A 55405-nucleotide genomic window follows, 5' to 3' on the forward strand; every position below is an offset into this window, starting at 1 on the left:
GCACGCCGCAAGGCTACGCGGGCCTGGCCAACGCGCAGCCCGTCCTGCCGCTGGCGGCCATCGAGGCCCAGGACGTGGCCCGCACCCCCAGCGGCATCGACGAGCTGGACCGCGTGCTGGGCGGAGGCATCGTGGAAGGGGGTGTGGTGCTCATCGGCGGTGACCCGGGCATTGGCAAATCGACCCTGCTGCTGCAGGCCATGGACGCGCTGCAGCGCGCAGGCCTGCCAACTTTGTACGTGACGGGTGAGGAGAGCGGCGCCCAGGTGGCGCTGCGCTCGCGGCGCTTGGGCATCGACGGCAGCCAGGTGCAGCTTCTGGCCGAAATCCAGCTCGAAAAGATTCTGGCCACGGTCGAGGCCACGCAGCCTGCCGTGGTGGTCATTGACTCCATCCAGACCACCTATTCCGACCAGCTCACCAGCGCGCCGGGCTCGGTGGCCCAGGTGCGCGAATGCGCGGCGCACCTTACGCGCATGGCCAAGGGCACGGGCATCGCGGTGATCCTGGTGGGCCATGTGACCAAGGAGGGCGCGCTGGCCGGCCCACGCGTGCTGGAGCACATGGTGGACACCGTGCTGTACTTCGAGGGCGACACGCACAGCCAGTTCCGCCTGGTGCGCGCCATCAAGAACCGCTTCGGCGCGGTGAATGAGATCGGCGTGTTCGCCATGACCGAAAAGGGCCTCAAGGGCGTGAGCAACCCGAGCGCCATCTTCCTCTCCCAGCACAGCGAGCCCGTGCCCGGCAGCTGCGTGATGGTGACGCTGGAGGGCACACGCCCGCTGCTGGTGGAGATCCAGGCGCTGGTGGACAGTGGCGGCCCCAGCCCCCGGCGCCTGTCGGTGGGCCTGGACAAGGACCGCCTGGCCATGCTGCTGGCGGTGCTGCACCGCCACGCGGGCGTGGCCTGCATGGACCAGGACGTGTTTGTGAACGCGGTGGGCGGCGTGCGCATCAGCGAGCCGGCGGCCGACCTGGCGGTGATGTTGTCGATCACCTCCAGCCTGCGCGGCAAGGCGCTGCCGCGCGGCTTTCTGGCGTTTGGCGAGGTGGGGCTGGCCGGTGAGGTGCGGCCCGCTCCCCGCGGCCAGGAGCGCCTGAAGGAAGCCGCCAAGCTGGGTTTCAGTGTGGCCGTGGTGCCCAAGGCCAATGCGCCCAAGAAACCCATTGAGGGGCTGACCATCCACGCGGTGGAGCGGGTGGAAGAAGCCATGAACGTGGTACGGGGCTTGTAAGCAATGCCCACAGCCACACACGGTTGAGGCCGTAAGACAATCCCAGCCTATGAATTTGCGCAATATCCTGGTGCCCCTGGGGGCGGTGGCCCTGATCGGGTTTGGTTTTTATGCCTACGGCTGGGCCGGTGTGGCGGCCGTGGTGGGCGGGCTGGTCATGTGGGCTCTGCTCCATTTCACGCGGCTCATGAACGTGATGAAGAAGGCGGCCAGACGGCCCATCGGGTACGTGGGCAGTGCGGTCATGCTCAACGCCCGGCTGGCCAAGGGCGTGAACCTCATGCATGTGGTGGCCATGACGCAGGCGCTGGGTGAGCAGTTGTCCACTGAAGGCGCCGACCCCGAGACCTATCGCTGGACCGACGGCACCCGTTCGCACGTGACCTGCGAATTTCTCCATGGCAAGCTGGTGGCGTGGACCTTGTTCCGCCCCGAGGACCACGCCGACGCTGGCGGCGAGGGCGGACCGCCCGCGGCCCCGTAAAATCCCGCTTTTGCGACCCACAGCAACCAAAGGACACCCATGAGCCCCGTAGTTCCCTCGATGGCCGACCGTGACGGCAAGATCTGGATGGACGGCCAGATGGTCGATTGGCGCGACGCCAAGATCCATGTGCTGACCCACACCCTGCACTACGGCTGCGGCGCCTTCGAAGGCGTGCGCGCGTACAACACCGCCAACGGCACGGCGATCTTCCGCCTGGAAGAACACACCGACCGCCTCTTCAACAGCGCCAAGATCCTGCGCATGAAGATTCCTTTCACCAAGGAAGAAGTGAACGAAGCCCAGAAGGCTGTGGTGCGTGAAAACAAGCTCGAATCCTGCTATCTGCGTCCATTGACCTGGATCGGCTCGCAAAAGCTGGGTGTTTCGCCCAAGGGCAACCAGATCCACCTCATGGTGGCCGCCTGGGCCTGGGGTGCCTACCTGGGCGAAGAAGGCATGAAGCGCGGCATCCGCGTCAAGACCAGCAGCTACACCCGCCACCACGTCAACATCACCATGACGCAGGCCAAGGCGGTGAGCAACTACACCAACTCCATTCTCGCCAACATGGAAGCGCTGGAGGATGGTTACGACGAAGCCCTGCTGCTGGACAGCTCGGGTTTTGTGTCCGAAGGCGCGGGCGAAAACATCTTTGTCATCAAGAACGGCGTGATCTACACGCCCGACCTGTCGGCCGGTGCCCTGAACGGCATCACGCGCAACACCGTGTTCCACATCGCCAAGGACCTGGGCCTGGAGATCGTGCAAAAGCGCATCACGCGCGACGAGGTGTACATCGCCGATGAGGCCTTCTTCACCGGTACAGCCGCTGAAGTGACCCCCATTCGCGAACTCGACCGCATCGAACTCGGCAGCGGTTCGCGCGGCCCGATCACCGAAAAGATCCAGAGCGCCTTCTTCGATATCGTCGGTGGCCGCAACCCGAAATACGCCCACTGGCTGAGCAAGGTCTGAAGAACATGTCGCAAGCTACCGTTGAACTCCTGGCCAAAGACCTGAACCCCCAGGGCGGCGTTTTCTGCCCCAGCCCCAAGGCCGACATGAAGCTGTGGAGCGGCCACCCCAAGGTGTATCTGGACGTGGCCCGTACGGGTGAAGCCAAGTGCCCGTACTGCGGCACGGTGTACCGCCTGAAGGCCGGCGAAACGGCGAGGGCCGGTCACTGACCGGTGCGCGCCTCCGCGCATGCGCGCTGCCAGATGCTGCCCGAAACCGGTTCCCCGTGCTGAGCGATCATCTGCGCGAAATGACGCCGCTCCCCGCCGCGCAGCTTGATGAGCGGCGCGGGCTGCGCCGCGTCGGGTACCAGGCACAGCCTGGGGTAGAGCAGGTACCACTTCCACCACAGGGCCTGCTGGTAGAAAAAGGCGGTGTCCTCGGCGCGCAGCAGTACGAGCCGGAACGCGTTGGCGCGTCCCAGCACCTGTTGCGCCGCCACGTGGATCAGCAGGTACGCCGGGTCCGCAATGCCCTGCAGCACCGCTGCGCCACCATCCTCCTGCTGGCGCAGCCGGGCCAGGTAGCTGGCGGGACCGGCCTCGATCAGGGCGTGGTGGAACTCGCGCTGCCATGCGCCCACGAACGGATCGCCCGGCGGCGCACCGAAAGCCCAGCTTTCAACGACGGGGCAGGCAGGGTTGTGCGTAAAGCCACCAAGGTAAAACCCAACGAATCCGGCACCCTGCTGCAGGCGCAGTGCGTCCAGCCAGTCAGGGGCGCGTGTCAGCACGATGGTCGCATCAAGCCAGTAGCCACCGAAACGGTGCACCAGGTACAGCCGCAGCCAGTCGGACTGTTTGGTCGGGTGCAGCGCCGTGAAAGCGTCTGGCAGGTGGTCGCGGGGCACATAGTCGTGCAGGTTGCCCGGGTGGACCAGCCGGAGGGCGTAGCCGGGGCAATGCTGCTGCCAGCTCTGAAGGCATTGGCGCACGAACGCGTCGGGCTCGGGCTGGTTCCAATATGTCCACAAGATCAAAGGGATGGGCTCATCCGCAGTGGCCGCAGCGACACTGCTGCCCTGGTAGATACTGGGCGCCGGCATGGCATAGCTGGCACGCTGGCGCGGCCGGGCGCAGCGCAGTGCCCATCGGAAAAGGCTGGCAGGGATTCGCTTCATGGTGGGGCGAATTGTCCGTCAGGGCCGGGTGCTGCATCACGGCCGTCGGTTGGGCGACCAGGCTGAAGCGCCGTGAAGGTACTGCACTTTGTCACCGGTGGTTTTTCCGGCGCTACGCAGGTGGCGGTGGATTTGTGCGAAGCCGCACAGCGCACCCCGGGCATGGAGGTGCTGCTGGTGCTGCGGCGCAAGCGCAGCACCCGCATGGATCGGGTGGAGGCGCTGCGGGCACGGGGCCTTGAGGTGAGGGTGGTCTCCAACTGGCTGCACGCGCTCACGGTGTGGGAGTTGCGCCGCATCATCCGTGCCTGGAGGCCCGACGTGGTCTTTGCCCACGGATTCAGCGACCATATCTGGGGGCGGCAGGCAGCGGTGGCCGAAGGCGTGCCGCGCATCTTCCACGTGGAGCACAACGCGCGCGAGCGGTACACGCGGCGGCGCCTGCGCCAGGCGCTGGCACTCGCACCGCACACGCAGGCCAGCATTGGCGTGTCCGAGGGGGTGCGCACCAGCCTGATTGAGCGTGGGTTTGCGCCCGCTCAGTGCCTGGCCATCCCCAATGGCATTGCGCTCGAACGCTTTCCCGAAAGTTTGTTGCCGCCGCGCTGGCAAGACCGGGAGCCGACCATCCTGATGGCCTCACGTTTTGCGCGGCAGAAAGACCATGCGACGCTCATCCATGCCCTGGCGCTCCTGCGTGACAGGGGCCTGACGCCTGCGCTGTACCTTGCGGGAGCGGGCAGCGAACGCCTGTTGCGCCAGGCGCGGGCGCTGGCGGAGCGTCTGGGTCTCAACGCCCAGGTGCGATTTCTGGGCAACGTGAGCAACCTGCCCGAGCGCCTGGCCGCCACGCAGGTTTTTGTGCTTTCCAGCCGGTGGGAGGGCATGCCTTTGGCGCTGGTGGAGGCCATGGCCGCAGGCTGCGCCTGCGTCGCCACCGACGTGGTCGGGGTGCGCGAAGTGATCGACCAGGGCCGCACGGGTCTGCTGGTGCCGCCCGGTGACGCTACAGCCCTTGCCGATGCCCTGCAACAGGTGCTGCTGGACCCTGCCATGGCCGCCCGCCTCGGGGCCGCGGCGCGCGCGCAGGCGCTGAAAGCCCACGGGCACGAGCTGATGTGGCAGCGCTACCGGGCGCTGCTGATGAACGGGGGCTCGGCATGAAGGCAATGGCACTGTCTGCGCGCACCACCACCGTGGCAGCCTTCTTGCTGCCGGCCCTGGCACTGTGGGTGCCCTCGGGCTATTCCTATGCAGCGCTGCTGCTGTTGCTGGGAGCCGTGTGTTTTGCGCCCGCATGGCTGAGGCACAAGCCGGGCGCACCGACGCTGGGGTTGGCGCTGCTGCTGCTGGGCATGGGCTGCATGGCGTATCTGATGTCGCTTGACACGGGGGTGTCCCGCTGGGACAAGGCCCTCAAATGGTTCCTCGGGGCGCTGTGCCTGCTGTACATCACGGCCAGCCCGCCACCGCCGCGGGCCTTTCTGGCGGGGCTGCCCATCGGCTGCATCGGCATGGGGGTGCTGGCGTTCTGGCAGGTATGGGGTCTCGGCTTGGAACGTGCGACCGGCTACACCAACGCCATCCAGTGGGGCAACCTGGCGTTGCTGCTGGCGTGCCTGGCCGCGGTGCCCCTGGCGGTTTTCTGGCGCCAGCACCGCGGGCCGTGGCGGGTGGTTATGGGGCTGGCGGTGGTCCTGGGGTTTGCAGCCTCGCTGCTGTCGCAGTCGCGCGGGGGCTGGCTGGCGGTAGGGGCCGTCTTCCCGCTGTGGCTGTGGGTGGTGTGGAGCCTGCGCCCGCACAGGTTCGGGCGCGTGCTCGCGGCGCTCGCACTTGTGCTGGCGGCGCTGGTGCTGGTGCTGGGCTTCACGCCGCGCTTCAAGGAGCGTGTGGGTCTTGCGGCCACCGAGATCAGCGGGTACGTACACGAGGGGCAGGAAAACACCTCGCTGGGCTTGCGGCTCGCGCAGTACCAGCTGGTGGCCCAGATGATTCCGCAAAAACCCTGGCTGGGCTGGGGCGCGCACGGTTTTGTCGAAGAGATGCAGCGCCGCGTGGACGCGGGAGAGTATGTCCCGGAGATGATGTATTACCGGGAAGTCCACAACGTCTTCCTGGATGGCTGGGTCAAGGTGGGGCTCGGGGGTGTCCTGCTGCCGCTGGCCCTGCATGCCTGGGTGCTGGGCATGTTCTGGCCGACCCGCAGGCGCATGGCCCGCCATGCCGAAGACACCCCCGCCTGGCGCGCCGCGTTGGCGCTGCGCACCATGGGCACCGTCGTGCCCGCGAGTTATCTCGTATTTGGCATGTCGCAGCCCTTCTTCAACCACAACAGCGGCATCATGTGCTTCGTGTTCTATGTGGCCGTGCTGTGGGCCGCGCTGCAGGGCGTCGAGCGGGAACACTGACGTGCTGCCGTGGCTGAGCGTCCTCGTGCCTGTGTACAACGTGAAGCCTTGGCTGCACGAGTGTCTGGCGTCCGTCATCGACCAGCTGGGCGACGACGCAGGCGTGCAGATACTGGTGCTGGACGACTGTTCCACCGACGGCAGCTGGGCGCTGATGCAGGAACTGGCCGGGCGTTGGCCGGGGCGCCTGCAAATGCTCAGGCACGAGCGCAACGCCGGCCTGAGCGCAGCGCGCAATACGATGATCGATGCCGCGCAGGGCGAGTACCTGTGGTTCCTCGACTCCGACGACAAGCTGCTGCCCGGCAGCATCGCCCGCCTGCGCACCATCGTGCAGGCGCACGCGCCGGATGTGGTGCTCTGCGATTTTTCGGTGTGGCGCGAGCGTGTACGCCTCAAGCACCGGTTGCGCGGCGAGCACCACCGGCGCAGCTTCCGGGGCCCGGCGTCCCGGCTGGAGCATGACCGCTGCGCCTTGCTGGCGGGCATGCTGTCCACGGGCGAACTGCACGCGTGGTCCAAGATCTCGCGGCGCACGCTCTGGGGCGATGGGCTGCGCTTTCCCGTGGGCCGGCATTTCGAGGACATGGCCACCATGCCCCTGATGGCCCTGCGTGCCCGCAGTTTTTATTACGAGCCCCGACCCTGGGTGGCCTACCGCCAGCGCGCGGGCAGCATCCTGGCCAGCATGAGCGTGCCCAAGGCGCTGGACCAGTCTGCGGCGCTGCTGCCTTTTGCGCAGGCGCTGCAGGCTTCGCCCTGTGCCAGCCACCAGAACCTGCGTCTGGCCCTGGCGCAGCAGGCGGCGCGCAGCCTGGTGGGGGCGATGCGTGCCGCGTGCCGCGCGGGCGCGGTCGAGGTGGCTGATGAGCTGCGCCGCAACTTTGTAGAGGTTTCGCCACTGGCACCGGCAGAACTGTCACGCGCCTACCTGCTGCGCGGCTGGTGGCTGCGGCGCCAGCGGTTCCTGCGCTGGTTCAACGCCCGGCCCTGAATACCTGCCGCAGTGTTGTTTGGATTCGATCAGGCTTGCGATGGTGACCTGCCCAGCGCTGCACACCACTCCTGCTCCAGCGCCGCAACCAGCTCACCCGCAGGCAATGCGCGTGCCGCGGCCACTCCCTGGCCTGCCCACAGCGAGAGGTAGTCATCGCGCCCCTGCGCGGCTGCAGCGCGGCGCAAGGTGCCGGTCAGCGCGTTCTGCACGGGATAGGCGGGAATTGCGGCCTCGTCGCGCGCCAGCCGTTCCATCATCGTGTTCACGATGCCGCGCGCGGGGCGGCCTGAGAAGACGCGTGTCACGCGCGTATCTGTGCCCTGTGCGCGCGCCAGTGCATCCCGGTACGCCTGGCCAATGCCCGATTCCGTGCAGGCCAGAAAGGCCGTACCCATCTGCACGGCGTCCGCACCGAGGGCCTGCGCCGCCGCAATGCCGCGCCCGTCCATGATGCCGCCCGCCGCGATCACGGCCACCCCCCGGGGGTGCAGCGCGTCCACGCACTGCGGGACGAGCGCCATCGTGCCCACCATGGCCGCAGCAAAGTCGGCGTGCGAGGGGCCGCTCTGCCCTGCCGGTTGACCTGCCACCGGCCCTCGGGGGTCGGGGCGTCCCATGGGCAAAAAAGTGCCACGGTGGCCTCCGGCCTCCATGCCCGAAGCGCATACCGCGTCCGCGCCCACATCAGCCCAGGCGATTGCCTCGGCCACCGTCGTGGCCGTGCCGATGACGGTGCACCCCGCACCATGCAGCCGCTCGACCTGCGCGCCATTGAGGATGCCGAAGGTAAAACTTGCCACTGCCGGGCGCGCCTCCACCAATGCATCGAACTGGCTTGCGAAATCCTCGCACCATTGGGCGGGCGCTGCGGGCTGAAGACCGAACTCGGCGTACAGCGGCGCCAGACGTGCAAGCGCACGCTCCACCGTGGCGGGGTCGGGCGTGGGCGTGTCCTGCACAAAGAGATTGAGCCCGAAGGGCCGGTCCGTGCGCCGCCGCACCTCGGCCGCAGCCTCGGCCATGGCGCTGGGGGACCGCATCCCGCAGCCCAGCATGCCCAGCCCTCCGGCAGCAGACACAGCCGCCGCCAGTGCCGGGGTGTCGGAACCCGTCATGGGGCCCTGGAGGATGGGCAGACGAAGCGAGAGTGCTCGCCAAAGAGGTTGGAAGGTCATGGGAGGCTTGTGCGTGAAAGAAAAGAGAGGGGAGGTCAGGCCGCCAGCACCTGCTGCAAGGCATCCAGCGCCGCAGAGCGGTACCCCTGGCGCCACACGAGCAGGGTGCTGATAGTGGTCAGCGGTTGCTGGCGCAGCATCGCCGCCTGCGGCGAGAGCTCGAGCACCGAACGGGGCACCACACCCGCACAGCCCCCGCCCGCCACGCAGGCCAGGATGGCATGGTAGGAGTTCAGCTCCAGCAACTGCGGCTGCGTTGCGCGGGAAGCGAACCAGTCCTGTGCGATGCGGCGGTAGGTGCAACCAGGCTCGAACACCGCGAGCGAGGCCGCCTGTACATCCTGGGGGTGTTTGACCGGCGGGTGCCCGGCCGGAAGCACCAGCAGCAGTTCTTCGACGAACACTGGCCGTGTTTCCAGCGCAGGGTCAGGCGCCTGGCCGGGCGGCCAGGCCACCAGCACGGCGTCCAGCGTATGGGCGCGCAGGCGCTCCAGCAGCTCACGTGTGGGCGCGGTGGAGAGTTCCAGTCCCACGTCCGGCCACCGGCTGTGCAGCCGGGCCAGCGGCGCAGGAAGGCGGCTGGCGGCGGTACTCTCCATGGAGCCCAGGCGCAGGCGACCCGTTGGTTGCCCCGGACGCAACGCCTGGCGCGCTTCCTCGGCCAGCGCAAGCAAGCGGTCGGCATAGCCCAGCAGCACCTGGCCCTCCGGGGTCAGCGCCATGCGTTTGCCCTCGCGCAGGAACAGCTCGGTACCCAGCTCGGATTCGAGCTGGCGCACGCGGGTGGTGACGTTGGATTGCGCTCGCCGCAGCTGTTCGGCAGCACGCGTGACGCTGCCCTCAGCTGCCACGGTGCGAAAGATGTCAAGTGCCGCAAGGTCCAGCGGCGTTGAAGCGTTTTCCATCTCAAAACAATATGTATTTCAAAAATTCAATCTCTTGATAAGATGATATGCAACACGGTCCCGAGTGGCAATCCTTTCCTGATCTTGCGCAGTGCAACCGGTTTCTTTTCCTCATCAGCCCGCAGACGGGACCTCTCCGCTGCGCGTGGCGCTGGCCGGCATGGCGGCGCTGGCCGTGGCGATGGGCATCGGGCGCTTTGCCTTCACCCCGCTGCTGCCCATGATGCTGCACGACGGGGTGGTGGACATCGCCACCGGCAGCTGGCTGGCCACGGCCAACTACGCGGGCTACCTGGCGGGTGCGCTGCTGTACATGGCCCTGCCCTGGCTGGGCCGGCGGTGGGGTGCAGGTGCGGTGCCGGGCAATGCGGCGCTGGTGCGCGGCGGGCTCGTGGCCACGGTGCTGCTCACCGGGCTGCTGGCCCTGCCGTGGCCGGCATCGTGGCCGCTGCTGCGCCTGCTGGCGGGGGTGGTCAGCGCGCTGGTGTTTCTTGGCACTGCCAACTGGTGCATGGGGCGGCTGGCGCACTTGGGGCGCCCGGCCCTGGGAGGGCTGATTTTTTGCGGACCGGGCCTGGGCATTGTGTTCACCGGCCTGCCCACCGGCGCCATGGTCGCTGCAGGCTGGAGCGCTGCGGCGGGCTGGCTGGCGTTTGCCGTGCTGGCGGCCGTGCTGTGTGGTGGCGCGTGGACGGTCATCCGGGGTTCTGAAGCTCCGACGCCTGAGCCTGAGGTGGCAAAAGATGCCCCACCGCAACCCGCCGCGCGCCCCGTGCCAGAGCGCGCCCTCCTTGCCACGGCCTACAGCCTTGCGGGCCTGGGGTACATCATCACCGCGACGTTCCTGCCCGTCATCGCGCGTGCAGCGCTGCCAGCGGGGTCGCTCTGGCCCGATCTTTTCTGGCCCATGTTTGGCGCAGGGGTAGCGCTCGGCGCGTTCCTGTCGACACGGATCGCGCCCACGCGGGACCGGCGCATGCTGCTGGCCGGGGCCTTTTTGCTGCAGGCCGTGGCCATCGGCCTGGGGCTGGTGTGGCCGGGGCGCACGGGGTTTGCGCTCGGCAGCCTGCTGCTCGGGCTGCCGTTCACGGCCATCACGTTCTTTGCGCTGCAAGAGGCGCGGCACCAGTGGCCGCAGGCGGGAGCCGGTTTTACCGGGCTGATGACCGCCCTGTATGGCATCGGGCAGATCGCGGGGCCGCCCATGGCGGCGGCCTTGCTGGCACGGGCCGGGTCACAGGCCCAGGGGTTTGACCATGCGCTGGGCGTGGCAGGTTCTGTGCTCGTCCTGGGCGCGGCAATCTATGGCTTCATGGCGTGGCGCTGGCGGCGGTGACGGGCAGGCGCAACACAAAGCAGGCCCCAGGGGCGCCATCCGGCCGGTCCTCGCAGTGCACCGTGCCGTTGTGCCGCCCGGCAATCGAGCGCACCAGCGCCAGCCCCAGACCCACGCCCCCGGCGCGCTCGCTGGCGCCGGGCAGGCGGTAGAAGGGTTCGAAGATCCGTTCCCGGTGGGTCACAGGCACGCCCGGCCCCCGGTCGCACACGCGTACCTCGGCGTGGCCCTGGCGGCGCTCGATGGCCAACGTGATCTCGCCGGTGCTGTAGCGCCGTGCGTTTTCCAGCAGGTTGCGGATGGCACGGCGCAGCAGCTTGGAGACGCCGCGCACATCCACCGAATCCGAGCCCACGTCCAGGTCGGCATCCACCCGCGCGCACTCTTCGGCAGCCAGCCCGATCAGGTCCACCAGTTCCACGGTGCCCACATCGGCCTCGCGCGCATCCAGGCGGCTGGCCAGCAGGATCTCGTCCACCAGCTGGTCCAGTTCGGCAATGTTGCGCAGGATCTCCGCGCGGAAGGCGGGTGAGGGCTGCTGTCCGCCCATCAGCTCCATCCCCATGCGGATGCGGGTGAGGGGTGAGCGCAGTTCGTGCGATGCGTTGGCCAGCAGGGATTTGTGCGACTGCACGAGGGTTTCGATGCGCGCTGCCGCCGCATTGAACTGACGCGACAGATCGGCCACCTCGTCCAGCCCCTGCTCGGGTACGCGCACCGACAGGTCGCCTTCGCCAAACTTCTGCACGCTGCGCTGGAGCGCTTCAAGCCGCAGCGTCAGGCGCCGGATGATGGGGTACACGCCCAGCGCCACGGCCACGCCCACAATGCCCAGCAGCCACAGGAAACCAAACGGCGGGCGCGTCCAGAACGCGGCGTCACTCCGGTTGGCGCCGCCGCCGGGGCGGCCCCCCCGATCCCCGCGCTCGCCCCGGGGCTGGCGCGGTGCCAGCTGCAGCACAAAGGTCTGGCCGGTGGCCGTTTCAATGTGGAATTCGGAACCTTCGCCAGGGTCGCCGGGCTGGCGCGTGCCGAGGCCCTGCACCAGCACGTTGCCGGCCGGGTCGCGCAGCACCATCTCGCGCGAAGGCGGCACAAAAGGCTGTGCGTTCTGCGCCTTCTGCTCTTCGGCAAACCGCCAGGCCCAGCCCACGGCCAGGGTGAGCACCGCCATGCCGCCCACCACGGCCAGCCAGATGCGCAGGTAAAGGCGGCGGGAAAAGGGGTTCGTCAGGGACATGAAAACACAAAGGGCGTGAGCAAAGGACCGCTATCCACCGTGCGCGCGGCCAGATACTGGCGCTGCCTGAGCCGGTGGCCGCCGCGCAAGGGCCGCCCCGCCGCGCTGGCGGCGTCCCCCTTCCCGCAGCGCGTAGCGGTGCGAGAGAAGGGGGAAGCGGCGCAGCCGCTCAGGGGGATGAACGCCATCAATCCTGCTGCTTGGCAAACACGTAGCCCACACCGCGCACCGTGAGGATGCGGCGCGGGTTCTTGGCATCGGCCTCAATGGCGGCACGGATGCGGCCCATGTGCACGTCGATGCTGCGGTCAAACGCCTCCAGCTCGCGGCCGCGCACCGCCTCCATGATCTGGTCGCGGGTGAGCACGCGGCCTGCGCGTTCGGCCAGGGCCACCAGCAGGTCGAACTGGTAGGAGGTGAGCTCGGCCGGCTGGCCCGCCACGGTGACGGTGCGTGCATCGCGGTCGATCTCCAGCGAGCCGAAGCGCAGCGCCTGCGTGGCAGGTGTGCTGCCGCCGTCGGTGCGCCGGCGCAGGATCGCGCGGATACGGGCCAGCAACTCGCGCGGCTCGAATGGTTTGGGCAGGTAATCGTCGGCACCCAGCTCCAGGCCGATGATGCGGTCCATGGGGTCGCCCTTGGCGGTGAGCATGAGCACCGGCACCTGCGCCGCACCGCCCTGCAGCGACCGGATGCGGCGGCACACTTCCAGGCCGTCCATGTCGGGCAGCATCAGGTCCAGAATGACCAGATCGGGCAGTGGCCCGGCGTCGGGCCCTTGCAGCTGCGCCAGGCCACTTTTGCCGTCGGCGCGGTGCGTGACCTGCAGGCCCGACTGGCCCAGGTACTCGCCCACCATCTCGGCCAGGCGGGCATCGTCTTCGATCATCAACAGTTGCGAGCTCATGGGATCAGTGTAGTGCGGGGTTCCTGAGGGACAAGCCCATGGTCCCGCGCAGGCGTCTCCCCGTGTTGAAGCGGCCGTAAAGTTGCGGTAAACCGGCCGGAGACCACCCAGGATGGTCGGAATCCATTTGCTTCTAAGTTGATAGCTGATTGCGCTTGCGTATCAAGCGCCAGAGGCATTTTTGGCCCTTGAAGCCAGCCACACCAGCAGCAGCACCGGCACGCCCAGCATGGCGGTGGCGGTGAAGAAGTGCGCGTAGCCAAACGCGTTCACATAGTCGCCCGAGAAGCCCGCCACAAACTTCGGCAGCAGCAGCATCATCGAGCTGAACAGCGCGTACTGCGTGGCCGAGTAGCTCACGTTGGTCAGGCTCGACAGGTAGGCGATGAACGCCGCCGACGCAATGCCGCTGGCCAGGTTGTCGGCCGACACCACGGCGATCAGCGCCGTCACGTCGTGCCCGTGTCCGGCCAGCCAGGCAAACAGCAGATTGGTGCAGGCACTGAGCACGGCGCCCAGCATCAGGATGCGCATCACACCAAAGCGCATGGACAACACGCCGCCCACAAAGGCGCCTGCCAGCGTCATGATCACGCCGTACACCTTGGTCACGGCGGCCACCTCGTCCTTGGTAAAACCCATGTCCACGTAGAACGGGTTGGCCATGATGCCCATCACCACGTCGCTGATGCGGTACACGGCAATCAGCGCCAGGATGAGCGCCGCGTGCCAGCCGTAGCGGCGCAGAAAGTCGGCAAACGGCTCCACCATGGCGCTTTGCATCCACTCTGCCGCGTTGCGGGCGGGGGGCAGTTGCACCGGCGCGGGCTCGCGCGAGAACAGCACCGTGACCACGCCCACTGCCATCGATGCGGCCATCACCAGATAGGCCACCTGCCAGGCGCCGTTCTGGTAGGCCGCGGCGCCTTGTGCCGCACCCTGTACAACCCCCTGCGCGATGGCCTGGCCCACCGCGGGGGCCACCTCGGAGCGCGCGGCAATCCAGAGTACGCCCGCGCCAGCCCAGATCATGGCCAGGCGGTACCCCGTCTGGTAGGACGCCGCCAGCGCTGCCTGGTGGTTGGCGTCGGCCGATTCGATGCGGAAGGCGTCGAGCGCAATGTCCTGCGTGGCTGAGCCAAATGCCACGGCCAGCGCACACCACACGATGGGCCCCAGCGTGTGGCGCGGGTCGGCCAGCGCCATGCCGATGAGCCCGCCCACGATCAGCGCCTGCGACAGCAGCAGCCAGCTGCGCCGCCGCCCCAGCGCGTGGGTGAGCAGCGGAATCGGCAGCCGGTCCACCAGCGGCGCCCACACCCACTTGAAGCCATACGCCAGGCCCACCCAGCTCAGATACCCGATGGTGCTGCGGTCAACGCCCGCCTCGCGCAGCCGAAACGAGAGCGTGCCCAGCACCAAGAGCAGCGGCAGCCCGGCAGAGAACCCCAGCGTCAGCATGCGCAGGCTGGCGGGCTCCAGGTACACGCGCAGGGTCTGCAGCCAGGGCGTGCGGGGCGATTGTTCAGGGGTGAGATTGGGGGTGGATGAAGTGGAGGTGTCTGACATGGGCGCGCCGAGGTTTTGTCTATCATCGCCGACACACCCTTGCAGCAAGCCTGTCGGTCTCCATCTGGGAGCCAGCGCTGGCATTATTTCCTCAGGCGTTCATCCTCAATACGGTGGTTCTCTGTATGTGCACCTTCTGCCCCGCCCCTTCTGTTGCGCCATCGTCCCCATGGTCCGCGCGCCGCGCGTTTTTGCTGGCGGCGGGCGCCGCTGCGGCCACGCCAGTGCTGGCGCAGGTCGAGGTGGGCTCGGCGTCCAGCCTGCGCAAGCTGGTGCCGGCGGAAACGCTGGAGCAGTCGGCCGCACAGCAGTACCGCCAGATGCTGGAGCAGGCCAAGGCCAAACGCGCTCTGGCGCCCGACAACCACCCCCAGCTGCAGCGCCTGCACGCGATTGCCAAGCGGCTGATCCCGTACACCACGCCTTGGAACGAGCGCGCCAAGCAGTGGCGCTGGGAGGTCAACCTCATCGGCAGCTCGCAGATCAACGCGTTCTGCATGCCCGGCGGCAAGATTGCGTTCTACACCGGCATCCTCGACCAGCTCAAGCTCACCGACGACGAGACCGCCATGATCATGGGCCACGAAATGGCCCACGCGCTGCGCGAACACGCGCGCGAGCGCATCGCCAAGACGCAGGGCACCAACCTGGCGCTGCGCCTGGGCTCGCAGCTGCTGGGCCTGGGTGACCTGGGCCAGGCGGCGGCGGGGTTGGGCGGGCAGCTGCTCACGCTGCAGTTCAGCCGGTCGGACGAGAGCGATGCCGATCTGGTGGGCCTGGAGCTGGCTGCGCGCGGCGGGTTCAACCCGCAGGCGTCCGTGAGCCTGTGGGAAAAGATGGGCAACGCCACCGGCAGCAAGCAGGGTGGGCTGGCCTTCCTGTCCACCCACCCGTCGGGGCCGGCGCGCATCAAGGAGCTGCAGTCGAATGTGCCCAAGGTGCAGGGGCTGTATGAATCCGCCAAACGCGGCAGTTGATTGCTACTGATTCAATAGCTTATGGCGCTTTTCAGGCAAGCGCTGCAGCCTGACTTGGCATGATTTCTGCGGGCGTGGGTTCCTGCGCCGCACTCACCCGGTTGCGCCCGGCGTTCTTGGCGTCGTACAGCGCCTTGTCGGCGCGGGCGATGGCGGCGTGCAGGTCTTGCACGCCATGCACCAGCGCCACGCCAAACGACAGGGTGAGCGCAAGCGGCGTGGCGTCCACCTCCAGCGGCGTGGCCTGCACGGCGGCGCGAATGCGCTCGGCGGTGGCGCAGGCCTTGTCCAGCGGGCTGGCGGGCATCAGCGCCACAAACTCCTCGCCGCCCCAGCGCGCCACCACGTCGCCGTCGCGCAGGTTCTGGCCCAGCATTCTGGCGATGGCCATCAGCACCTCGTCGCCCACCGCGTGGCCGCGCTCGTCGTTCACGCGCTTGAAGTGATCGACATCGCACAGCAGCAGGGTCACGGGCGTGCCGTCGCGCTGGCTGCGCGCCAGCACATGGGTGGCCAGGGTTTCAAAGTGGCGGCGGTTGTTCAGGCCGGTCAAAGGGTCCAGCGTGGCCTGTTTACGCAGGCGGTCCTCGGCAGTCAGCACCGTGCGGCGGTAAAAGGCTGCCAGCGCCGACAACATGCCAAACACCAGGGCGACGTGCAGGGCGTTCACCCATTTCAGGCTGATCGGCGACAGCGGGGTGAGCGGCCCCAGCCAGTCGCACACGGCCCTGAGGCCCAGGTAGTAGGCCAACAGCGCCAGCACCAGCGGCACGGCATAGCCGCGCGTGTTGGCGACCACAATGGTAGGGATGAACAGCAGCAGGTAGTAGTGAAAGCCGCTGTCCCAGCCAATGAGCAGCGAGCCCAGGGCGGCGTGCAGCATCACCTCCAGCCAGATCAGCGTGACGGCCGCAGTGTTGCGCCGCATCGTGACCAGCTGGTACGCGCCCACGTACATTGCGATGCTGATCAGGTTGATGATCGCCAGGGGCCCCGACCCCAGCCACCAGAACAGCACGACATAGCCCGCGTCGATGACCGCCGCCATGACGGCCACCTGCTTCACCATGGCCCAGTAGGCCTTGCCCGCGAGGCTGGAGCCGCGCTGCGGCACCGCAAACCGGCGCGGGGTGCGCGGGGCGATGTCGCTGTCAGGGGCAGAACGGGCCATGGCGTGCGCGGGTAGGGTCACAAAAGGTCACATTCTAGGGACGCGACCACTGGCGCACGGAATTTCAATTCAAAAGTGCCTGTAGACCTTGCTGAATAAGCGCGAGCAGCTATCAATTTTGATAAGTCCAGCGCAACACTCAGGTACCCGCCACATACGGATTGCTCTGCCGCTCGCGCCCAAACGTGCTCTCCGGCCCGTGCCCGGGGATGAACACCGTCTGGTCCCCCATGGGCCACAGGCGCCCGGTGATGCTGTCGATCAAGTCCTGGTGGTTGCCCTGCGGGAAATCCGTGCGGCCGATGCTGCCCGCAAACAGCACATCGCCCACAAAGGCCCGGTCAATCTGCGGCGCGTGGAACACCACATGGCCGGGGGTGTGACCGGGGCAGTGGCGCACGTGCAGCGTCTCGTTGCCAATCTGCACCGTGTCGCCATCGTGCAGCCAGCGCGTGGGCGTGAAGTGCTGCGCAGGTGGAAAGCCGAACATGGCGCTTTGCTGCGGCAGGCCATCAATCCAGAACTGGTCGCCCGGGTGCGGGCCGACGATGGGCAGTTGCAGACGCTCGGCCAGCTCGCCCGTGCCCCCTGCGTGGTCGATGTGGGCGTGCGTGAGCCAGATCTGCTCCAGCGTGAGGCCCCGGCGCTGGATTTCGGCCAGCAACGTATCCAGATCGCCGCCGGGATCGATGACGGCGGCCTTGTGGGTGGCGTCGCACCAGACGATGGAACAGTTTTGCTGAAAGGGCGTGACGGGGACGGTGAGGTAATTGAGCATGGGCGTGGCGATGTTTTTTCAAGAAGGATTTTCACAAACCCTTCAGCGGCGCGGACTGCGCTACGCCACCGCCAGATGAAAGCAGATGAAGCGCATCCAACATGCGGCAATGGTACGCAGTGCCGGAAACAAGATGGACTTCTCATTAAGCGTTGTGTCTCACCCTGATGCACAACCTCACTCAATCGTCATCGTCTTCAGCCCATTTCCGGCGCCGATGTTCGTCATAACGGTAGGGCCGGTAACCAGGACCATAGTACACAGGCGCAGGCGCACCGTAATACACGGGTGCCGGCCGATAGTAAACAGGCGGTGGCCGGTAGTAGACCGGAGGCGGTGGCTGGTAATACACGGGCGGGGCATACACGGGCCCCGGCGCGTAATACGCCGGGCCTGGTGCGGCGTACACCACACCAGGAACATTGATGCCGACGGACCAGTTTGCGCCGGCATGGGCAGACGCACCCACGAAAAGAGCCCCAGCAGCGACTGCGGCGCACTTCAAGGTATTGGAAAGATTGAGGTTCACATCAAGCTCCACGAGGCGGTAAACAAAGTACCGCCTATATGAAACGCGCAGACCACCGTCCGCGTTCACCTCGAAAGCATGACGATGGTTGCCAAACGTAAAGAAAAATCTGCGCCGCAAAGCAACAGCGCGCCTGCGCCAGGTCTTCGGCGGCACAGGCTGCGGTGGTAAGCCTGTGCCTGGTAGGGCTGTCCGTGATTTTCCGACCAGGTGCAAGGGCTGTTGGGGAAGGTTGGTCGAAAGGCCGCAAATTCCTGGCTCGGACCCCTCCCGCGATCAGTGGCGTCACGGCTACCGCGCGATCCGCTCAGGGAAGGATAGTGATGCACCCTACGCTGCTGGCGGCTGTCAGCCGTCCTGCCGCGTCGTATCCCCGTACCTCATAACAATAGGTTCCGTTGATGAAGACCGAGGCGTCGATCAGGCTTGTGGTGTTGACCGTTGACAAAGCAAAGCCATCGCGCAGAACCTGGAACCTGGCGACATAGGGATCGTCGCTCCAGTCCAGCTGGATGGCCTGAGGCCCAACGCGTGTCAGGGCCAGCGTGAGCGGCGCAACGGCAGGCTGGACAGGGACGGCCACGCCGATGCCCACGGCCACGTCTCCGCCACCACCGCAAGCGGCGAGGCTTCCCAAAATAATAGATGCTGCCACGCTGCGCAGCACAAGGCTGCGCGTGAATACGGTCATGTACGACATCTGGTGCTCCTCAGGGTGCCGTAGCGGGACCGGCGGTCACCGACAGTTTGGATGAACTCAGGTACAGCTGCGGCTGCGACCCGCCAGCCGGTGGGCCGATGCGCAGTTCAAGAAAACGGTCGAAAGGACTCGCGGTGGGGAGGTTGGCGATCAACGTGGAAGGCGGCAAGCTATCGCGTGGCAGCACCCCGGCAGCACCTCGCAAGTCAGCCCCTTTCGGCTGCTGATTGACCTGGATCCAGGAAAGACGCAACAGGCCTGAAGGAATCAAGGCCGTGGTCGTCAGCTGTATCGACTCCCGGTTGGGGAAGCCACCACCACCGTCACTCACGACCAGTTGGGCCTGATCGATGGGCAGATCCATAGAGGTGTTGCCAATCACGAGGCGAAAGGCACGGATCGATCCAATATAGCGTCCTACAGAGGGGTCAGGGTCGGCGTCGCGGGTACTGTCGTCATACCGCACTGAAAACGACCAGTTGCCAGATGCAAGATCAGCGCGAGAAAAACCCAAATACGGGGGGAGGGCCGCGAGTTGTTCAGTCGACGGCGGCTTGAAGCTGCCGCTGCCTGAAAGCAGGATTTCGGCAGCGAAGCCGGTTCGCGGCATGGCGAAGCCCGCCGAGAAAACGGCAGCCGCACTGAATAGAAAAAGAGCCAACCGTGGGCGGCGCTTCGTTCGGGGTAGTTCGTGTTGCATACAGCCTTTTGCGTGAGACCCGATGGGGGCAAAGTCCCTGTTTAACGCTTGGCACGTGCATTCGCCGACTTCCGGCGCGCTGGATGTGTTACGGATCGTTTGGCCTTCGCATCTGGTTGCAGTCGGTTTGAGGTCCTAAGTGAGCAATGCCCTATAGACTCAAAAAAGGACTGCGACGCGGACATTTTTGTGCAGGAACCATAATTACATTTCATTGCTCAACAGCTGAGCCCGCCGCAGTGCTGGCTAGGCCTCTTGGGAATCCCCCGTGGGCAAGGTCAGTTGGCCGTTGCGCAGCGCCGGTGCTGGGCGTGAAGGCCGTGGCGGCGGCCGATATCCGGCGGGTGCACCACGCGCCCGATGACAACGAACTATTCGAGTCGGTGGTGCCCGCGACAGCCAGCGCGCCGACGCTGTGCATTCTGGAAGTGGCGCGGCTGATGCGACTGGGCCAGGCCTGGTGCGAGCAGGCACAGGTGGAGCCCGCCGAAGCAGCGGCCACGGGCGCACCGGCAGTCCCTGCACCGCACCAGGTGGGCACAACACAACGCCACGCCGTGTTCCGGATCGGTGTGGAGCAGTGGGCGGTGCCGGTAAGCGCCGTGGAGCGTGTGGTCCCCGTGCCCGCCACAGAACTGGCGCTGGGGCCCAAGGAGCGCACTTGGGCCATCGGCCAGTGGCAGGGCCGCAAGCTGCCGTTGGTGGACATCAGCGAGGGCCGCCAGGCCAGCGATCGCCAGTCCGCGCCGTGGATGGTGATGCTGGGCCAGGGGCCGCTGCTGCTGGGGCTGACGGTGTCGGAGTGCCAGCAGTTTGTGGATCTGCCGCAGGCTGCCGTGGCCAACATGCCAAGCGACCCCTTGCTGGCGGGCGTGGCGCTGCTGCCAGACAGCGCCGGGCTGCAGGTGCTGGATGTCGCCAAACTCTTTGGCCTGACGCCCGAGGCATCCATCAGCCGGCGTGCGCCGGCCCCGTTGCATGCGCCCGGCGGCGCGGTGCAACCCGACGCCACCGAGCCCTTGCCCTATCTGGTGTTCGATGCGGATCAACGCTATGCGTCCCCGGTCGATGGCATTGTGGGGGTGGTGGAACTGCCCGCCCAGGCCAGAGAAGACCTTCGTTCGGGGCGACCGGCCTTTCTGGCGTGGCGTGGCCAGACGGTTCGCCTCGTCAGCCTGCCCGCCATCGCCAGGTCGGAAGGACTCGCAGACCCGCAGCTGGCGGTTCTTGTCCAGGCGCCCGGCGGCACGACGGCGCCCTTGGGCATCGCCATCCACAGCCTGACGGACTGGCTGCCCGCCCACAGCGCGCGGCGCAGCGGCATGCGCATGGGCGCCATGGGTGAGTTCGGGCTGATCAATGCCAAAGGCGCGGTGGATCACGCCAACCTGGTGGTGGTCGACCTCGCCCAGATGGCGTACCTGCTGGGCTGAGCCCAGCGACCTGACCCCCACTCCCATCGCCGCACGATTTACCCCAGGATTCACCATGACACCCGCACCCGTACCCGCCGACGAGGCCGACCGACTGAATGCCCTGCGCGACCTGTTGCTGCTGGACACCCCGCCCGAAGAGCGCTATGACCGCCTCGCCCGATTTGTGGCCGAGCAACTGAACGTGCCGATTGCCCTGCTGACGCTGGTGGATGGGCAACGCCAGTGGTTCAAGTCGCGTGTGGGCCTGGAGGCAACAGAAACCCCCCGTGACATCTCCTTTTGCGGGCACGCGATCATGAAGAATGATCTGTTTGTCGTCGAGGACGCCAGCAGCGACCCCCGCTTTGCCGACAACCCCCTGGTGACGGGCGAGCCCCACATCCGGTTTTATGCCGGTGCCCCGCTCAGTGCCCCCAGCGGGCACCACATTGGCACGCTTTGCGTGATCGACACCGTGCCGCGCACCTTGGGGCCGGTGGAGCTGTCCATTCTGGATGCACTGCGCCGCTTGGCAAACGAGACCCTGGCCGGAAAAGAGGCCGACGAATGACCGCGCTGTTGCCCCGGATCTTGCTGGTTGAGCCGCAGTTTGTGTTGCGGCGCACCATCGTCATGGTCGCCCGTGATCTCGGCATGGTGGATTTTCATGAGGCCAGCAGCGTGGGCCGCGCCCGCACGCTGCTGGCAGCGCAGGCCTATGACGGCCTGGTGTTGGACCTTCACGAGGAGCAGCAGGCACTGGAGCTGCTCGGCGAGCTGCGGCTGGGCCGGTTCGCCACGGCGCGGGATGCCAGGGTTGTCGTGCTGGCGGCCGATGCGAAGCCCGACGCCGCCACGCGCGTGCAGGCCCTGGGGGCTACCTGCGTGCTCAACAAACCGGTGCGCATCAGCGATTTGCTCCACATGCTCGTGGCTGCACAGGCTTGTTGAACAGGGCTGGGGCGCGCTGCACCGCCGCTTGCGCAAGCATCCAGGGGCCGCCGGGGCACCGTTGCCGCCCGCGGCCCCGCTTGGGTGCTGCGCCGCAGGGATCATGTGTGCATGAAATGCTATAATTTATATAGCTATTAGCGCTTTATCCGTAAGGGCTAGAGGCGTATTTGGCACTAAACCGATCACAGATTGGTTGCGCCGATCACTTCGGGCATGTCGGTCAGGCCCTGCAGCACTTTTTCGATGCCGTCCTGCCGCAGGGTGAGCATGCCGGCCGCCAGCGCCGAGTGCCGGATGTCCGAGGCGGGGGCTCTGCGGCGGATGTGCTGGCGGATGGAATCGTCGCTGATCATCAGCTCATGGATGCCCAGCCGTCCGCGGTAACCGTGGTTCTCGCACTCCTTGCAACCTACCGCGCGCCACAGCTGCATGGCACCCGTGGCGTCGCCATGCTGTTTGCGCCAGCGTGCCACCTGCGCCGAGCGCGCCTCGGGCGTGTTGCTGGTGCCGCTGGCGAGGTATTGCGAGGCCAGATCGTTCAGGGCTTCCTCGTCGGCCAACCGGGGCTCGCGGCAGGCGGTGCACAGGCGCCGCACCAGGCGCTGGGCAAGAATGGCCAGCAGCGAGTCCGAGAAGTTGAACGGGTCCAGCCCGATTTCGAGCAGCCGCGCAATGCTCTCGGGTGCCGAATTGGTGTGCAGCGTGGACAGCACCAGGTGCCCCGTGAGCGAGGCTTCGATGGCGATGCGCGCAGTTTCCTCGTCGCGCATTTCACCGATCATGATGACGTCCGGGTCGGCCCGCAAAAAGGTGCGCATGGCGGCGGCAAAGGTCCAGCCGATGCGGGCGTTCACCTGCACCTGGCGCAGCCCGCTCTGGGTGATTTCGATAGGGTCTTCGGCCGTCCAGATCTTGCGCCCGGCAGTGTTGATGTCGCGGATGACCGAATGCAGCGAAGTCGTCTTGCCGCATCCCGTGGGGCCGACCACGAGCACCAGGCCGTAGCTCTTTTTCATCACACCGCGTATGGCCACCAGGTTGGCCGGGCTCAGGCCAATGGCTTCCAGCGGCAGGGGCTTGGCACCGGCCAGCAGGCGCAGCACCACGTCTTCGAGGCCGCGCGAGGTGGGCACGGTGACCACGCGCAGCTCGACGGGCGGGCCGCCGAAGCGCGAGAAATCGATCTTCCCGTCCTGCGGCTTGCGGTGCTCGGAGATGTCCATGTTGGCCATGATCTTGATGCGGGCCACCATGGCAAACCGAAAGCGCGCTGGCAGTTCGAGGTAGGGCGTCAGGTCGCCGTCGATGCGCAGGCGCACGCGCACATTCTGCGGGGCGGGCTCGGTTTCGATGTGGATGTCGGAGGCGCGGTGGTTGATGGCCTCGTCAATCACCGAGTTGATCAGGCGCACCAGGGTGTTGTCCGACTCGCTGATCACGTCGGCCTGCTCCGCATCGGCGTCGGGTGCGGCGGCGCTGAGGTTGCTCAGCAGCTCCTGCGAGGTGGCGCGCGCCTGTCGCAGCGGTGTCGCCCGGCTGGGTGCGGTAGGCCTTCTGGATGGCGGGCGCCAGCGTGCCGGGCGCGGCCTGCAAGGGGATCAGCCGCCTTTGCGTCAGAAAGCGGATCTCGTCGATCAGTACCCGGTCCCAGGGGTCGGCCATGAGTAGCACCAGCGCATCGTCGCGCGCGATCAGGGGCAGCACCGACTCGCGCTCGGCCACTGCGCGGGGGATGAGGGCGAGGGCCGACTCCTCGGGCGTGATGTCGCCCGGGTGCACGGTGTACTCGCCCAGCCACGTGGCAATGACGCTGCGCAACTGGTCTTGCGTGAGCGCACCGCGGTCCACCAGGATCTGACCGATGGGCCGCTGCACCCCATCGGCGCGCTCGCGCTGCTGCGCCTGCAGCCCATCCTGCAGCGCAGGAACCGACAGCAAACCCGCATGCACCATGGCCTCACCCAGGTGCCGCGCCTTGCCCACGGTGGGGTGCGGCGTAGACAGCTGCTTCCACAACGCGTCCGCACTCTGCGGGCGAAAGCTGTGGGCGGGTGCGGGGGCGGGCGCAGAGATGGCGGCGTCGGTCATGGGGCGGGCGGATTCACAGGCTCAATTCGTAGTCCACCGTGATGGGTGCGTGGTCCGAGAATTTTTCGCCTTTGTAAATGGATTCAGTGCGTGCCAGCGCCGCCATCGCCGGAGTGGCCAGGTGGTAGTCCAGACGCCAACCCACGTTGTTGGCATAGGCCTGCCCCCGGTTGCTCCACCATGTGTAGGCGGTGTCGGTCGCGGTGGGTTGTAACTGTCGGTAAACGTCTATGATGCCGCCGCCTTCATCAGTTGTGTGCAACAACTTTGTCATCCAGGCCCGCTCTTCGGGTAAAAAACCACTGTTTTTCTGGTTGCTGCGCCAGTTTTTGAGGTCGATTTGCTGGTGCGCAATGTTGATGTCGCCGCACAGGATGAAATCGCGCTCGGCCTTCAGGCGCATGAGGTGCGGATGCATCTCTGCCAGGAAGCGGAACTTGGCCTGCTGGCGTTCTTCGCCCGAGGAGCCACTGGGAAAGTACGCGCTGATGATCGACAGCCTGCGCACCGGCGTGTCAAAGCGCAGCTCCACATATCGGCCTTCTGTATCGAATTCTGCAGACCCATAGCCTATGACTACATCCGACGGCTCGTGGCGCGTGTAGATGCCCACACCGGAATAGCCCTTCTTCTGCGCAAAGTGGAAGTGGCCCTGCAGGCCCGCCATGCGCTCGAACCGGTTGGCCATGTCGGCCGCCTGGGCCTTCACTTCCTGCACACAAATACAATCCGGCCGCGTGGCTGCCATCCAGCTTTCCACGCCTTTGCTGGTGGCCGAGCGGATGCCATTGAGATTGAGGCTGGTTAACTTGAACAAGGATTTCCCCATGGTGGATGTTGGCGTGCAAACCCCCGAACAGGGCCAGCTGGCGCAGGATTTCGTCCGTTTTGCTGTGGAGTCGGGCGTGCTGCGGTTTGGCGAATTCAAGACCAAGGCAGGGCGCCTGAGCCCGTATTTTTTCAACGCCGGACTGTTTGACGATGGCCGCAAGATCGGGCGGCTCGCGGAATTCTATGCAAAAGCCCTGCTGGCCAGCGGCATCGAATTCGACATGGTGTTCGGCCCCGCCTACAAGGGAATCCCGCTGGCCGCCACCGTGGCCGTGGAGCTGGCGCGCCTGGGCCGCAACGTGCCCTTTGCCTACAACCGCAAGGAGGCCAAGGACCATGGTGAGGGCGGCACGCTGGTCGGTGCTCCGCTCAAGGGCCGGGTGCTCATCGTGGACGATGTGATGTCGGCCGGGACTGCGGCCCGCGAGTCCATCGCCATCATCCGCGCCGCGGGCGCGACGCCGCACGCGGTGGTCATTGCGCTGGACCGCCAGGAGAAAGCCACGGAGAATGGCCAGGACGTGGACCATAGCGCCGTGCAGTACGTGCGCAACCAGCTGGGCATGCAGGTGTGCGCCATTGCCAGGTTGGCAGACTTATTGCTGTATCTCTCGCAGAACGGGGAAGAGGGGATGCGCTCGCATCACGAAAAAGTGCTGGCCTATCGCCAGCGGTATGGTGTTAACGAAGGGCAATGATTTGTGAGCAAGTCGGCGTGGGTCACCGGTGGGTTGGTGTTGCTCCTCGTGGGCGCAGAGTTCGCTGCTGCGCAACCCCAGGGTGCGTCCGGCAGCATTTACACCTGCGTGGACCGCAACGGGCGCCGACTGACTGCCGACCGGCCCATTCCCGAATGCCTGGACCGCGAACAGCGCGAACTCAGCCCCTCGGGCACCACGCGCCGTCAGATTGGCCCATCGCTCACCGAGATTGAACGGACGGCCCTGGAGGCCCAGCGCCGCAAGGAGGCCGAAGAGCGTGCCCGCGTGGTCGAAGAGCGCCGCCGCGAACGTGTGCTGGTGGCGCGCTACCCCGACAAAGCCGCCCATGATGTCGAACGGGCGGCGGCCATTCAGCTGGTGGACGACGTTACGGCCACCGCAGAGAAGCGGATTGCCGAACTCCAGGCCGAGCGCAAGAAGCTGGACGTGGAAATGGAGTTCTACAAGAAGGACCCCAACAAGGCGCCCATGACCCTGCGCCGCAAGATGGCTGAAAACGAAGAAATTGTGGCCGAGCAGCAGCGCTTCATCGCGGGGCAGGACCAGGAAAAGCGCCGTGTGCACGCCCGTTTTGACACCGAGCTCGCCCAGCTGCGCAAGCTGTGGGATGCGCAGCGGTCACCCCCGGTGATTGCCACCACCCCCGCTAGCGAGACACCGGCGGCCCCTGCCGCTTCGCGCTAGTCAGACACGCGGCAGACGCACACACAACAAAGGGGCCCTGGGGCCCCTTTGTGCTGGCGGCGTGCGCCCTGGCAGCGTCCGGCTTCAGCCCGCGAGCATGGCGCGCAGAAGTTCGTTGACCTGCGTCGGATTGGCCTTGCCCTTGCTGGCCTTCATGATCTGGCCCACCAGCGCGTTGAAGGCCTTGTCCTTGCCCGCGCGGAACTGCGCCACGTTGTCGGGGTTGGCGGCAATCACCTCGTCGATGATCTTCTCCAGCGCGCCGGAGTCGTTCATCTGCTTGAGGCCCTTGGATTCGATGACGGCATCCACATCGTTCGATTCCCCGGTCCACAGCGCATCAAACACCTGCTTGGCAGCGTTGTTGGAGATCGTGCCGTCGGCAATGCGGCCGATCAATGCTGCCAGCTGAGTTGCCGTGACGGGGGCCTGCTCGATACCGGTCTCCGCCATGTTCAGGCGGCGAGACACTTCGCCCATGATCCAGTTGCTGGCCAGCTTGGGCTGGCCGCAGGCCTTGGCCGCCGCTTCAAAGTACGCCGCCATGGCCTTGCTCTGCGTGAGCGTGGTGGCGTCGTACTCGGGCAGGCCGTAGTCCGCCACAAACCGTGCCGCCATGGTGCGAGGCAATTCGGCCATTTGCGCCCGTTCTTCCTGCACCCACTGCTCTGAAATGTGTAGCGGAGGCAGGTCAGGGTCGGGGAAATAGCGGTAGTCCGCCGCATCTTCCTTGGTGCGCATCGCACGCGTTTCGCCCGTGTCCGGGTCGAACAGCACGGTGGCCTGCTGGATCGAGTGGCCGTCTTCGATCTGCTCGATCTGCCAGCGGATTTCGTAGTCGATGGCCTGCTGCATGAACTTGAACGAGTTCAGGTTCTTGATCTCGCGGCGCGTGCCCAGCGGCTGGCCGGGCTTGCGCACCGACACGTTGGCGTCGCAGCGGAAGCTGCCTTCCTGCATGTTGCCGTCGCAGATGCCGATCCAGGTGACGATCTTGTGCAGCTCTTTGGCGTAGGCCACGGCTTCGTCGGACGAGCGCATGTCGGGTTCGGTCACGATCTCCAGGAGCGGCGTCCCCGCGCGGTTCAGGTCGATGCCGCTCTGACCGATGAAGTCTTCATGCAGCGATTTGCCAGCGTCTTCTTCGAGGTGGGCGCGCACCAGGCGCACAGTCTTCTTCTCGTCACCCAGAAAGAACTCGACCTCGCCGCCCTGCACCACCGGGATCTCGAACTGGCTGATCTGGTAACCCTTGGGCAGGTCAGGGTAGAAGTAGTTCTTGCGCGCGAAAATGCTCACGGGCGCAATGTGGGAGCCGAGTGCCAGTCCCAATTTGATAGCGCAGGCCACGGCCTCGCGGTTCATCACCGGCAGGGTGCCCGGCAGGGCCAGGTCCACCGCGCAGGCCTGCGTGTTGGGCTCGGCGCCAAAGGCGGTGGGCGCGCGGCTGAAGATCTTGCTCTGGGTTGCGAGCTGGGTGTGGGTTTCGAAGCCGATGACGACTTCGTAGCCATGGATCAGTTTGGCGGTCATGTCAGAAGCCCTCCGGACGGCGGAGGTGGAAATCGGTGGCTTGCTGCAGGCGGTGCGCAGCGTTCAGAAGGCGGGCTTCCTGGAAGTAGTTGCCCAGCAGCTGCAGGCCCACTGGCAAACCGCCTTCGCCAAAGCCCGCCGGAACGCTCATGCCGGGCAGACCGGCCAGCGAGCCGGGCAGGGTGAAGATGTCGGCCAGGTAGTCGGCCAGCGGGTCGTTGCCGTGGTCGCCCAGCTTCCAGGCCACCGTGGGGGCCACGGGGCCGGCGATGACATCGCATTCCTTGAAGGCATTCTGGAAGTCGTCAGCGATCATGCGGCGGATCTTCTGCGCCTGCAGGTAGTAGGCGTCGTAGTAGCCGTGGCTCAGCACATAGGCGCCGATCATGATGCGGCGCTTGACCTCGTCGCCAAAACCTTCGGCGCGGGTCTTCTTGTACATGTCTACCAGATCGGTGTAGTCCTTGGCGCGGTGGCCGAACTTCACGCCGTCGAAGCGGGAGAGGTTGGACGACGCCTCGGCCGGGGCAATGATGTAGTAGACCGGAATGGACAGCTGCGTGCGCGGCAGGCTGATGGGCACGAGCTTGGCGCCGAGCTTCTCGTATTCCTTCAGGGCACCATCTACGGCGGCGCGCACATCGGGCGCCAGGCCTTCGCCAAAGAACTCGGCGGGGATGCCGATGCGCAGGCCATCGATGCTGTCATTGAGCTTGGCGCTGAAGTTCTCGGCGGGCACGTCGAGCGACGTGGAGTCGCGGTCCGGGTCGGGGCCGCACATGGCGGACAGCAGCAGCGCGCAGTCTTCGGCCGAGCGCGCCATGGGGCCGGCCTGGTCGAGGCTGGAGGCAAACGCGATCATGCCGTAGCGGCTGGCGCGGCCATAGGTGGGCTTGATGCCGGTAATGCCGCAGAACGACGCGGGCTGGCGGATGGACCCGCCGGTGTCGGTGCCGGTGACGGCCGGGGCCAGGCGCGCGGCCACGGCCACGGCGCTGCCGCCGGACGAGCCGCCCGGGATGCGGTCGGTGGCCCAGGGGTTGCGCACCGGGGCGGGGGCGTCAAAGCCCACGGGGGCGACGGCGGAGTTCTCGTTGGCCGAGCCCATGGCGAACTCATCGCAGTTGAGCTTGCCTAAAGTGACGGCGCCCGCGTCGGCCAGCTTGGTGACCACGGTGGCGTCAAACGGCGACTGGTAGCCTGCGAGCATCTTGGAGCCGGCGGTGCTGGGGAAATCCTTGGTGACAAAGATGTCCTTGTGCGCAATCGGCACGCCCGCCAGCGGGCCGGCGGTGCCTGCGGCGATGGCGGCGTCCTGCGCGCGGGCCTGGGCCAGGGTGATGTCCGGGTTCACAGCCACGTAGGCGCCCAGGTTCTGGTGGGACTGTGCGCGGGCGAGGAAATGCTGGGCGGCCTCGACGGCCGAGACGCGGCGTTCGCGCAGCTCGGTGGCCAGCTGGGCCACGCCCAGGTCATGCAATGCGGTGGAAGTCATGCGGCGGGGCTCTTACTCGATCACTTTGGGCACGAGGAACAGGCCTCGTTCGACGGCGGGGGCGCTTTGCTGGTTGGCTTCGCGCTGGTTGGGCTCGCTGGCCACGTCCTCGCGCAGCCGCAGGGCCACGTCCTGGATAGCCGCGACGGGGTGGGCCAGGGGTGTGACGCCCGAGGTATCCACAGCCCGCATCTGTTCCACGATGTCAAAGAAACCATTGAGCTGCGTGTGCATGCGCTCACTTTCGGGAGGTGTCAGCTCAAGCCGTGCCAAATTGGCGATCCGGCCGATGTCCTGGGGGGTCAGTGCCATAGGGAGGAAAATTGAAGGAAACCAGAAGTAAAGCTGTGCCGCGGGCCGCGCCGCGGGAAGTTATTCACAGGGGATGGGGTATTATCCCGGCTTTGCCGCAATAGCCTCTTTTCTGCCGGTCATTGTGCGAAAAAAGTGATTTTTGCCCCCCCACCACTCCCTGACACACCCGGCGATGGCAGGCCGACGTGCATGCCGTGCCTGAGAGGATTCTTGAATGTTCGGAGCTTTCCGTCGGTATTTCTCCACCGACCTGGCCATTGACCTTGGCACAGCCAACACCCTCATCTTCGCCCGCGACAAAGGCATCGTCCTCGACGAACCCTCGGTAGTCGCCATCCGCCACGAGGGCGGCCCCCACGGCAAGAAAGTAATCCAGGCCGTAGGCCACGAGGCCAAGGCCATGCTGGGCAAGGTGCCCGGCAACATCGAAGCCATCCGCCCGATGAAGGACGGCGTGATCGCCGACTTCGTGATCACCGAGCAGATGATCAAGCAGTTCATCAAGATGGTGCACCCGCGCACGCTGTTCACCCCCAGCCCGCGCATCATCATCTGCGTGCCCTGCGGCTCCACCCAGGTCGAGCGCCGCGCCATCAAGGATGCGGCCGAAGCGGCGGGCGCCACGGCGGTGTACCTCATTGAAGAACCCATGGCAGCCGGCATCGGCGCTGGCCTGCCTGTTTCCGAAGCGTCCGGCTCCATGGTGGTGGACATCGGCGGCGGCACCACCGAAGTCGGCGTGATCTCGCTGGGCGGCATGGTATACAAGGGCAGCGTGCGTGTGGGTGGCGACAAATTCGACGAAGCCATCATCAGCTACATCCGCCGCAACTACGGCATGCTGATCGGCGAGCCCACCGCCGAAGCCATCAAGAAGAACATCGGCTCGGCCTTCCCCGGCTCCGAAGTGCGCGAAATGGAAGTCAAGGGCCGCAACCTGTCCGAGGGCGTGCCACGCAGCTTCACCATCTCCAGCAATGAAGTGCTGGAAGCCCTGACGGACCCGCTCAACCAGATCGTCTCGGCCGTGAAGAACGCGCTGGAACAAACCCCCCCCGAGCTGGGCGCCGACATTGCTGACCGCGGCATGATGCTCACTGGCGGCGGCGCGCTGCTGCGCGACCTGGACCGCCTGCTGGCCGAAGAAACCGGCCTGCCTGTGCTGGTGGCCGAAGACCCGCTGACCTGCGTGGTGCGCGGCTGCGGCATCGCCCTGGAGCGCATGGACCGCCTGGGCAGCATTTTCACGAGCGAGTAAGTCGGCAGGCCTGTATGCTGCAGGCACTTTTTTTGCGCTCTGAATTGCATGACTGCACCTGCTCCAATGCCTGTTTCTGAGCACCCGCCCGTGGAGCCCGCTCCCCGCGGCAGATCCTGACCGCTGCGCACCATGCCCCTGGGTACTCTGGAGCGCAGCGCTCCCCCTTTCTTCAAACAGGGCCCTTCGGCCCTTTCGCGTCTGGCCGTCTACAGCGCCCTGGCGGTTTTTCTCATGGTGGCCGATGCGCGGTTCCAGATCACCGACCCTTTCCGTCAGGTGGTGGGAACGGTGCTGTACCCCGTGCAGTGGCTGATGCTCAAGCCCGTGGAGCTGGCCCACCACGGCGCCGGGTATTTCCAGTCGCTGCAGGTGGCGCAGCAAGAGCTGGACGCGGCGCGCAAGAGCATGACCACGATGGGCCAGCGCGCCCACCAGGCGGAACAGCTGGCCCTCGAAAACGGGCGGCTGCGCCAGCTGCTTGCGCTGCGCGACCGCCTGGACACCCCCGCGCAGGCTGCCGAGGTGATCTATGACACCGCCGACCCCTACACGCGCCGCGTGGTGATAGACCGGGGCCAGATCGGCGGCGTGGTGCCGGGCTCGCCGGTGATGGACGAGGCGGGCGTGCTGGGCCAGGTCACACGGGTGTTTCCGCTGGTGAGCGAAGTCACCCTGGTGGTGGATCGCGACCAGGCCATTCCGGTACTGAATGTGCGCACGGGTGCGCGCGGCGTGGCGTATGGGGATCCGGTGGCCGGCCATGACGGTGGCATGGAGCTGCGATTCATGCCCGCCAATGCAGATGTGCGCGAAGGCGACCTGCTGACCACCAGTGGCGTCGACGGGCTGTACCCCTCGGGCCTGCCTGTGGCCCGTGTGGTGCGGGTAGAGCGCCGTGCAGACTCTGCCTTCGCCCGCGTCTATTGCATGCCACTGGCGCAGGTGCAGGGTGTGCGCCATGTGGTGGTGCTGCAGCCGCTGGCCGAAAACTCGCTGCCGCGGCCCGAGCCTGAACATCCCGCCCCAGCCAAGCGGGGAGGGCGCAAGGGATGAGTGCGGTTGCGTCGATGCCCTGGGCGCTGCCGGGCGCTACATTGTCCGCGCGCACTGGCTGTGCGAGTGGCCCGGTCACCCGGTCGGCAGGAGGTGCGCCATGATCATGCCGCGCGGCGAACCGTTGTTGCTGCCGGTCAATCCGGTGTTCATTGCCGCCAGCCTGGCGGCGGGCCTGGCGATCAACATGCTCCCGCTGGGCCGCATTGTCTGGGCACCCGATGTCCTGATGCTGCTGCTGGTGTTCTGGGGCGTTCACCAGCCATCGCGCATTGGCATGGGCGTGGCGTTCTTCCTGGGGCTGTGCATGGACGTGAGCCAGTCTGCCCTGCTGGGCCAGCATGCGTTGTCCTATACCGTGCTGTCGTTTGGCGCCATTGCCATTCATCGCCGGCTGCTATGGTTCAGCGTGCCTTCGCAGGCGCTGCAGGTGCTTCCCCTGTTTGTGCTGGCGCACGCCGTGGAGCTCTTGCTGCGGATGGTGGCCGGGGGCATATTTCCGGGGCTGTGGAGTTTTTTGGCGCCGGTGCTGGAGGCACTGCTCTGGCCGCTGGCCAGCTGGGTGCTGCTGGCACCGCAGCGCCGGCCGCCCGACAGCGATCAGAATCGGCCCTTGTAGCAGCATGCCTGACGTGGTTTACCTGCCCATCAACCTGGCCTCGCCGAGTGCGGCGTGCTGCGGGCGTGTCTGCCCCTGGGGCGTGGCATGACTGAAGTGCGCAGCAGCGAGGCTGACGTCTCGCGCTTTCGGACCCGGGCGCTGGTCATCGGCGCTGTGGTGTTTTTTGCTTTTTGCCTGGTCGCCGCCCGCCTGGTGTTCCTGCAGGTGGTGCGGCACGATGACCTTGCCGCGCAGGCCGAAAGCAACCGCACGGCGGTGGTGCCCATCGTGCCCAACCGTGGGCTCATCCTGGACCGCAATGGCGTGGTGCTGGCGACCAACTATTCGGCCTACACGCTGGAGATCACACCCTCGCGCGTGCGCGACCTGGACGACACCATCGATGCGCTGGCCAGCGTCGTGGAGATCCAGACCCGCGACCGACGCCGCTTCAAGCGCCTCATGGAGGAGTCGCGCAATTTTGAATCCCTGCCCATCCGCACCCGCCTGACCGATGAAGAGGTGGCGCGGTTTACCGCGCAGCGCTACCGGTTTCCAGGGGTGGATATCAAGGCGCGGCTGTTTCGCAATTACCCGCTGGGGGACGTGGGCGCGCACGCCATTGGCTACATCGGCCGCATCAACCAGGCCGAGAAGGCGCGTATCCAGGACTCGGAGGACGAAGCCAACTACCGCGGCACCGAGCACATCGGCAAGCTGGGCATCGAGCAGAGTTTTGAAGCCGCACTGCACGGCACCACGGGCGTGGAGCAGATGGAGACCTCCGCCGGGGGGCGCGCGGTGCGCAAGCTGTCCAGCCACGCCGCCACGCCGGGCGACAGCGTGATGCTGTCCATCGACATCAAGCTGCAAAAGCTCATTGAAGAGCTGTACGGCAACCGGCGGGGCGCGCTGGTGGCCATTGATCCGCGCAACGGCGAGGTGCTGGCGCTGGTCAGCATGCCCACGTTCGACCCCAACCTTTTCGTGGAGGGGATCGACGTCGAGAACTGGACGGCGCTCAACGAGTCGATCGACAAGCCGCTGCTCAACCGGGCCTTGCGCGGCGCCTACCCGCCGGGCTCCACCTACAAGCCCTTCATGGCGCTGGCTGCGCTGGAGCTGGGCAAGCGCTCGGCCAGCCAGGTGGTCAACGATCCGGGGTACTACACCTTTGGCGGGAACATCTTCCGCAGCCACGAAGGGGGGCTGGGCGGGGTGGACATGCACCGTGCCATCCAGTTCTCCAGCAACACGTACTTCTATTCGCTGGCCGTGGAAATGGGGGTGGATGCCATCCATGACTTCATGGCGCCGCTGGGCTTCGGGCAGATCACCGGAATTGACCTGAACGGCGAGCTGCGCGGCACCTTGCCCAGCACCAGCTGGAAGCGCAACGCCTACAAGCGCCCGGACATGAAGCGCTGGTTCCCTGGCGAAACCGTGTCGCTGGGCATTGGCCAGGGCTACAACAACTTCACCATGCTGCAGCTGGCGCTGGCGCAGGCCACCATGGTCAATGGCGGTATCCGCCACCGGCCGCACCTGGCCAAGGCGGTGAAGAACGCGGTCACCGGGGCCATCACCGAGATCGAGCAGCCGCCGGGCGAGAACCTGGGCTACGACCCGCGCAACGTGCAGATCGTGCGCGATGCCATGGTGGCGGTGAACAAGGGCGGCACGGGCACCCGCGTGTTTGCAGGTGCTCCCTACACCGCCGGGGGCAAAACGGGCACGGCGCAGGCCGTGAGCCTGGGGCGCAACGTGAAGTACAACGCCAAGGCCATGGAAGAGCACCAGCGTGACCACTCGCTGTACGCGGCGTTCGCACCGGCAGAAGCCCCCACGATCGCGTTGGCGCTCATCGTGGAGAACGCCGGGTTTGGCTCAGCGCACGCGGCGCCGATCGCGCGGCGGGTGTTTGACTACTGGTTGACGGGCGTCTACCCCAGCGAGGAAGACATTGCGGCCGTGCAGAAGGGCCAGGCATCGGCGCCGATCGGCAAACCGCGCAACGTGGCCGATATCCCTGTCATAGCGCCTTGATGCTGCAAAAAAGATAGCTGCTAGCGCATGCTGGATAAGCGCTGGTGGCCTTTTTTATGCATATTTTGGGGTGAAGATGCTTTCAGCCTGCCGCAGCGCTCGCCCTGGCCGGTGGCTGTAGCTGGCTGAACACCAGCGCCGCCACAATCAGCCCCGCGCCGGAGAACCCCGCCCAGCCCAGCCGTTCGCCCAGCAAGGCCCAGGCGGTCAGCGCGGCGAACACCGGCTCCAGCCCGAACACGATGGCGCTGCGCATGGCATCCACACGCTGCTGGCCCCAGGCCTGCAGCGTCACCACCACCACGCTGGCCAGCAGGCCCAGGTACAGCAGGGCCAGCAAGGCATCGGTGGGCAGGTGGGGGGCGGCGCGCACCCAGTCCATGCCGCCGCCCTGCACCAGCAGCATGGCAGTGGAGGCCAGTGCCATCACCGTGGCCTGCGCGGCGGCCATGCGCGTGGCCCGCAGCGGCTGTGCGGCCGTGCGGCGCGCGCATTCCTCGAGCGCCAGGATGTACAGCGCGTAGAACACGGTGCTGGCCAGCGTCAGCGTATCGCCCAGGTTCCAGGGCTCGTTCTCGTGGAACATCAGTGCCATGCCCGCCAGTGCCATCACGCAGGCAGCCCACAGCCGCCAGCCATAGCGCCGTCCCAGGAAGGCCATGGCGATCAGCGGCACCACCAGCACGTTGAGCCCGGTGACAAACGCATTGCGGTTGCTGCTGGTGCGTGCCAGGCCCTCGATCTGCAGCCAGAACGCCAGGAACAGCAGCAGCCCCAGCGCACAGCCCCACAGCCGCTCGTGCCGCCGCATACCGAGCCACAGCGGTGCCAGCACCACCAGCGCAATTACAAAGCGCAGCCAGATGATCTGCAGTGCATCGAGGTGCGCCGAGAGCAGTTTCATCGCCGGGAAGGTGGTGCCCCACACCACGGTGACGGCCAGCAGGGCCATCAGGCCCCAGCGTTCAGTACGCATCGGAAGAACTTCCCAGAATCCAAAAACCAAAAAGAAAAAGGGCCGCCGGTTGCCCGGCGGCCTCTGCGTTGCAGTGCAGTCCGCTGCGGGCGGTGTTCAGTGGCTGACCTGGCCCAGGAACGCGCGGATGCGGTCGTTGGCCGGGTTGCCAAAGAACTCCTGCGGCGGCGCGTCGTGCGCGATGCGGCCCTGGTCGAAGAACATCACGCGGTCGGCGACCTCGCGCGCAAAGCCCATCTCGTGGGTGACCACGATCATGGTCATGCCACCACGGGCCAGGCCCCGCATCACGTCCAGCACTTCCTTGACCATCTCGGGGTCGAGTGCCGATGTGGGCTCGTCAAACAGCATCACCTTCGGCGCCATGGCCAGTGCGCGTGCAATGGCCACCCGCTGCTGCTGCCCGCCCGACAGCTGCCATGGGTACTTGTGCGCGTGGTCCTGCATGCCCACGCGGCGCAGCAGCTGCATGGCTTCATCATTGGCCTGCGTGCGCGGCGTGTGACGGATGCGGCGGGGTGCCAGCGTCACGTTGTCCAGCACGCTCATGTGGCCGAACAGGTTGAACTGCTGGAACACCATGCCCACTTCGCAGCGCTGGCGCTGCAGCGTGGCAAGGTCGTCGCACACCTCCACGCCATCGATGGTGATGCGCCCGCTGTCGTGCGGCTCCAGGCGGTTGATGGCGCGCAGCAGCGTGCTCTTGCCCGAGCCTGAGGCGCCGATGATCACCGTCACCTCGCCGGTGTGGAACACGGTGGAGACGTCCTTGAGCACCTGGTGCGCGCCAAACGACTTGCACACCCGCTCGGCCACGATGTAGGGCTTGGGCTGGTTGGTTGCCATCATAGGTTGCGACCCTCCACGTCAAAGCGGTACTCGACGGCGTTGGAGATCTGCGTGACCAGCGTGGTCAGCAGCAGGTAGGTGATGGCCACGGTGGTCAGCGTGGCAATGGGCTGGAAGGTGGCCGACTGGATGCGGTTGCCCACGTTGGTGAGCTCCACCACGCCGATGGCATAGGCCAGCGACGAATCCTTGAGCAGCGCCACAAAGTTGCTCACCAGCGGCGGCAGCGAAATCTTGAACGCCTGCGGAAACACCACGTCCAGAAACACGTGCATGCGGCCCAGGCCCAGCGCCTTGGCCGCCTCGGTCTGCCCGCGCGGCACGGCCAGCAGGCCGGCGCGCAGCGCCTCGGCGTTGTAGGCACCCACGTTCAGCCCCAGCGCCACCACTGCAGCGGCAAAGTCGGGCAGGTTCAGCCCCGGCACCAGCACCGGCAGGGCAAAGTACACAAACAGGATCTGCACCAAGAGCGGCGTGCCGCGGATGGCCCAGATGTAGATGCTGGCCACCCAGCGCAACACCGCCCAGCGGGCGGTGCGGGCCAGGGCCGCTGCCGTGCCCAGCACCAGCCCCACAGTGCCGCTGACCAGCGTGAGCCACAGCGTGGTGCGCGCACCTTCAGAGAACGCCTGGGCGTTGGGGCCAATCGGGTCCGGGAAGAACGACAGCACATGGCCCAGCAGCGAGAGGGCCAGCACCATCAGCACCAGCGCAGCGACCAGCGTGGCATTGCTGCGCTGTTGTCGGGACCAGCCTTGTGGCCAAAGAGCGAGAAGCATGGATCAGACGACCGGGAGGTCTTGGTTGGAAAGCGGGGTCAGCAGCCGCGGCGTGGCGCCTGCCGCCAAAACACCAAAGGGTGCGCAGCAGGCCCCTGGCCCGCTGCGCACCCCGGATGGTGTCGTGGGGTCAGTTGCAGCGTACGTCTTCGTTGAAGTACTTCTTGGAAACCGTGGTGTAGCTGCCATCGGCCAGCACTTCGGCAAATGCCTTGTTCCAGGCTTCTGCCAGGCCCGTGTTGCCCTTGGCCATCGCCGGGGCAATGCGCTCGACGAACAGCATGTCGCCCAGCTTGAAGCCGGCCTTGGTGTTCTTGGCGGCGGCTTCCTTGGCCACGAACTTGTCGCTCACCCAGGCGTCCACGCGCTTGGAGATCAGGGCGCGCTGGGCGTCGGTGTCCTGCGGAAAGTTCTTCACTTCCTTCACGCCGCTGACCTTCTTGACCTGCTCCAGGTAGCTGGTGCCGGTTTGCACAGCCACCACCTTGCCGGTCAGGTCCTTGGCGTTGCGGATTTTTTCATCCATGGCCACGATGATGCCGCCCGAGCAGTAGTGGGGGTTGGCGAACGTGACGGCCTTGGAGCGCTCGTCGGTCACGCCGTGCGAGGCGATCACGGCGTCCCAGCGGCTCTGGCCCAGGCCGGTCAGCAGGGCGTCAAAGCCCAGCGTCTTCCATTCGAGCTTCAGGCCCATCTTCTTGACCACCAGCTCGGCCACTTCCACCTCGAAACCCGTCAGCTTGGTGCCTTCGAAGTAGTTGAACGGGGCAAACTGGCCTTCGGTGGCCACAATGATCTTGCCGTCCTTCTTGATCTCGTCCAGCGTGCGGGCCTGGACGGCGAGGGCAGCGCACAGCGCCACGGCGGTGACAACGGCAGACTTGAAAAACTTCATGACAGGTTCCTGTGGGGGTGGTTCAGGTACAAAAAATCCGGCATGCGGGTAGGCAAGCCGGAGCGGGTGAATGCAGGCATCGCCAACAGCGATGGGCCTCGTCATCAAACGGAAAAGTGCCGAAATTATAGGGCGCACGCCCGGTTGTGGGCCATGCAGGGGAACCCCGATGACGCAGGCCACCGCCCGCTGTAGGCGGCCCTACCGCAGGAATGCGTCATATCCCGTCTTCAGGATCAGTGTGCTGACCACCAGGATGAAAATCCACCGCACAAAACCCGTGCCGTGCTTGAGGGCCAGGTGCGTGCCCAGCAGGCTGCCCACCACATTGGCGATGGCCAGGGTCACGGCAAAGTGCCACCACACATGGCCCTTGGCCGCAAACAGCGCGATGGCAGCAATATTGGTGGCGCAGTTGAGCAGCTTGGCCGAGGCCGAGGCGTTCAGGAAGTCATAGCCCAGCAGCCGCACGAACAGAAACACGAAGAAGCTGCCAGTGCCCGGGCCGAAGAAGCCGTCGTAGAAGCCGATGAGCACGCCGATCAGGCAGGCCACCCCCACTTCGGCCCTGCCTGCAAAGCGGGGAGTGTGGTGCCGTCCCAACTCTTTCTTGGCCAGCGTGTAGACCAGCACCCCCAGCAGCACCAGGGGCAGCAGCTTGCGCAGGAAGTCGGCTGACATCACCGTGACGGCCCAGGCCCCTGCAAACGAGCCCGCAAAGCCTGCCGCCGCCGCAGGCAGCATGGCCGACCAGCGCACCTGCACCTTGCGGCTGTACTGCCAGGTGGCCATGGCCGTGCCCCACACCGAGGCCGCCTTGTTGGTGCCCAGCAGCGTGGCAGGCGGCGCGCCAGGGAACGCCGCAAACAGTGCGGGCACCATGACCAGCCCGCCACCGCCCACGATCGCATCGACAAAGCCCGCCAGCAGCGAGGCCAGCGTAATAAAAATCCATTCCATCGCAGGATTTTCGCAGCTTGCCCGCTATGAATTCAGGACTTGCCCGGCCCTCGTCACACGGGGGTGCAGCGTACGATGGGCAAGAAAAAGGCGCTGGGATCGCCAGCGCCTGGAAAAAACGCACCTCAAGGGGTGCTTGAAATTTGGTTATTGGTAGAAAGGATGTCTCCTCGGGCCCCTCGCTTGGCACACCGAAGCGCGCTTTCGAGTGCCGCAACTGTAGCGACTGCACCCCGCTGGTGCATTGGGGGTTTCCCGCCCCCGTTGTGCCCCGTGCCCGGGCCAGCGGGCTGAAGGCTGCGCCGTTCTGGTGCCACCCGCTGGTACCGCTTCCGGCACCCCAAAGGTGCCTGGCTTACCGCACCTGGCGCGCCTGCAGGATCCACTCCGCCGCCTTTTCCGCAATCATCAGCGTGGGCGAGTTGGTGTTGCCGCTGGTGATTGTGGGCATGGCCCCGGCGTCCACCACCCGCAGGCCCGCAATGCCGCGCACGCGCAGTTGCGAGTCCAGCACCGCCATCGGGTCATCGTCCCGCCCCATCTTCGTCGTGCCCACGGGGTGGAAGATCGTGGTGGCAATGTCGCCCGCCAGGCGCGCCAGGTCTTCGTCGCTTTCAAACTGCACGCCGGGCTTCCACTCCTGGGGCTGGTATTTGGCCAGCGCTGGCTGGGCCACGATGCGGCGCGTGACGCGCAGGCTGTCGGCGGCCACCTGGCGGTCTTCGGGGGTGCTCAGGTAGTTGGGCGCGATGGCGGGCGCGGCCCTGAAGTCGGCGCTCTTGATGTTCACCGTGCCCCGGCTGGTGGGGTTGAGATTGCACACGCTGGCCGTGAACGCCGGAAAGCTGTGCAGCGGGTCGCCGAAGGCGTCCAGCGACAGCGGCTGCACGTGGTATTCGATGTTCGGCCAGGGCTGGTCGGGGCTGCTGCGGGTGAACGCGCCGAGCTGCGACGGGGCCATGCTCATCGGCCCGGTGCGTCTGGCGGCGTATTCGAGCCCGATGCGCGCCTTGCCCCAGAGCGAGCTGGCCATGGTGTTGAGGGTGGGCACGCCGCCCACCTTGAAGACCGCGCGGATCTGCAGATGGTCCTGCAGGTTGGCGCCCACGCCGGGCAGGTCGTGCACCACGTCGATGCCGTGCTGGCGCAGCAGCGCGGCCGGGCCGATGCCGGACAGCTGCAGCAGCTGCGGCGAATTGATGGCCCCCGCGCTCAGGATGACCTCGCCCGTGGCGTGGGCCGTGACCATCTCCTTGCCGTTCCACACCAACACGCCGGTGCAGCGCTTTGTGCCGTCGGGCTGCGTGGCGACGATGAGTTTGGTTGCGTGGGAACGGGTCCACATCGTGAAGTTGGGGCGGCCGTAGCAGGTGGGGCGCAAAAACGCCTTGGCTGTGTTCCAGCGCCAGCCGCTCTTCTGGTTGACCTCGAAGTAGCCCACGCCTTCGTTGGTGCCGCGGTTGAAGTCGTCCGTGGCCGGGATGCCGGCCTGCTGCGCGGCCTGGGCAAAGGCGTCCAGCACGTCCCAGCGCAGGCGCTGTTTCTCCACGCGCCACTCGCCGGTGCTGCCGGTGGACCTGTTGCCGTGCAGGCGCTGGAAGTTTTCGTCGGCGGTGCCGGGCTGGTCCAGGCGCCAGTGGTCCTCGTGGCGGCGAAAGTACTGCAGGGCGTTGTCCCAGCGCCAGCTGGCGTCGCCCGTCAGCGCGGCCCACTGGTCGTAGTCGCGCGCCTGGCCGCGCATGTAGATCATGCCGTTGATGCTGCTGCAGCCGCCCAGCGTCTTGCCGCGCGGGTAGCGCAGGGTGCGGCCGTTCAGGCCCGCGTCGGGCTCGGTGTTGTAGAGCCAGTCGGTGCGCGGGTTGCCGATGCAGTACAGGTAGCCCACGGGGATGTGGATCCAGTGGTAGTCGTCCTTGCGGCCCGCCTCGATCAGCAGCACGCGGTGGCGGCTGTCGGCGCTCAGGCGGTTGGCGAGCAGGGCGCCGGCCGTGCCCCCGCCAATGATGATGGTGTCAAACGTGGAGTCGCTCATGGGCTGCAAGGCAAAGGTGTAACGGTGGCCCATTGTGCGGATAGCGCATGTCCTGTCGATAGGGGGCAAGGCGTTTGCTATATATTTAATAGCTGTTGGCGCTTGATGGTATTGCGTCAGACACTGATTTGATAATAATTACACGCCACGGGCCCCCGTCTGTGGTTGGCGGGCCTTTGTCTGACGGTCGGCAGCCGCCGGGCTCCGCTACCATGCACGCTCACTTTTGTTTCTGGCGGCATCTTGTGCCGCCCTGTCCATGACCGATCACGCGCCCCGCATTGTTCACACCGAGACCCCCCAGGGGCCGTGTGCGCAGCTGCGTGGGCGGTGGGGGGCGGCCGAGCTGGGCGTGGCGGCCCAGTGGGCGGCCGTGTCAGGCCAGTTGAGCAGCCATCCGGCGGCGCCCGCCCTGGGGTGGGACTTGCGCGAGCTGCAGTGGCTGGACCACGTGGGCGCGCAGCTGCTGTGGAACCACTGGCAGCACGCCTGGCCGCAGCAGCTGGCCTGCACCGAGGGTCAGCGGGCCATCCTGTCCCGCGTGGCAGAGTTCACCGCCCCGGCCCCACCGCCCGAGCCATGGCGCCTGGGCGAGCAGATCGACCACCTGGGTGTGCTGGTGCTGCACGGCGTGGACCACGGGCGCCACCTGCTCCAGATGGTGGGCCAGCTGGCGCTGGACATCGGGCGGCTGGCGCGCGCACCGCGCCGCGGGCCGTGGCGCGATGTGTCGGGCCATCTGTACCGCATGGGCGCCACGTCGCTGCCCATCACCGCGCTGGTGGGGTTCCTCATCGGCGTGGTGCTGGCCTACCTGATGAGCCTGCAGCTGCGCCAGTTTGGCGCCGAATCGTTCATCGTCAACATCCTGGGTATCTCGCTGATCCGCGAGCTGGGCCCGATGCTGGCGGCCATCCTGGTGGCGGGGCGTTCGGGCTCGTCGATCACGGCCCAGATCGGCGTGATGCGCGTGACCGAAGAGCTCGATGCCATGCGCGTCATGGGCATCCCCCACGGGTTTCGCCTGGTGATGCCACGCACCCTGGCGCTGGCCATCGCCATGCCCCTCATCAGCGTGTGGACCACGCTGGCGGCGCTGGCGGGCGGCATGCTGGCGGCCGATCTGGTGATGGACATCTCGCCCGCGTATTTTGTGCAGGCGCTGCCCGCCGCCGTGCAGGTGGGCAACCTGGGCCTGGCCATGGCCAAGTCGGTGGTGTTTGGCGCGCTGATCGCGCTCATCGGCTGCCACTGGGGGCTGCGCGTCAAGCCCAACACCCAGAGCCTGGGCGAGGGCACCACGGCATCGGTGGTGTCCTCCATCACCATGGTGATCATCGTGGACGCGGTGTTTGCGGTGGCTTTCAAGAACATTGGCATATGACCAGGAAGCCCCCCCTGAGCCGCTTCGCGTCATCCCCCCAAAGGGGGGGCGCCACCCGGAGCCTGGCAAAGCCAGCTCCACGGTGGCACTGGCATGGGGACGCGCCAGTTTCAACGGGAGCGAGGCCATGACTGAGCGCATCGCCAAGCCCGCGCACATCTTCGTCGCGCCAGACGAGCCGCCCATCGTGGACGTGCAGGGCCTGTGGACGCAGTTTGGCAAGGGCGATGAAATTTTCACCGTGCACCAGGACCTGAACTTCACGGTGCAGCGCGGCGAGATGCTGTCGCTGGTGGGCGGCTCGGGTACGGGCAAGACGGTGCTGCTGCGGCAGATCCTGGGCCTGGCCAAGCCAGCGCGCGGCAGCGTCACGGTGCTGGGGCGCCCGGCGGCCGATATGGGGCGCGAGGGCGCGGCCAGCCGCGTGGGCATGCTGTTCCAGCACGGCGCGCTGTTCTCGGCCTTCAACGTGCTCGACAACGTGGCCTTTGCGCTGCGCGAGCAGGGCACGCTGCCGGCCGAACTGGTGCGCGATGCGGCCCTGGTCAAGCTGCAGATGGTGGGCCTCAAGCCCGAGCATGCCACGCGCATGCCGGCAGACCTGTCGGGCGGCATGGTCAAGCGCGTGGCGCTGGCGCGGGCGCTGATCATGGACCCGCCGCTATTGCTGCTGGATGAACCCACGGCCGGGCTCGACCCGAGCAGCGCGGACGACTTTTGCGCCCTGCTGCGCGAGTTGCGCGCATCGCTGGGCCTGACCGTGATCATGGTCACGCACGACCTGGATACGCTGTTTGCGCTCTCCACCCGCGTGGCCGTGCTGGCCGACAAGAAGGTCATCGTCACCGGCCCGCCGCACGAGGTGGCGCGTTTCAAGCACCCGTTCATCGAGCACTTTTTTCTGGGTGAACGTGGCCAGCGTGCCATGGCCCCGTTGCAATCCGTGGAGCAGGCCGTGGCACCACCCGCCGCCCTGCCCATGCCCGACAAGGAAGGCACCTGATGGAAAACAAATCCCACGCCCTGGCCGCAGGCATCTTTGTGCTGGTGGTGGCCGCGCTGCTGGCCGGTCTGGCCGTCTGGCTCACGCGCGACAACGCCAACTACGAGCAGTACGAGCTGTCCACCAAGGACGGCGTGACCGGCCTGCAGCCCCAGGCCGCCGTGCGCTACAAGGGCGTCTCGGTGGGCAAGGTGACGCGCATCGGTTTTGACCCCCAGGTCGAAGGCAATGTGCTGATCCGCATTGCGGTGAACGAGCAGGCGCCCATCGGCCCCGAGACCTTTGCCGTGCTGGGCTACCAGGGCGTCACCGGGCTGGCGCATGTGCAGCTCGATGACGCCGAGCAGCCCTACCCCGAACTGCCGCCCGGCCCCAGCGGCCTGCCGCGCCTGCCGCTCAAGCCCTCGCCGTTTGGCCAGCTGGCCGAGCAGGGCCCCGCCATCCTCACGCAGGTGGAAGAAGCCACGCGCCGCATCAACCAGGTGCTGGGCGACGGCAACCAGCAAAAGCTGACCGAGGCACTGACCCAGATCGGGCAGGCCGCAGGCAGCGTCAGCGCCCTGAGCCAGCGGCTGGATGCCACCGTGGCGCAGCGGCTGGACCCGGCGCTGGCGGCGCTCCCGCCCCTGGCCAGTGAAGCCCGCAAGACCCTGCTGACGGTGCAGCAGGCCGGCAACAGCGTGTCGGCCCTCGCGGCCGATGTCAGCAAGACCACCCAGCGCCTGGGCGCCGAGGGCGGCCCCATCGACCAGATCACCGTCGGCACGCAGGCGCTGGCCCGCGCGGCCGACCAATTCGGCACCACCACACTGCCGCGACTGAACCGCGCGGCCGACGACACCTCGCGCGCCGCCCGCCAGCTCAGCCGCACAGCGGGCGGGGTGTCTGACAACCCGCAGCTGTTCATCTACGGCTCCGGCCGCATCCCGCCCGGCCCCGGCGAGCCGGGCTTTGCTGCACCGTGAGGAATGTTGTGATGCAAAATACTATGAAAAACATAGCTGTTCGCGCTTATCCATCAAGCGCCAGAGCCACTTTTGGTTCAATTTTTGTGGTGCTGGCACTGGTGCTGGCAGGCTGCTCGGCGCTGCCCAGCCCGCCCTCGCGGCCCGTGCAGTACGACCTGGGCCCGAGCCCCGTGGCCGATGCGCCCGCCGAGCGCCTGGCCCCGCTGCCACCCCTGGCGCTGGCCGACCTGGACGCCCCCGGCCTGCCCGACGGCAGCAACGCCGTGCTCTACCGCCTGGCCCATGCCCAGGCGCAGCAGCTGCGCCCCTACAGCCTGGCGCGCTGGAGCCAGCCGCCTGCGCAGCTGGTGCAGCAGCGCCTGCGCGAACAGCTGGGCCAGCGGCGCGCCATCCTCAAGGCCGAAGACGCGGCCGCCCAGGCCCGCGATGCCGCACAGGGCGGGCGCTTGCCCACGTTGCTCAGGGTGGAGCTGGAGGAGTTCAGCCACATCTTCTCCAGCGCCACTGAAAGTGCCGGGGTGGTGCGCCTGCGCGCCACGCTGTTCGATGTGACGCGGGCCGGCGAGTCGCTGCGCGGGCATCAGGTGTTCACCGTGCGTGCAGCCGCACGCAGCGCCGATGCCGCCGGTGGCGTGGCGGCGCTGGCCGATGCGTCGAACCAGGCCGCGCTGCAGGTGGCGCAATGGGTGGAGCAGCTCGGGCGTTAGTCCCGTGCTTCGGCCTTGAACGGGCTGCCGTGCGGAGCGCCCGGCTGCGCCGCCCTGCCAACCGGCTCGACGATTCCCGTCACCACGCGCGCATAGCGCGCAAAGCTCCAGTACGCCCAGGCCCAGTCCATCAGCACCACCAGACGGTTGCGAAAGCCGATCAGGAAGTACACGTGCGCAAACAGCCAGAAAAGCCAGGCGAAATAGCCCGAGAACCGCACCGGCCCCGCGGGTGATGTGAGGTCCACCACGGCCGAATTGCGCCCGATGGTGGCCAGGTTGCCATAGTCGCGGTAGCGGAACGGCTCGGTGGGCTGGCCCGCCAGGCGGCGCAGGATGTTGGCGGCCGCAGCGCGCCCCATCTGCTTGGCAGCGGGCGATACACCGGGGACGGGCGTGGGCGCTTGCCCGGGCGCGTGGCTGTGCGCGGCGGCCAGGTCGCCGATGACGCTGATCTCGGGGTGGCCGGGCAGCGTCAGGTCCGGCGCCACCAGCACGCGGCCCGCCCGGTCGGTGGTGCACCCGGTGGCAGCGCCCAGCTGGCGGCCCAGCGCCGAGGCGGCTACACCGGCAGCCCAGACCATGCATTTGCTTTTAATTTGATAGCTGCTGGCGCTTGATGGGATTGCGCTGGAAGGCGATTCGACCAAAAGTCCATCGCCGTCAATGGCCGTGACGCGGGCGTTCAGGCGCACCTCCACGCCCAGCTTTTCGAGCTGCTCCCGGGCGCGTTCGCTCAGCGTCTCGGGCATGGCCTGCAGCACGCGTGCCCCGCCTTCGAGCAGGATGATGCGGGCAGCGGCCGGGTCGATGTGGCGAAACTCGCCGGGCAGCGTGTGCCGGGCGATCTCGGCCAGCGTGCCGGCCATCTCCACGCCGGTGGGCCCGCCACCCACCACCACAAAGTTGAGCCAGTCGGCGCGGCGGGCCGGGTCGGGCTCTTTCTCGGCCGCCTCGAAGGCCAGCAGGATGCGGCGGCGGATCTCGAACGCGTCGTCCAGCGTCTTGAGGCCCGGTGCGTGCGGCGCCCAGTCATCCCGGCCAAAGTAGCTGTGCGTGGCGCCCGCCGCCACGATGAGGTGGTCGTAGGGCAGGTGCAGCCCGTCCTGGAGATGCACGGCGCGGGCTGCCACGTCGATGTGCGCGACCTCGCCCAGCAAGGTGGTGGCATTGGGTTGGCCGCGAAACAGATGGCGGATGGGCGCTGCAATCGCGGGGGCCGACAGGCCCGCCGTCGCCACCTGGTAAAGCAGTGGCTGAAACAGATGGTGGTTCGTCCTGTCCACCAGGGTGACGTCCATCGCCGCGCCGCGCAGCGCCCGGGCGGCCTCCAGCCCGCCAAAGCCACAGCCAATGATGACGACGCGCGGACGCCTGGAGGGGTTCGAAGAACTGGTCATGCCGCCATTATTGAAGAGCTCCCCGCCCCGCATGGCGCTGGGGCCGCATACATTGCTCTTCACGCCATGGATGGCCACGGCCTCGTTGGTGCCGATCTGGTACTGCAGGGCCGAGTCGCCCGAGAGGAACACCGCGTTGCCGGAGACAGCGATGCAGATGAACAGCGAGTTGCCGTGGGACGAGAGTGCCAGGTCGCCCGTGTTGCCGTTCCAAATCGCCGCGGTAGAGCCCTCGGGCAATGACGATTGCCACACCGCTACTGGTCGTTGTGCGAGAACATCTGGGGTGCAACCGGTTGGTGAGCCGGACACTGCGAGGGAAGTGCAACACTTTGTACTGGTTTGCGTGGCGCTGCAGCCACCAAAGCACGTGTGCACAAGGGGCGTGCGCTGATGCGCTACAGCGCCGGGGGGTGGAATCCGTCAATGCCGTAGGCCTGTGCTGACGCGTGCTGCGTGGCCCGGACTACGGGGGGCGCGAGGATTCATTTCTACAGTTCATTCCATCGCATCCAGCAAATGTTCCACGCATTCCGAGTGGATGGCGGACGCGAAATTTTTCGAGGATGACACCATGAATGAAGACACCGTGAAGGGCAACTGGAAGCAGTTCAAAGGCAAGATGATCGAACAGTGGGGCAAGCTGACCAACGATGACTTTGATGTCATCGATGGCAAGCGCGAGCAGTTCCTGGGCAAGCTGCAGGAACGCCAGGGCCTGGCCCGCGATGCGGCGGAAAAGCAGCTCAAGGACTGGCAGGACCGCCACCCCGACTTCCGCTTCAACGACTGACAGCCAACGCGCTGCGAGGGTGCGGCGCCAAGCCGCCATGGCAAGCCGCCGCACCCAAAGAACTCCAGTTATTGCTACCAAGACCTGACAACCAGATTTGAGGAGAAAACCATGAAATTCGCACGCACCCTGATTGCTTCCGTCGCTGCCGGCCTGCTGGCCACCTCGGCTTTTGCCATGACCAAGGAAGAGCACAAGACCGCCAAGGACACCATCGAAGCTACCTACAAGGCCGACAAGGACAAATGTGATGCCCTGACGGCCAACGCCAAGGACATCTGCCAGAAGGAGGCCAAGGGCAAGGAAAAGGTGGCCAAGGCCGAGCTCGAAGCCCAGTACAAGCCTAGCGCCAAGAACACCCAGAAAGTCGCCGAAGCACGCGCTGATGCTGCCTACGACGTCGCCAAGGAAAAGTGCGACGACCTGAAGGGCAATGAGAAGGACGTGTGCGAGAAGGACGCCAAGGCCGCCCAGGTGAAGGCCAAGGAGGACGCCAAGGTCGCCGCAGTGCAGGCCAAGCCCGCTGACAGCGCCGCCGAAAAGAACGCCGCTGTTGCTGAAGCCCGCAAGGATGCCAACGCTGAAAAGAATGACGCCAACTACAAGGCTGCCAAGGAGCGTTGCGACGCAATGTCCGGCGATGCCAAATCCAAGTGCGTGGACGACATGAAGCGCATGTACAACAAGAGCTGATCACGCTTCGGCGTGGTAGTGCCTGGGGTGCCTGGGTAAGCCTCGCCATGCCGTGACTCCTCCAAACCCCGCCTTGTGCGGGGTTTTTTGCTGGGGCGGTGGTCGCCGCCTGCCACTTGACGCCCCGCTGACATGCGTCAACACCCGCTGTCGCCCAGCGGCCTAAGCTCGCACCCTTTTTATCTCCGCTGCAAAGGGATTCCCATGGCACAACTCGCTTGGTCGGACGCGCTGGCCCTGAACCTTCCACTGATGGACGACACCCACCGCGAGTTTGTTGAACTCCTGGCGGCGGTGGACGCGGCAGACGATGCCCAGCTGCAGGACGCCTGGCAGTTGCTGGTGGAACACACCCACCATCATTTTGCGCAGGAAGACGCGTGGATGGCGTCTACCCGGTTTGCGTCTGGCAACTGCCACAGCCTGCAGCACCAGGTGGTGCTTCAGGTCATGCGTGAAGGCGCGGCACGCGCTGCCCAGGGCGATCAGAAAGTCTTGCGGGTGATGGCCAGCGAACTGGCCCTGTGGTTTCCGCAGCACGCGCAGAGCATGGACGCAGCATTGGCACTGCACCTGCGCCGCGTGGGGTTCGATCCAGTCTCGGGGGTTGTGCATGCGCCGCACGCCCTGCCGGGCGAACTGATCCAGGGCTGCGGCGGATCGACCTGCTCCGATGTGCAGGAGGAGCCCCGGCCGAGCCCGGCCATGGCCTGAAAGCCCACCGCCGCCGCCTCTCCTGCCGTTGCGCCACGGTCGGCGGTCGTGGCACAGCAGCACCGTGGTTGTACCCGTGCAGTGCTGGCGTAGCTATGGCATGCTGCCAGGTCTCTAGGCAGCGTGGACGGCATTGCCGCTTGGCTCCATGGCAGAAACCGGTTTTCAATGGGTTCCGAACGACGAATCCGCGCGTCTGCAGGCGTTGCAGCGCTACGGCATTCTCGACACGCCGATGGAGCCCGCCTACGACGATCTGGCCCGCATCGCCGCGCACATCTGCCAGGCTCCGGTGGCGCTGATCAGCCTGCTCGACAGCCACCGCCAGTGGTTCAAGGCCTCGGTCGGGCTGGCGGTGGAGGAAACCCCGCTCGACCAGTCGGTGTGCCGGTATGCCGTGCGCCAGCCTGGCGTGTTCATCGTTCCCGATCTGGCGCAGGATGCGCGGTTTGCCCACTTTCACATCGTGACCCAGGAGAACCCGCTGCGGTTCTACGCCGGCGCTCCGCTGGTCACGCCCGATGGGTTTGCACTGGGCACCCTGTGCGTGCTCGACCACCAGCCGCGCGCGCTTTCGCCGCAGTCAGAGGACATGCTGGGCGCTTTGGCGCGGCAGGTGATCCGACTGCTGGAGCTCAAGCGCGCCAACGATCTCCAGGGCCAGATGCTGGCCGATCTGGAAGAGGCACGCCACCAGATGTCGGTGCTGGCCCATACGGACGTGCTCACGGGCCTGGCCAATCGCCGCTCGTTCACCGAACGCCTGCGGCAGGAGCTGGCGCTGCTGCAGCGCGACTGCGAACCCGCCTGCCTGCTCATGATGGACATCGACCACTTCAAGCAGGTCAACGACCTCTACGGCCACCATGTGGGCGACCGGGCGCTGCAGCTTTTTGCGGCACTGTGCCGCGAGGTTTTCCGCGCGGGTGATGTGGTGAGCCGCTGGGGAGGGGAGGAGTTTCTGGCCATGCTGCCCGCCACGCGTGTCGAGCAGGCCCAGGCCGTGGCGCAGCGGGTGCACGCGGCACTGGCCGAACGCGCCCTGCCGGGTGTGGAGCCACCGCGGGTGATGACGGTGAGCATGGGGCTGTCGAACTTCGACCCGCTGCTCCCGCTGGACCAGACCCTGCGCGCGCTGGACGACGCGCTCTACACCGCCAAACGCGACGGCCGCAACCGCACGGTGGTGGTGTAGGCGGGCTGCCACCTTTTAGCGATGCTTCTTTTTTGATAGCTGTTGGCGCTTGACTGGTAAGCGCTGAGGCCACTTTTTGCATTGAATCGGCAAAGTTTCAGTGCCCCGGGCCGCGTGGCAGCACCAGGGCGGCCATGCACCAGCACAGCTCCCGCAGCGCCCGGCGCAGGGCGGGCGAATCCGGTGCGGTGGCGGGGCGGCATTCATTGCGCGGGCAGAACGCCGCCTCCAGCACCTGCTGCTTGGCGCAGCCCAGTGCCACCCGGTCGCGGGCCCGCAGGGCGGCCAGCAGCTGGTCGCGGTGGCGCTGCACACGCGCCGCCTCGGTAGGCGTGAGGCCGGGCGGGGGTGTTGTGGTGAGGCCCGCACTGTTGTGGGCCAGGTGCGCGGCCCAGGGCGTGCGCGTGGTGGTCTGCGGGCTCATGCGGCAACCGCCTGCGCCGTGGCGGCGCGTGGGCTCTTCGACAGCCCATACCAGTTCACCTTGCGCGTCAGCACCATCACGGCGGCCAGCACCAGGAACAGCGCAATCGAGCCCACCACCAGCGCCGTCTGTTCCAGCTGCAGCAGCACGTACAGCAGGCCATACAGCACCGCGATGCCCGCCCCCAGCGGCACCCCGCGCCTGAGCCCGCCCAGCATGTGGCTGGCGTAATAGGCCAGCAGCAGCACGCAGGCGCTGGCGGCCACGGCGTACGAGATGCCGAACGGCAGGTGCTCCGACAGGCTCACCAGCAGCAGGAAGAAGCTGCACAGGGCGCTGCCCACCAGCAGGTACTGCACGGGGTGCACGCGCAGCTTCTGCATCAGCTCGAACAGGCCCACGGCCACAAAGGTGAGGGCGATGAAAAGCACGCCGTATTTGGTGGCCCGGTCGCTCAGGGTGTAGGGGTTCACGGGGTCTACAAACGCCACGCTGAAGCTGTCGGCGCAGTCGCGTGGCGTGGTACCTCCAGGGGCATATTCGCCCTGGGTGCTGGCATCGTCGTACCCCCCAGCGCAGATACGGCTGCCGTTCGCGATGTCTGCCTGCGCTGTGGTGGCCAGCGACGACAGGTGCCACCGCGCGGAAAAACCTTCGGGGCTGACCTCGCGCTCGGAGGGCAGAAACCGCCCGGCAAACGACGGGTGGGGCCAGCTGCTGGTCATCAGCACCTCGGTGTTGCCGCCCAGCGGCACGATGGACAGCCGCTCGGTGCCCACCAGCTCCAGGTCGAGGGTGGCAGTCAGGCCATCGGCCTTGCCGCGCACCGACTCTGGCAACGCTGCATGCAGGCCGCGGCTGTACGTGGGGTGAAACGTGCCGGGCTTCAGCGGCAGGGCCTGATCGCCCAGCACAAGCTGCGCCGTGCGAATGCCCCGGGCGTCGCCCACGGCCATCATCAAGAGGGGTGCGCCGCAGTGCATGCGCGAATTTTTCAGGGTGCTGCGGGGCAGCAGGCTGGCCAGGGAACCCCACTGCGCCGTGATGTGCGACTTGAGCTTGTAGGTGTTGACCTTGTGCAGGCCGCGCGCCCGTTCTTCCATCGCGGCGCCGGTGGTCAGCCTGAGCTGCTCGGGCATGGCGGTCAGGATGAACTCGCGGCGTTTTTCAACCATGCGGCGCTCATCGCCCTTGCCGACTTCCTCATCCCAGCTTTCCACGCAGGCGCTGTGGATCATGGGGCCCATCAGGGTCTGCGGCCCGGCCAGGCTGTCGGCCACGCTCTGCGCGGTGAGGCTGCGGTAGCGCTGCCGGTCCCGCACCACGTCTTCGACCAGCCCCAGGCCAAAGAGCAGCAACACGGTGATGGCAGCCAGCGCGGCCAGCTTGGTGAACAGGGGGTGTTTGAGCAAGAGATCCTCCACAGGTGATGTTGTGGAGGCAGTGTGGTGGCGCGTTGTGAGGGCGCCATGAAGTTTGTGAGGCCAGTGTGAAGTGGCTGGCACCGTGCTGGGCGAGCAGGCGTTGCGCCTTCAGGGGTGGGAAAACTCCAGGCCCACCCGCAAGCCCGGAGCCGTGTTGCGCACCACCATCTGCCCCCCATGCAGCGCCATCACCCGCCGGACGATGGCCAGCCCCAGGCCCGACCCGCTGCGCTCGCCGCCCGGCCGGGCTGTGGTGAAAAAGCGTTCGCCCAGGCGCGGCAGCGCGTAGTCGGGCACGCCGGGGCCGCTGTCCTGCACGGCCACGGTGCTGCCCGCCAGTTCCACCCGCACCGTGCTGCCTGCGGGCGCAAAGTCGATCGCGTTGTCCAGCAGGTTGGTCAGCGCCAGCGTCACCAGCTCGGCCTCCCACGGGCCGCTGGTGCCGTGCCCTTCCAGCACCAGGCTGATGCCGCGCTGCCCCGCACGGGCGCGGGTCTGGGCCACGGCGGCCTCGGCGCAGTCGTGCAGCGCCACGGGCACGCGGCCTTCGGCGTGCTGGCGCTGCTCCAGCTTGGACAGCTCCAGCAGCCGGTCGATGATGCGCTGCAGGCGCTCGCTTTGCTGTACCACCTGGGTTGCAAACCCGGCGCGGTCGGCGGCGGGCAGCTCGTCCTGCAGCAGCTCGCCCGCGCCCCGGATGGCGGCCACGGGGCTTTTGAGTTCGTGCGTGAGGGCGCGCACATAGCCCTCGATGTAGTCGCGCCCCTCCAGCCGCGCGCGCATGCGGTCCATGGCGCGGGCCAGGTCGCCCAGCTCGCCGGGCACCTCGGGCACGGCCAGGGCGGTGGTGGGTGGTGTACCGGGGTCGTGGTGCTCGCCATCCGCCGGGCCCTGCACGCTCAAGGCATAGTCGCGCAGGCGGCGCACGTTCCACACCATCCACAGCGTCACCGCCACGCCCACGGCGGCCGAGAGCGCCAGCAGCAACAGCCCGCCCATGAACACCTTGCGCTCGGCACGGTCGATGAAGCGCTGCACGGTGCGGGTGGGTTTGGCCACCGTCAGCACGCCTGCAATCTGTTCTTTCACGTAGATGGGCGCCGCCACATGCATCACGCCGCTGGTGTCGTCGCCTTCCACCTCGCGCGTGGAGCGCGCGCCGTACTCGCCGCGCAGCGTGCGCGCCACGTCGCGCCACTGCGAGTAGTCGGCGCCGATGGCGCGGTTCTCCGAGTCGAACAACACACGCCCCGTGGTGTCGGTCACATAGATGCGGTAGTCCAGTGACTGCTTGGAGAATCCCCAGATCGCTGCATCGATGGGCCGCGTGGCGTAGCGGCGCACATGCTGCGCAAACGGACTGGTGCTGCTGTTGTCAGCCCCCGCGGCCAACCGCCCGGCGGCCAGGTCTTCGCTGGCCAGCTCGGCCAGGATGTTGGCCGTGTCCACCATCATGTCCTCCATCACCTCGCGCACGCTGGGCTTGATCTCGGCCATGAAAACGCGCAGCACAAAAAACGCGGCGATGCCGTTGATAAGGAAGAAGGCAAACAGCAGGCGGATGCCGAGGCGCATGGTGCGTTACTTCAAAAACAATAGCTGCCAGCGCTTTTCAGATGGGGGCGGTTTCAAGTCCAAGTGCAACATTAAAAGTTAATGGACTGAATCGGGCTGTTGTGCCAAGCGAGCCAAATGCTCGGCATACACCTCAATAGGCTTGCTCCAGCCCAAAGTCATCCTGGGGCGGCCATTGAGTTCATCGGCCACCGCATCAAGCTGCTCCTGGGTGTAGCCACTGAGATCCGTGCCTTTGGGGAAGTACTGACGCAGCAATCCATTGGTGTTCTCGTTGGAGCCTCTCTGCCAGGGGCTGTAGGGATCGCAGAAGTACACCTTCATACCGGTGTTGCGCGTGAGCTGCTGGTGCTCTGCCATCTCCCGGCCCCTGTCGTACGTCAGGCTCTGACGCATGGGCTGGGCAATGGAGTTGAGCTTGTCACTGAAGGCCTGCAGGACATGCGCTGCGGTAGCCGGGTTGGGGTGCGGCAGCTTGACCAGTACCACAAGGCGTGTGGTGCGCTCGACCAGCGTGCCAATGGCACTCGCATTGCCTTTACCCTTGATGAGGTCTCCCTCCCAGTGCCCGGGCAACTGGCGATCTTCAATCTCAGGCGGGCGCACATGGATGCTCAGCAGATCGGTGATTTGTCCACGCCGGTCCTCGCCTTTGGAGCGGGGCCAGCGCTTGGCGCGGGCCATGCGCAGACAGGACACCAACTCCTTTTTGAGCTCTCCCCGAGGCTGGGCATAGATGCAGGTGTAGATGCTCTCGTGTGACACTTGATTGCGCTTGTTGTCGGGGTGCAGTTTCTTTAACTGTCCAGCGATTTGCTGGGGAGACCAGTGCTGGCGCAAGTAGTCGCCAACGATCTTGAACAAAGGTCCATCACGGTGAAGTTTGGGCTGGGGGCGGGCAAAGCACCTGCGCTTGTCACTGCGTTGCTGGGCGAACTTGGAGTTGTAGCCCTTGCCGCCCGCATTGCGTTGGCACTCTCGGCTGATGGTGCTTTTGCTTCGCCCCAAGGCTCGGGCTATGGCGCTGAGACTTTGCTTTTGCTGCAGTCCAAGGGCGATCGCATGGCGTTCGCTCTGGCTCAACTGCTGGTAATTCTTCTTTGACATCTTGGCCTCAATTCTCGGTGTTGCACTTCAGAATTGAGGCCGCCAAGCGCCAGCAGCCAATTTGGCTTCAGATGTCCAGGCAGTAACCCATGCCCCGGTGCGTGCTGATGTATTCGCGCGCAGGGTCCAGCTCGCGCAGCTTGGCGCGCAGGGTCTTGATGTGGGTGTCCACCGTGCGGTCGGTGCTTTCGCTGTCGTCGCCCCAGGCAGCGGCCAGCAGGGCGTCGCGTGAGTGGATGCGGCCTGCGCCACGCAGGAGGTGGGACAGCAGGTGGTATTCGCGCCGGGTCAGCGGCAGGGCCTGGCCGCGCAGGCTGATGCGCTGCCCGGCCTCGTCGTCGTGAAAGAGCGGGGTGGCGGGCGTGGCCGCGTGGCCGTTGCCCGCCCGCCGCAGCAGCGCCTTCACGCGTGCCGCCAGCTCGCGCGGGCTGAAGGGTTTGGTCAGGTAGTCATCGGCGCCCAGCTCCAGGCCCAGCACGCGGTCGATCTCTTCGCCGTGGGCGCTGAGCATCAGCACGGGCAGCGCAGCGGTGGGCGCAGCATTGCGCACATCGCGCAGCAGATCCAGCCCGCTGCCATCGGGCAGGCCCACGTCCAGCACCAGCAGGTCAAAACGTGTGCTTTGCAGTTGCTGGCGCGCGTCGTGTACCAGCAGGCTGTGCGTCACGGCCAGGCCGTCGCGCTGCAGCGCGTAGGCCACTGTGCGGGCGATGGCGGGGTCGTCTTCGAGCAGAAGGAGTTTGGCGGACATGCCTCAATCATCCCCGGTGCTGCGCACTCCGCGCAGACCACGCCACTGGCGCGGCGCAGGCAAGGGCCGCCGCGCAGTGAGGGCGTCGTCCCCCCTCGGGGGGATGGCGCCGCAGGCGACTCAGGGGGTGGCTCATTTTCAGCGCGCGATCAGGATGGGGAACAGCTTGCCCAGCCCATCCGCCATCACCTCTACCGCCAGCGCGGCCAGGATCAGGCCCATGAGCCGGGTCATCACGTTGATGCCGGTCTTGCCCAGCACGCGCGCAATCGGGTCGGCCAGGGCAAAACACACGGCGGTGGCCAGCGCGATGACCACGCCGTAGCCCACCAGCGCCAGCGTCTGCCACACGCCCTGTGCGCGGTCAGCGTAGATCACCACGGTGGACATGCTGGCCGGGCCGGTGAGCAGCGGGATGGTGAGCGGCACCACGGCAATGCTGCTGCCTGCGGCGGCTTTCTCTGCCCCTTCTTCAAACTCGTTGGTGCTGGGCTTGGCCTCGGCGGGCTGGGCGTTGAGCATGT

At 66.6% G+C, this 55405-nt stretch carries 55 protein-coding genes (2 of these 55 cut by a window edge); 26 read left to right on the forward strand and 29 right to left on the reverse strand.

What is annotated here, in order from left to right; all coding sequences use genetic code 11:
- The 4 genes in view from radA to AAFF19_RS02635 are tightly spaced (at most 49 nt apart) and all read left to right on the forward strand, a layout consistent with a single transcriptional unit that may run on beyond the window.
- On the forward strand, positions 1–1238 hold the 3' portion of the coding sequence (gene radA / locus AAFF19_RS02620) for a DNA repair protein RadA (protein WP_008903653.1). It extends 142 nt beyond the left edge of the window; only the last 1238 of its 1380 coding nucleotides appear in the window; its start codon lies beyond the left edge, outside the window; the stop codon is at positions 1236–1238.
- Positions 1239–1287: 49 nt separating this feature from the next.
- Positions 1288–1722 (forward strand): hypothetical protein, encoded by a 435-nt coding sequence (locus AAFF19_RS02625; RefSeq protein WP_008903652.1) that lies wholly within the window; start codon positions 1288–1290, stop codon positions 1720–1722.
- A 39-nt stretch (positions 1723–1761) separates the two neighbouring features.
- Positions 1762–2700 carry a branched-chain amino acid transaminase gene (locus tag AAFF19_RS02630; RefSeq protein WP_342721251.1) on the forward strand — a complete coding sequence of 313 codons (939 nt, stop codon included), beginning with the start codon at positions 1762–1764 and terminating at the stop codon, positions 2698–2700.
- Between the two features lie 5 nt (positions 2701–2705).
- Positions 2706–2912: a zinc-finger domain-containing protein gene (locus AAFF19_RS02635; RefSeq protein WP_008903650.1), complete on the forward strand. Its 207-nt coding sequence runs from the start codon at positions 2706–2708 to the stop codon at positions 2910–2912.
- On the opposite strand, the gene AAFF19_RS02640 is transcribed toward AAFF19_RS02635, so the two are convergent.
- Complete coding sequence (locus AAFF19_RS02640; RefSeq protein WP_008903649.1) at positions 2906–3862, reverse strand: capsular polysaccharide synthesis protein; 957 nt, start codon at positions 3860–3862, stop codon at positions 2906–2908. The genes AAFF19_RS02635 and AAFF19_RS02640 overlap by 7 nt on opposite strands.
- Positions 3863–3934: 72 nt before the next feature.
- Between AAFF19_RS02640 and AAFF19_RS02645 the strand changes: the two genes are divergently transcribed.
- From AAFF19_RS02645 to AAFF19_RS02655, 3 genes are read left to right on the forward strand one after another with little or no spacing between them, the layout of a single operon-like run.
- Positions 3935–5026, forward strand: a complete 1092-nt coding sequence (locus tag AAFF19_RS02645; RefSeq protein ID WP_342721252.1) for a glycosyltransferase — start codon at positions 3935–3937, stop codon at positions 5024–5026.
- Positions 5023–6270, forward strand: coding sequence for an O-antigen ligase family protein (locus tag AAFF19_RS02650; protein WP_342721253.1), 1248 nt, complete (start codon positions 5023–5025; stop codon positions 6268–6270). The genes AAFF19_RS02645 and AAFF19_RS02650 overlap by 4 nt, the downstream gene beginning before the upstream one ends.
- Positions 6271–6274: 4 nt before the next feature.
- Entirely contained in the window at positions 6275–7264 is a 990-nt protein-coding gene (locus AAFF19_RS02655) for a glycosyltransferase family 2 protein (RefSeq protein ID WP_342721820.1), read from the forward strand.
- 29 nt (positions 7265–7293) lie between these two features.
- Here AAFF19_RS02655 and AAFF19_RS02660 read toward each other — a convergent pair whose 3' ends face one another.
- Both AAFF19_RS02660 and AAFF19_RS02665 read right to left on the reverse strand, forming a co-directional pair.
- Positions 7294–8442: a nitronate monooxygenase gene (locus AAFF19_RS02660; RefSeq protein ID WP_342721254.1), complete on the reverse strand. Its 1149-nt coding sequence runs from the start codon at positions 8440–8442 to the stop codon at positions 7294–7296.
- A gap of 35 nt (positions 8443–8477) precedes the next feature.
- The gene (locus AAFF19_RS02665; protein ID WP_008903644.1) at positions 8478–9347 is read right to left on the reverse strand and encodes a LysR substrate-binding domain-containing protein; all 870 of its coding nucleotides are present in this window, start codon (positions 9345–9347) and stop codon (positions 8478–8480) included.
- 160 nt (positions 9348–9507) lie between these two features.
- Here AAFF19_RS02665 and AAFF19_RS02670 point away from each other — a divergent pair, with 160 nt between their 5' ends.
- Entirely contained in the window at positions 9508–10683 is a 1176-nt protein-coding gene (locus AAFF19_RS02670; RefSeq protein ID WP_342721821.1) for a YbfB/YjiJ family MFS transporter, read from the forward strand.
- Here AAFF19_RS02670 and AAFF19_RS02675 read toward each other — a convergent pair.
- From AAFF19_RS02675 to AAFF19_RS02685, 3 genes are all read right to left on the reverse strand, one after another.
- On the reverse strand, positions 10658–11923 hold the full coding sequence (locus AAFF19_RS02675) for an ATP-binding protein (protein WP_342721255.1): 1266 nt from the start codon (positions 11921–11923) through the stop codon (positions 10658–10660). The genes AAFF19_RS02670 and AAFF19_RS02675 overlap by 26 nt on opposite strands.
- Before the next feature lie 187 nt (positions 11924–12110).
- Positions 12111–12830: a response regulator transcription factor gene (locus tag AAFF19_RS02680; RefSeq protein WP_182121037.1), complete on the reverse strand. Its 720-nt coding sequence runs from the start codon at positions 12828–12830 to the stop codon at positions 12111–12113.
- A 162-nt stretch (positions 12831–12992) separates the two neighbouring features.
- The gene (locus AAFF19_RS02685) at positions 12993–14399 is read right to left on the reverse strand and encodes an MFS transporter (protein ID WP_342721256.1); all 1407 of its coding nucleotides are present in this window, start codon (positions 14397–14399) and stop codon (positions 12993–12995) included.
- Positions 14400–14524: 125 nt separating this feature from the next.
- On the opposite strand from AAFF19_RS02685, the gene AAFF19_RS02690 reads away from it, so the two are divergent.
- Complete coding sequence (locus AAFF19_RS02690; RefSeq protein ID WP_342721257.1) at positions 14525–15376, forward strand: M48 family metallopeptidase; 852 nt, start codon at positions 14525–14527, stop codon at positions 15374–15376.
- A gap of 31 nt (positions 15377–15407) precedes the next feature.
- On the opposite strand, the gene AAFF19_RS02695 is transcribed toward AAFF19_RS02690, so the two are convergent.
- The 4 genes from AAFF19_RS02695 to AAFF19_RS02710 all read right to left on the reverse strand — a co-directional run bounded on the left by AAFF19_RS02695 (position 15408) and on the right by AAFF19_RS02710 (position 19254).
- Entirely contained in the window at positions 15408–16547 is a 1140-nt protein-coding gene (locus AAFF19_RS02695; protein WP_342721258.1) for a GGDEF domain-containing protein, read from the reverse strand.
- 139 nt (positions 16548–16686) lie between these two features.
- Complete coding sequence (locus AAFF19_RS02700) at positions 16687–17325, reverse strand: MBL fold metallo-hydrolase (protein ID WP_342721259.1); 639 nt, start codon at positions 17323–17325, stop codon at positions 16687–16689.
- A gap of 836 nt (positions 17326–18161) precedes the next feature.
- Positions 18162–18554: a hypothetical protein gene (locus tag AAFF19_RS02705; RefSeq protein ID WP_182121032.1), complete on the reverse strand. Its 393-nt coding sequence runs from the start codon at positions 18552–18554 to the stop codon at positions 18162–18164.
- 10 nt (positions 18555–18564) lie between these two features.
- Complete coding sequence (locus tag AAFF19_RS02710) at positions 18565–19254, reverse strand: hypothetical protein (RefSeq protein WP_182121031.1); 690 nt, start codon at positions 19252–19254, stop codon at positions 18565–18567.
- Positions 19255–19556: 302 nt separating this feature from the next.
- Between AAFF19_RS02710 and AAFF19_RS02715 the strand changes: the two genes are divergently transcribed.
- Genes AAFF19_RS02715 through AAFF19_RS02725 form a run of 3 tightly spaced genes read left to right on the forward strand, consistent with a single transcriptional unit; the run spans position 19557 to position 21620 of the window.
- Positions 19557–20687, forward strand: a complete 1131-nt coding sequence (locus AAFF19_RS02715; RefSeq protein ID WP_342721260.1) for a chemotaxis protein CheW — start codon at positions 19557–19559, stop codon at positions 20685–20687.
- Positions 20688–20742: 55 nt separating this feature from the next.
- Positions 20743–21240, forward strand: a complete 498-nt coding sequence (locus AAFF19_RS02720) for a GAF domain-containing protein (protein WP_342721261.1) — start codon at positions 20743–20745, stop codon at positions 21238–21240.
- Positions 21237–21620 carry a response regulator gene (locus AAFF19_RS02725; protein ID WP_342721262.1) on the forward strand — a complete coding sequence of 128 codons (384 nt, stop codon included), beginning with the start codon at positions 21237–21239 and terminating at the stop codon, positions 21618–21620. Before AAFF19_RS02720 ends, AAFF19_RS02725 begins: the two co-directional genes overlap by 4 nt.
- A gap of 185 nt (positions 21621–21805) precedes the next feature.
- Here AAFF19_RS02725 and AAFF19_RS02730 read toward each other — a convergent pair whose 3' ends face one another.
- Genes AAFF19_RS02730 through AAFF19_RS02740 form a run of 3 tightly spaced genes read right to left on the reverse strand, consistent with a single transcriptional unit; the run spans position 21806 to position 24528 of the window.
- Positions 21806–23062, reverse strand: coding sequence for a GspE/PulE family protein (locus tag AAFF19_RS02730; RefSeq protein WP_342721263.1), 1257 nt, complete (start codon positions 23060–23062; stop codon positions 21806–21808).
- Positions 23010–23711: a hypothetical protein gene (locus AAFF19_RS02735; RefSeq protein ID WP_342721264.1), complete on the reverse strand. Its 702-nt coding sequence runs from the start codon at positions 23709–23711 to the stop codon at positions 23010–23012. Before AAFF19_RS02735 ends, AAFF19_RS02730 begins: the two co-directional genes overlap by 53 nt.
- A 13-nt stretch (positions 23712–23724) precedes the next feature.
- Positions 23725–24528 (reverse strand): exodeoxyribonuclease III, encoded by an 804-nt coding sequence (locus tag AAFF19_RS02740; RefSeq protein WP_342721265.1) that lies wholly within the window; start codon positions 24526–24528, stop codon positions 23725–23727.
- 10 nt (positions 24529–24538) lie between these two features.
- Here AAFF19_RS02740 and pyrE point away from each other — a divergent pair, with 10 nt between their 5' ends.
- Positions 24539–25240: an orotate phosphoribosyltransferase gene (gene pyrE / locus AAFF19_RS02745; RefSeq protein WP_342721266.1), complete on the forward strand. Its 702-nt coding sequence runs from the start codon at positions 24539–24541 to the stop codon at positions 25238–25240.
- Positions 25241–25243: 3 nt separating this feature from the next.
- Positions 25244–25948, forward strand: a complete 705-nt coding sequence (locus AAFF19_RS02750; protein WP_342721267.1) for a DUF4124 domain-containing protein — start codon at positions 25244–25246, stop codon at positions 25946–25948.
- An 84-nt stretch (positions 25949–26032) separates the two neighbouring features.
- Here the strand turns inward: AAFF19_RS02750 and gatB are convergent, their stop codons facing one another.
- Genes gatB through gatC form a run of 3 tightly spaced genes read right to left on the reverse strand, consistent with a single transcriptional unit; the run spans position 26033 to position 29288 of the window.
- Complete coding sequence (gene gatB, locus AAFF19_RS02755; RefSeq protein ID WP_342721268.1) at positions 26033–27481, reverse strand: Asp-tRNA(Asn)/Glu-tRNA(Gln) amidotransferase subunit GatB; 1449 nt, start codon at positions 27479–27481, stop codon at positions 26033–26035.
- A gap of 1 nt (position 27482) precedes the next feature.
- The gene (gene gatA, locus AAFF19_RS02760) at positions 27483–28976 is read right to left on the reverse strand and encodes an Asp-tRNA(Asn)/Glu-tRNA(Gln) amidotransferase subunit GatA (protein WP_342721269.1); all 1494 of its coding nucleotides are present in this window, start codon (positions 28974–28976) and stop codon (positions 27483–27485) included.
- Positions 28977–28988: 12 nt separating this feature from the next.
- The gene (gene gatC, locus AAFF19_RS02765; RefSeq protein WP_342721270.1) at positions 28989–29288 is read right to left on the reverse strand and encodes an Asp-tRNA(Asn)/Glu-tRNA(Gln) amidotransferase subunit GatC; all 300 of its coding nucleotides are present in this window, start codon (positions 29286–29288) and stop codon (positions 28989–28991) included.
- Positions 29289–29505: 217 nt separating this feature from the next.
- Between gatC and AAFF19_RS02770 the strand changes: the two genes are divergently transcribed.
- The 4 genes from AAFF19_RS02770 (at position 29506) to mrdA (ending at position 34252) form a co-directional block, all read left to right on the forward strand.
- On the forward strand, positions 29506–30549 hold the full coding sequence (locus AAFF19_RS02770; protein WP_008907364.1) for a rod shape-determining protein: 1044 nt from the start codon (positions 29506–29508) through the stop codon (positions 30547–30549).
- A 132-nt stretch (positions 30550–30681) separates the two neighbouring features.
- The gene (gene mreC / locus AAFF19_RS02775; RefSeq protein ID WP_342721272.1) at positions 30682–31605 is read left to right on the forward strand and encodes a rod shape-determining protein MreC; all 924 of its coding nucleotides are present in this window, start codon (positions 30682–30684) and stop codon (positions 31603–31605) included.
- 100 nt (positions 31606–31705) lie between these two features.
- On the forward strand, positions 31706–32224 hold the full coding sequence (gene mreD / locus AAFF19_RS02780) for a rod shape-determining protein MreD (protein WP_182120939.1): 519 nt from the start codon (positions 31706–31708) through the stop codon (positions 32222–32224).
- 87 nt (positions 32225–32311) lie between these two features.
- Positions 32312–34252: a penicillin-binding protein 2 gene (gene mrdA, locus AAFF19_RS02785; RefSeq protein ID WP_342721273.1), complete on the forward strand. Its 1941-nt coding sequence runs from the start codon at positions 32312–32314 to the stop codon at positions 34250–34252.
- A gap of 82 nt (positions 34253–34334) precedes the next feature.
- Here the strand turns inward: mrdA and AAFF19_RS02790 are convergent, their stop codons facing one another.
- The 6 genes from AAFF19_RS02790 to AAFF19_RS02815 form a co-directional block, all read right to left on the reverse strand.
- Positions 34335–35228: a DMT family transporter gene (locus tag AAFF19_RS02790; protein WP_342721274.1), complete on the reverse strand. Its 894-nt coding sequence runs from the start codon at positions 35226–35228 to the stop codon at positions 34335–34337.
- A gap of 96 nt (positions 35229–35324) precedes the next feature.
- Positions 35325–36077 carry an amino acid ABC transporter ATP-binding protein gene (locus AAFF19_RS02795; RefSeq protein WP_008905831.1) on the reverse strand — a complete coding sequence of 251 codons (753 nt, stop codon included), beginning with the start codon at positions 36075–36077 and terminating at the stop codon, positions 35325–35327.
- Positions 36074–36856: an amino acid ABC transporter permease gene (locus AAFF19_RS02800; protein ID WP_008905830.1), complete on the reverse strand. Its 783-nt coding sequence runs from the start codon at positions 36854–36856 to the stop codon at positions 36074–36076. The genes AAFF19_RS02795 and AAFF19_RS02800 overlap by 4 nt, the downstream gene beginning before the upstream one ends.
- Before the next feature lie 130 nt (positions 36857–36986).
- Positions 36987–37751 (reverse strand): ABC transporter substrate-binding protein, encoded by a 765-nt coding sequence (locus AAFF19_RS02805; protein WP_008905829.1) that lies wholly within the window; start codon positions 37749–37751, stop codon positions 36987–36989.
- 201 nt (positions 37752–37952) lie between these two features.
- Positions 37953–38711: a TSUP family transporter gene (locus AAFF19_RS02810; RefSeq protein WP_008905828.1), complete on the reverse strand. Its 759-nt coding sequence runs from the start codon at positions 38709–38711 to the stop codon at positions 37953–37955.
- Positions 38712–39066: 355 nt separating this feature from the next.
- Complete coding sequence (locus AAFF19_RS02815) at positions 39067–40743, reverse strand: GMC family oxidoreductase N-terminal domain-containing protein (RefSeq protein WP_342721275.1); 1677 nt, start codon at positions 40741–40743, stop codon at positions 39067–39069.
- A gap of 259 nt (positions 40744–41002) precedes the next feature.
- Here AAFF19_RS02815 and AAFF19_RS02820 point away from each other — a divergent pair, with 259 nt between their 5' ends.
- From AAFF19_RS02820 to AAFF19_RS02835, 4 genes are all read left to right on the forward strand, one after another.
- On the forward strand, positions 41003–42127 hold the full coding sequence (locus AAFF19_RS02820) for an ABC transporter permease (protein WP_182120944.1): 1125 nt from the start codon (positions 41003–41005) through the stop codon (positions 42125–42127).
- A 127-nt stretch (positions 42128–42254) separates the two neighbouring features.
- Positions 42255–43130 carry an ATP-binding cassette domain-containing protein gene (locus AAFF19_RS02825; RefSeq protein WP_342721276.1) on the forward strand — a complete coding sequence of 292 codons (876 nt, stop codon included), beginning with the start codon at positions 42255–42257 and terminating at the stop codon, positions 43128–43130.
- Positions 43130–44095, forward strand: coding sequence for an MlaD family protein (locus tag AAFF19_RS02830; RefSeq protein WP_342721277.1), 966 nt, complete (start codon positions 43130–43132; stop codon positions 44093–44095). The genes AAFF19_RS02825 and AAFF19_RS02830 overlap by 1 nt, the downstream gene beginning before the upstream one ends.
- Before the next feature lie 23 nt (positions 44096–44118).
- Entirely contained in the window at positions 44119–44805 is a 687-nt protein-coding gene (locus AAFF19_RS02835; protein WP_342721278.1) for an ABC-type transport auxiliary lipoprotein family protein, read from the forward strand.
- Here the strand turns inward: AAFF19_RS02835 and AAFF19_RS02840 are convergent.
- Positions 44802–46205: an NAD(P)/FAD-dependent oxidoreductase gene (locus tag AAFF19_RS02840; protein WP_342721822.1), complete on the reverse strand. Its 1404-nt coding sequence runs from the start codon at positions 46203–46205 to the stop codon at positions 44802–44804. The genes AAFF19_RS02835 and AAFF19_RS02840 overlap by 4 nt on opposite strands.
- Positions 46206–46779: 574 nt before the next feature.
- On the opposite strand from AAFF19_RS02840, the gene AAFF19_RS02845 reads away from it, so the two are divergent.
- The 4 genes from AAFF19_RS02845 (at position 46780) to AAFF19_RS02860 (ending at position 49600) form a co-directional block, all read left to right on the forward strand.
- Positions 46780–46998, forward strand: coding sequence for a CsbD family protein (locus tag AAFF19_RS02845; protein WP_182120946.1), 219 nt, complete (start codon positions 46780–46782; stop codon positions 46996–46998).
- A gap of 111 nt (positions 46999–47109) precedes the next feature.
- Entirely contained in the window at positions 47110–47691 is a 582-nt protein-coding gene (locus AAFF19_RS02850) for a hypothetical protein (RefSeq protein ID WP_182120947.1), read from the forward strand.
- Positions 47692–47895: 204 nt separating this feature from the next.
- The gene (locus AAFF19_RS02855) at positions 47896–48405 is read left to right on the forward strand and encodes a hemerythrin domain-containing protein (protein WP_182120948.1); all 510 of its coding nucleotides are present in this window, start codon (positions 47896–47898) and stop codon (positions 48403–48405) included.
- Positions 48406–48553: 148 nt separating this feature from the next.
- Positions 48554–49600: a sensor domain-containing diguanylate cyclase gene (locus AAFF19_RS02860; RefSeq protein ID WP_182120949.1), complete on the forward strand. Its 1047-nt coding sequence runs from the start codon at positions 48554–48556 to the stop codon at positions 49598–49600.
- 97 nt (positions 49601–49697) lie between these two features.
- Here the strand turns inward: AAFF19_RS02860 and AAFF19_RS02865 are convergent, their stop codons facing one another.
- The 6 genes from AAFF19_RS02865 to AAFF19_RS02890 all read right to left on the reverse strand — a co-directional run.
- Positions 49698–50024 carry a hypothetical protein gene (locus AAFF19_RS02865; RefSeq protein ID WP_182120950.1) on the reverse strand — a complete coding sequence of 109 codons (327 nt, stop codon included), beginning with the start codon at positions 50022–50024 and terminating at the stop codon, positions 49698–49700.
- Positions 50021–51436 (reverse strand): cell envelope integrity protein CreD, encoded by a 1416-nt coding sequence (creD, locus tag AAFF19_RS02870; protein WP_342721279.1) that lies wholly within the window; start codon positions 51434–51436, stop codon positions 50021–50023. The genes AAFF19_RS02865 and creD overlap by 4 nt, the downstream gene beginning before the upstream one ends.
- A gap of 120 nt (positions 51437–51556) precedes the next feature.
- Positions 51557–53023 (reverse strand): two-component system sensor histidine kinase CreC, encoded by a 1467-nt coding sequence (creC, locus tag AAFF19_RS02875; RefSeq protein WP_342721280.1) that lies wholly within the window; start codon positions 53021–53023, stop codon positions 51557–51559.
- A gap of 78 nt (positions 53024–53101) precedes the next feature.
- Positions 53102–54130 (reverse strand): IS30 family transposase, encoded by a 1029-nt coding sequence (locus tag AAFF19_RS02880; RefSeq protein WP_182121165.1) that lies wholly within the window; start codon positions 54128–54130, stop codon positions 53102–53104.
- Positions 54131–54197: 67 nt separating this feature from the next.
- Positions 54198–54881: a winged helix-turn-helix domain-containing protein gene (locus AAFF19_RS02885; RefSeq protein ID WP_342721281.1), complete on the reverse strand. Its 684-nt coding sequence runs from the start codon at positions 54879–54881 to the stop codon at positions 54198–54200.
- Positions 54882–55019: 138 nt separating this feature from the next.
- Positions 55020–55405 carry the 3' portion of a MarC family protein gene (locus AAFF19_RS02890; RefSeq protein ID WP_008905809.1) on the reverse strand. 250 nt of this gene lie beyond the right edge of the window, so only the last 386 of its 636 coding nucleotides appear in the window; its start codon lies beyond the right edge, outside the window; it ends in the stop codon at positions 55020–55022.

The sequence above is a fragment of the Acidovorax sp. FHTAMBA genome (assembly GCF_038958875.1).
Classification (GTDB): domain Bacteria; phylum Pseudomonadota; class Gammaproteobacteria; order Burkholderiales; family Burkholderiaceae_C; genus Acidovorax.

Coding starts and splice junctions, on each gene's coding strand:
- AAFF19_RS02625 (WP_008903652.1), top strand. CDS start 1,288: ATGAATTTGCGCAATATCCTGGTGCCCCTGGGGGCGGTGGCCCTGATC.
- AAFF19_RS02630 (WP_342721251.1), top strand. CDS start 1,762: ATGAGCCCCGTAGTTCCCTCGATGGCCGACCGTGACGGCAAGATCTGG.
- AAFF19_RS02635 (WP_008903650.1), top strand. CDS start 2,706: ATGTCGCAAGCTACCGTTGAACTCCTGGCCAAAGACCTGAACCCCCAG.
- AAFF19_RS02640 (WP_008903649.1), bottom strand. CDS start 3,862: ATGAAGCGAATCCCTGCCAGCCTTTTCCGATGGGCACTGCGCTGCGCC.
- AAFF19_RS02650 (WP_342721253.1), top strand. CDS start 5,023: ATGAAGGCAATGGCACTGTCTGCGCGCACCACCACCGTGGCAGCCTTC.
- AAFF19_RS02660 (WP_342721254.1), bottom strand. CDS start 8,442: ATGACCTTCCAACCTCTTTGGCGAGCACTCTCGCTTCGTCTGCCCATC.
- AAFF19_RS02665 (WP_008903644.1), bottom strand. CDS start 9,347: ATGGAAAACGCTTCAACGCCGCTGGACCTTGCGGCACTTGACATCTTT.
- AAFF19_RS02670 (WP_342721821.1), top strand. CDS start 9,508: ATGGCGGCGCTGGCCGTGGCGATGGGCATCGGGCGCTTTGCCTTCACC.
- AAFF19_RS02675 (WP_342721255.1), bottom strand. CDS start 11,923: ATGTCCCTGACGAACCCCTTTTCCCGCCGCCTTTACCTGCGCATCTGG.
- AAFF19_RS02680 (WP_182121037.1), bottom strand. CDS start 12,830: ATGAGCTCGCAACTGTTGATGATCGAAGACGATGCCCGCCTGGCCGAG.
- AAFF19_RS02685 (WP_342721256.1), bottom strand. CDS start 14,399: ATGTCAGACACCTCCACTTCATCCACCCCCAATCTCACCCCTGAACAA.
- AAFF19_RS02690 (WP_342721257.1), top strand. CDS start 14,525: ATGTGCACCTTCTGCCCCGCCCCTTCTGTTGCGCCATCGTCCCCATGG.
- AAFF19_RS02695 (WP_342721258.1), bottom strand. CDS start 16,547: ATGGCCCGTTCTGCCCCTGACAGCGACATCGCCCCGCGCACCCCGCGC.
- AAFF19_RS02700 (WP_342721259.1), bottom strand. CDS start 17,325: ATGCTCAATTACCTCACCGTCCCCGTCACGCCCTTTCAGCAAAACTGT.
- AAFF19_RS02705 (WP_182121032.1), bottom strand. CDS start 18,554: ATGTCGTACATGACCGTATTCACGCGCAGCCTTGTGCTGCGCAGCGTG.
- AAFF19_RS02710 (WP_182121031.1), bottom strand. CDS start 19,254: ATGCAACACGAACTACCCCGAACGAAGCGCCGCCCACGGTTGGCTCTT.
- AAFF19_RS02720 (WP_342721261.1), top strand. CDS start 20,743: ATGACACCCGCACCCGTACCCGCCGACGAGGCCGACCGACTGAATGCC.
- AAFF19_RS02725 (WP_342721262.1), top strand. CDS start 21,237: ATGACCGCGCTGTTGCCCCGGATCTTGCTGGTTGAGCCGCAGTTTGTG.
- AAFF19_RS02735 (WP_342721264.1), bottom strand. CDS start 23,711: ATGACCGACGCCGCCATCTCTGCGCCCGCCCCCGCACCCGCCCACAGC.
- pyrE (WP_342721266.1), top strand. CDS start 24,539: ATGGTGGATGTTGGCGTGCAAACCCCCGAACAGGGCCAGCTGGCGCAG.
- gatB (WP_342721268.1), bottom strand. CDS start 27,481: ATGACCGCCAAACTGATCCATGGCTACGAAGTCGTCATCGGCTTCGAA.
- gatA (WP_342721269.1), bottom strand. CDS start 28,976: ATGACTTCCACCGCATTGCATGACCTGGGCGTGGCCCAGCTGGCCACC.
- gatC (WP_342721270.1), bottom strand. CDS start 29,288: ATGGCACTGACCCCCCAGGACATCGGCCGGATCGCCAATTTGGCACGG.
- AAFF19_RS02770 (WP_008907364.1), top strand. CDS start 29,506: ATGTTCGGAGCTTTCCGTCGGTATTTCTCCACCGACCTGGCCATTGAC.
- mreC (WP_342721272.1), top strand. CDS start 30,682: ATGCCCCTGGGTACTCTGGAGCGCAGCGCTCCCCCTTTCTTCAAACAG.
- mreD (WP_182120939.1), top strand. CDS start 31,706: ATGATCATGCCGCGCGGCGAACCGTTGTTGCTGCCGGTCAATCCGGTG.
- mrdA (WP_342721273.1), top strand. CDS start 32,312: ATGACTGAAGTGCGCAGCAGCGAGGCTGACGTCTCGCGCTTTCGGACC.
- AAFF19_RS02790 (WP_342721274.1), bottom strand. CDS start 35,228: ATGCGTACTGAACGCTGGGGCCTGATGGCCCTGCTGGCCGTCACCGTG.
- AAFF19_RS02795 (WP_008905831.1), bottom strand. CDS start 36,077: ATGATGGCAACCAACCAGCCCAAGCCCTACATCGTGGCCGAGCGGGTG.
- AAFF19_RS02800 (WP_008905830.1), bottom strand. CDS start 36,856: ATGCTTCTCGCTCTTTGGCCACAAGGCTGGTCCCGACAACAGCGCAGC.
- AAFF19_RS02805 (WP_008905829.1), bottom strand. CDS start 37,751: ATGAAGTTTTTCAAGTCTGCCGTTGTCACCGCCGTGGCGCTGTGCGCT.
- AAFF19_RS02810 (WP_008905828.1), bottom strand. CDS start 38,711: ATGGAATGGATTTTTATTACGCTGGCCTCGCTGCTGGCGGGCTTTGTC.
- AAFF19_RS02815 (WP_342721275.1), bottom strand. CDS start 40,743: ATGAGCGACTCCACGTTTGACACCATCATCATTGGCGGGGGCACGGCC.
- AAFF19_RS02820 (WP_182120944.1), top strand. CDS start 41,003: ATGACCGATCACGCGCCCCGCATTGTTCACACCGAGACCCCCCAGGGG.
- AAFF19_RS02825 (WP_342721276.1), top strand. CDS start 42,255: ATGACTGAGCGCATCGCCAAGCCCGCGCACATCTTCGTCGCGCCAGAC.
- AAFF19_RS02830 (WP_342721277.1), top strand. CDS start 43,130: ATGGAAAACAAATCCCACGCCCTGGCCGCAGGCATCTTTGTGCTGGTG.
- AAFF19_RS02835 (WP_342721278.1), top strand. CDS start 44,119: ATGAAAAACATAGCTGTTCGCGCTTATCCATCAAGCGCCAGAGCCACT.
- AAFF19_RS02840 (WP_342721822.1), bottom strand. CDS start 46,205: ATGACCAGTTCTTCGAACCCCTCCAGGCGTCCGCGCGTCGTCATCATT.
- AAFF19_RS02845 (WP_182120946.1), top strand. CDS start 46,780: ATGAATGAAGACACCGTGAAGGGCAACTGGAAGCAGTTCAAAGGCAAG.
- AAFF19_RS02850 (WP_182120947.1), top strand. CDS start 47,110: ATGAAATTCGCACGCACCCTGATTGCTTCCGTCGCTGCCGGCCTGCTG.
- AAFF19_RS02855 (WP_182120948.1), top strand. CDS start 47,896: ATGGCACAACTCGCTTGGTCGGACGCGCTGGCCCTGAACCTTCCACTG.
- AAFF19_RS02860 (WP_182120949.1), top strand. CDS start 48,554: ATGGCAGAAACCGGTTTTCAATGGGTTCCGAACGACGAATCCGCGCGT.
- AAFF19_RS02865 (WP_182120950.1), bottom strand. CDS start 50,024: ATGAGCCCGCAGACCACCACGCGCACGCCCTGGGCCGCGCACCTGGCC.
- creC (WP_342721280.1), bottom strand. CDS start 53,023: ATGCGCCTCGGCATCCGCCTGCTGTTTGCCTTCTTCCTTATCAACGGC.
- AAFF19_RS02880 (WP_182121165.1), bottom strand. CDS start 54,130: ATGTCAAAGAAGAATTACCAGCAGTTGAGCCAGAGCGAACGCCATGCG.
- AAFF19_RS02885 (WP_342721281.1), bottom strand. CDS start 54,881: ATGTCCGCCAAACTCCTTCTGCTCGAAGACGACCCCGCCATCGCCCGC.